Origin of the sequence: Stenotrophomonas sp. WED208 (genome assembly GCF_040984485.1) — a bacterium.
GTDB lineage: Bacteria > Pseudomonadota > Gammaproteobacteria > Xanthomonadales > Xanthomonadaceae > Stenotrophomonas > Stenotrophomonas riyadhensis.
The window spans coordinates 3611022-3665236 of the sequence record NZ_JAZARB010000001.1 but is presented as its reverse complement, the minus strand read 5'-3'; the positions used below and the strand labels follow the sequence as shown (position 1 = coordinate 3665236).

Annotated in this window: 61 protein-coding genes and 1 tRNA gene (1 of these 62 only partly in view); 27 read left to right on the top strand and 35 right to left on the bottom strand. The window is 66.6% G+C overall.

Translation table 11 applies throughout. The features are described from left to right. Together VPH47_RS16665 and VPH47_RS16660 are read left to right on the top strand one after the other, a co-directional pair. A protein-coding gene (locus VPH47_RS16665) for a dihydrolipoyl dehydrogenase (RefSeq protein ID WP_368851302.1) crosses the window boundary here: on the top strand, positions 1-799 show its 3' portion. The gene continues 644 nt to the left of window position 1, outside the view; only the last 799 of its 1443 coding nucleotides appear in the window; its start codon lies off the left edge, out of view; its stop codon occupies positions 797-799. Positions 800-1087: 288 nt separating this feature from the next. Further along, on the top strand, positions 1088-1483 hold the full coding sequence (locus tag VPH47_RS16660; protein WP_368851301.1) for a nuclear transport factor 2 family protein: 396 nt from the start codon (positions 1088-1090) through the stop codon (positions 1481-1483). A 104-nt stretch (positions 1484-1587) separates the two neighbouring features. On the opposite strand, the gene VPH47_RS16655 is transcribed toward VPH47_RS16660, so the two are convergent. Genes VPH47_RS16655 through VPH47_RS16640 form a run of 4 tightly spaced genes read right to left on the bottom strand, consistent with a single transcriptional unit; the run spans position 1588 to position 5954 of the window. Beyond that, positions 1588-2115: a Slp family lipoprotein gene (locus tag VPH47_RS16655; protein WP_088024728.1), complete on the bottom strand. Its 528-nt coding sequence runs from the start codon at positions 2113-2115 to the stop codon at positions 1588-1590. Next, positions 2112-4061 carry a DUF3488 and DUF4129 domain-containing transglutaminase family protein gene (locus VPH47_RS16650; protein ID WP_368851300.1) on the bottom strand — a complete coding sequence of 650 codons (1950 nt, stop codon included), beginning with the start codon at positions 4059-4061 and terminating at the stop codon, positions 2112-2114. The genes VPH47_RS16655 and VPH47_RS16650 overlap by 4 nt, the downstream gene beginning before the upstream one ends. Then, positions 4054-4968: a DUF58 domain-containing protein gene (locus VPH47_RS16645; RefSeq protein ID WP_368851602.1), complete on the bottom strand. Its 915-nt coding sequence runs from the start codon at positions 4966-4968 to the stop codon at positions 4054-4056. Before VPH47_RS16645 ends, VPH47_RS16650 begins: the two co-directional genes overlap by 8 nt. 32 nt (positions 4969-5000) lie before the next feature. Further along, positions 5001-5954, bottom strand: coding sequence for an AAA family ATPase (locus VPH47_RS16640; protein ID WP_368851298.1), 954 nt, complete (start codon positions 5952-5954; stop codon positions 5001-5003). Between the two features lie 42 nt (positions 5955-5996). Between VPH47_RS16640 and VPH47_RS16635 the strand changes: the two genes are divergently transcribed. After that, positions 5997-7832, top strand: coding sequence for a glycosyltransferase family 39 protein (locus VPH47_RS16635; RefSeq protein WP_153856511.1), 1836 nt, complete (start codon positions 5997-5999; stop codon positions 7830-7832). 118 nt (positions 7833-7950) lie between these two features. Here the strand turns inward: VPH47_RS16635 and VPH47_RS16630 are convergent, their stop codons facing one another. Beyond that, on the bottom strand, positions 7951-8520 hold the full coding sequence (locus VPH47_RS16630; RefSeq protein ID WP_110711288.1) for a nucleoside triphosphate pyrophosphatase: 570 nt from the start codon (positions 8518-8520) through the stop codon (positions 7951-7953). Between the two features lie 113 nt (positions 8521-8633). Between VPH47_RS16630 and VPH47_RS16625 the strand changes: the two genes are divergently transcribed. The 14 genes from VPH47_RS16625 to VPH47_RS16560 all read left to right on the top strand — a co-directional run bounded on the left by VPH47_RS16625 (position 8634) and on the right by VPH47_RS16560 (position 20049). Then, positions 8634-9143, top strand: a complete 510-nt coding sequence (locus VPH47_RS16625) for a YceD family protein (RefSeq protein ID WP_094001990.1) — start codon at positions 8634-8636, stop codon at positions 9141-9143. Between the two features lie 107 nt (positions 9144-9250). Further along, positions 9251-9445 carry a 50S ribosomal protein L32 gene (gene rpmF / locus VPH47_RS16620; RefSeq protein WP_004154640.1) on the top strand — a complete coding sequence of 65 codons (195 nt, stop codon included), beginning with the start codon at positions 9251-9253 and terminating at the stop codon, positions 9443-9445. Between the two features lie 91 nt (positions 9446-9536). Next, positions 9537-10514 carry a beta-ketoacyl-ACP synthase III gene (locus VPH47_RS16615; protein WP_368851297.1) on the top strand — a complete coding sequence of 326 codons (978 nt, stop codon included), beginning with the start codon at positions 9537-9539 and terminating at the stop codon, positions 10512-10514. A gap of 78 nt (positions 10515-10592) precedes the next feature. Then, positions 10593-11375, top strand: coding sequence for a serine/threonine protein phosphatase (locus tag VPH47_RS16610; protein ID WP_197611305.1), 783 nt, complete (start codon positions 10593-10595; stop codon positions 11373-11375). Between the two features lie 160 nt (positions 11376-11535). After that, positions 11536-12480, top strand: a complete 945-nt coding sequence (gene fabD, locus VPH47_RS16605) for an ACP S-malonyltransferase (RefSeq protein WP_032127764.1) — start codon at positions 11536-11538, stop codon at positions 12478-12480. Positions 12481-12562: 82 nt separating this feature from the next. Next, positions 12563-13306, top strand: coding sequence for a 3-oxoacyl-ACP reductase FabG (gene fabG / locus VPH47_RS16600; RefSeq protein ID WP_110711292.1), 744 nt, complete (start codon positions 12563-12565; stop codon positions 13304-13306). 152 nt (positions 13307-13458) lie between these two features. Further along, positions 13459-13698 carry an acyl carrier protein gene (gene acpP / locus VPH47_RS16595; RefSeq protein ID WP_005408313.1) on the top strand — a complete coding sequence of 80 codons (240 nt, stop codon included), beginning with the start codon at positions 13459-13461 and terminating at the stop codon, positions 13696-13698. 143 nt (positions 13699-13841) lie between these two features. Further along, positions 13842-15104 carry a beta-ketoacyl-ACP synthase II gene (fabF, locus tag VPH47_RS16590; RefSeq protein ID WP_368851296.1) on the top strand — a complete coding sequence of 421 codons (1263 nt, stop codon included), beginning with the start codon at positions 13842-13844 and terminating at the stop codon, positions 15102-15104. A gap of 134 nt (positions 15105-15238) precedes the next feature. Further along, on the top strand, positions 15239-16603 hold the full coding sequence (locus tag VPH47_RS16585) for an aminodeoxychorismate synthase component I (protein ID WP_368851295.1): 1365 nt from the start codon (positions 15239-15241) through the stop codon (positions 16601-16603). Between the two features lie 155 nt (positions 16604-16758). Continuing rightward, complete coding sequence (gene mltG / locus VPH47_RS16580; RefSeq protein ID WP_180854062.1) at positions 16759-17820, top strand: endolytic transglycosylase MltG; 1062 nt, start codon at positions 16759-16761, stop codon at positions 17818-17820. Further along, entirely contained in the window at positions 17817-18482 is a 666-nt protein-coding gene (gene tmk, locus VPH47_RS16575) for a dTMP kinase (RefSeq protein WP_312570167.1), read from the top strand. Before mltG ends, tmk begins: the two co-directional genes overlap by 4 nt. After that, positions 18479-19435, top strand: coding sequence for a DNA polymerase III subunit delta' (locus VPH47_RS16570; RefSeq protein ID WP_368851294.1), 957 nt, complete (start codon positions 18479-18481; stop codon positions 19433-19435). Before tmk ends, VPH47_RS16570 begins: the two co-directional genes overlap by 4 nt. Continuing rightward, positions 19432-19785, top strand: coding sequence for a PilZ domain-containing protein (locus VPH47_RS16565; RefSeq protein WP_004146965.1), 354 nt, complete (start codon positions 19432-19434; stop codon positions 19783-19785). The genes VPH47_RS16570 and VPH47_RS16565 overlap by 4 nt, the downstream gene beginning before the upstream one ends. Before the next feature lie 189 nt (positions 19786-19974). Beyond that, positions 19975-20049 (top strand) — tRNA-Val (locus VPH47_RS16560). A gap of 84 nt (positions 20050-20133) precedes the next feature. On the opposite strand, the gene VPH47_RS16555 is transcribed toward VPH47_RS16560, so the two are convergent. Both VPH47_RS16555 and VPH47_RS16550 read right to left on the bottom strand, forming a co-directional pair. Further along, positions 20134-20697 carry a hypothetical protein gene (locus VPH47_RS16555; protein ID WP_368851293.1) on the bottom strand — a complete coding sequence of 188 codons (564 nt, stop codon included), beginning with the start codon at positions 20695-20697 and terminating at the stop codon, positions 20134-20136. Between the two features lie 52 nt (positions 20698-20749). After that, on the bottom strand, positions 20750-21157 hold the full coding sequence (locus VPH47_RS16550; protein ID WP_368851292.1) for a hypothetical protein: 408 nt from the start codon (positions 21155-21157) through the stop codon (positions 20750-20752). Positions 21158-21676: 519 nt separating this feature from the next. Here VPH47_RS16550 and VPH47_RS16545 point away from each other — a divergent pair. Both VPH47_RS16545 and VPH47_RS16540 read left to right on the top strand, forming a co-directional pair. After that, positions 21677-22057 carry a tautomerase family protein gene (locus tag VPH47_RS16545; protein ID WP_110711305.1) on the top strand — a complete coding sequence of 127 codons (381 nt, stop codon included), beginning with the start codon at positions 21677-21679 and terminating at the stop codon, positions 22055-22057. A 47-nt stretch (positions 22058-22104) separates the two neighbouring features. Continuing rightward, positions 22105-22527 carry a hypothetical protein gene (locus VPH47_RS16540; RefSeq protein WP_368851290.1) on the top strand — a complete coding sequence of 141 codons (423 nt, stop codon included), beginning with the start codon at positions 22105-22107 and terminating at the stop codon, positions 22525-22527. Positions 22528-22594: 67 nt separating this feature from the next. Here the strand turns inward: VPH47_RS16540 and VPH47_RS16535 are convergent, their stop codons facing one another. The 23 genes from VPH47_RS16535 to VPH47_RS16425 all read right to left on the bottom strand — a co-directional run bounded on the left by VPH47_RS16535 (position 22595) and on the right by VPH47_RS16425 (position 41187). Continuing rightward, complete coding sequence (locus VPH47_RS16535) at positions 22595-23668, bottom strand: phage late control D family protein (protein ID WP_110711308.1); 1074 nt, start codon at positions 23666-23668, stop codon at positions 22595-22597. Further along, positions 23659-23874 (bottom strand): tail protein X, encoded by a 216-nt coding sequence (locus tag VPH47_RS16530; protein ID WP_368851289.1) that lies wholly within the window; start codon positions 23872-23874, stop codon positions 23659-23661. Before VPH47_RS16530 ends, VPH47_RS16535 begins: the two co-directional genes overlap by 10 nt. Then, positions 23858-24325, bottom strand: a complete 468-nt coding sequence (locus VPH47_RS16525; protein ID WP_110711312.1) for a phage tail protein — start codon at positions 24323-24325, stop codon at positions 23858-23860. The genes VPH47_RS16530 and VPH47_RS16525 overlap by 17 nt, the downstream gene beginning before the upstream one ends. 2 nt (positions 24326-24327) lie before the next feature. Further along, on the bottom strand, positions 24328-26730 hold the full coding sequence (locus VPH47_RS16520; RefSeq protein WP_368851288.1) for a phage tail tape measure protein: 2403 nt from the start codon (positions 26728-26730) through the stop codon (positions 24328-24330). A gap of 165 nt (positions 26731-26895) precedes the next feature. Further along, complete coding sequence (locus VPH47_RS16515; RefSeq protein WP_005412456.1) at positions 26896-27186, bottom strand: phage tail assembly protein; 291 nt, start codon at positions 27184-27186, stop codon at positions 26896-26898. Positions 27187-27266: 80 nt separating this feature from the next. Next, entirely contained in the window at positions 27267-27770 is a 504-nt protein-coding gene (locus tag VPH47_RS16510) for a phage major tail tube protein (protein WP_110711318.1), read from the bottom strand. 2 nt (positions 27771-27772) lie between these two features. Next, positions 27773-28972, bottom strand: a complete 1200-nt coding sequence (locus tag VPH47_RS16505) for a phage tail sheath C-terminal domain-containing protein (RefSeq protein ID WP_110711320.1) — start codon at positions 28970-28972, stop codon at positions 27773-27775. 107 nt (positions 28973-29079) lie between these two features. Next, positions 29080-29664, bottom strand: coding sequence for a hypothetical protein (locus tag VPH47_RS16500; RefSeq protein ID WP_350259914.1), 585 nt, complete (start codon positions 29662-29664; stop codon positions 29080-29082). 4 nt (positions 29665-29668) lie between these two features. Further along, complete coding sequence (locus tag VPH47_RS16495) at positions 29669-31186, bottom strand: tail fiber protein (RefSeq protein WP_368851287.1); 1518 nt, start codon at positions 31184-31186, stop codon at positions 29669-29671. Positions 31187-31193: 7 nt separating this feature from the next. After that, complete coding sequence (locus VPH47_RS16490; protein ID WP_368851286.1) at positions 31194-32495, bottom strand: phage tail protein I; 1302 nt, start codon at positions 32493-32495, stop codon at positions 31194-31196. Beyond that, positions 32488-33384 (bottom strand): baseplate J/gp47 family protein, encoded by an 897-nt coding sequence (locus tag VPH47_RS16485; protein WP_368851285.1) that lies wholly within the window; start codon positions 33382-33384, stop codon positions 32488-32490. Before VPH47_RS16485 ends, VPH47_RS16490 begins: the two co-directional genes overlap by 8 nt. Positions 33385-33386: 2 nt before the next feature. Further along, complete coding sequence (locus VPH47_RS16480; RefSeq protein ID WP_005408332.1) at positions 33387-33725, bottom strand: GPW/gp25 family protein; 339 nt, start codon at positions 33723-33725, stop codon at positions 33387-33389. A gap of 52 nt (positions 33726-33777) precedes the next feature. Further along, positions 33778-34368 (bottom strand): phage baseplate assembly protein V, encoded by a 591-nt coding sequence (locus tag VPH47_RS16475; RefSeq protein WP_368851284.1) that lies wholly within the window; start codon positions 34366-34368, stop codon positions 33778-33780. Further along, complete coding sequence (locus VPH47_RS16470) at positions 34365-34919, bottom strand: hypothetical protein (protein WP_368851283.1); 555 nt, start codon at positions 34917-34919, stop codon at positions 34365-34367. Before VPH47_RS16470 ends, VPH47_RS16475 begins: the two co-directional genes overlap by 4 nt. Before the next feature lie 118 nt (positions 34920-35037). Continuing rightward, entirely contained in the window at positions 35038-35250 is a 213-nt protein-coding gene (locus VPH47_RS16465) for a hypothetical protein (protein ID WP_368851282.1), read from the bottom strand. A 22-nt stretch (positions 35251-35272) separates the two neighbouring features. After that, positions 35273-35650 carry a hypothetical protein gene (locus VPH47_RS16460; protein ID WP_368851281.1) on the bottom strand — a complete coding sequence of 126 codons (378 nt, stop codon included), beginning with the start codon at positions 35648-35650 and terminating at the stop codon, positions 35273-35275. Continuing rightward, the gene (locus VPH47_RS16455) at positions 35647-36132 is read right to left on the bottom strand and encodes a glycoside hydrolase family 104 protein (protein WP_368851280.1); all 486 of its coding nucleotides are present in this window, start codon (positions 36130-36132) and stop codon (positions 35647-35649) included. The genes VPH47_RS16460 and VPH47_RS16455 overlap by 4 nt, the downstream gene beginning before the upstream one ends. Then, positions 36129-36479 carry a hypothetical protein gene (locus VPH47_RS16450; protein ID WP_110711331.1) on the bottom strand — a complete coding sequence of 117 codons (351 nt, stop codon included), beginning with the start codon at positions 36477-36479 and terminating at the stop codon, positions 36129-36131. The genes VPH47_RS16455 and VPH47_RS16450 overlap by 4 nt, the downstream gene beginning before the upstream one ends. Then, positions 36476-36904, bottom strand: a complete 429-nt coding sequence (locus VPH47_RS16445) for a Mor transcription activator family protein (protein WP_228756442.1) — start codon at positions 36902-36904, stop codon at positions 36476-36478. The genes VPH47_RS16450 and VPH47_RS16445 overlap by 4 nt, the downstream gene beginning before the upstream one ends. A 358-nt stretch (positions 36905-37262) precedes the next feature. Beyond that, positions 37263-37646: a hypothetical protein gene (locus VPH47_RS16440; protein WP_125428585.1), complete on the bottom strand. Its 384-nt coding sequence runs from the start codon at positions 37644-37646 to the stop codon at positions 37263-37265. Positions 37647-37800: 154 nt separating this feature from the next. Next, positions 37801-38430: a hypothetical protein gene (locus VPH47_RS16435; protein ID WP_180846504.1), complete on the bottom strand. Its 630-nt coding sequence runs from the start codon at positions 38428-38430 to the stop codon at positions 37801-37803. 40 nt (positions 38431-38470) lie between these two features. Beyond that, on the bottom strand, positions 38471-38698 hold the full coding sequence (locus tag VPH47_RS16430; protein ID WP_180846503.1) for a hypothetical protein: 228 nt from the start codon (positions 38696-38698) through the stop codon (positions 38471-38473). A 152-nt stretch (positions 38699-38850) separates the two neighbouring features. Next, a complete protein-coding gene (locus VPH47_RS16425) occupies positions 38851-41187 on the bottom strand; it encodes a VapE domain-containing protein (RefSeq protein WP_180854071.1) in 2337 nt (778 codons plus the stop codon). 488 nt (positions 41188-41675) lie between these two features. On the opposite strand from VPH47_RS16425, the gene VPH47_RS16420 reads away from it, so the two are divergent. The 5 genes from VPH47_RS16420 to VPH47_RS16400 all read left to right on the top strand — a co-directional run bounded on the left by VPH47_RS16420 (position 41676) and on the right by VPH47_RS16400 (position 46549). Further along, positions 41676-41900, top strand: a complete 225-nt coding sequence (locus tag VPH47_RS16420) for a hypothetical protein (RefSeq protein ID WP_110711342.1) — start codon at positions 41676-41678, stop codon at positions 41898-41900. A gap of 11 nt (positions 41901-41911) precedes the next feature. Beyond that, positions 41912-42166 (top strand): hypothetical protein, encoded by a 255-nt coding sequence (locus VPH47_RS16415; RefSeq protein WP_153856496.1) that lies wholly within the window; start codon positions 41912-41914, stop codon positions 42164-42166. 210 nt (positions 42167-42376) lie between these two features. Then, entirely contained in the window at positions 42377-42763 is a 387-nt protein-coding gene (locus VPH47_RS16410) for a DUF2946 family protein (RefSeq protein WP_110711346.1), read from the top strand. Positions 42764-42893: 130 nt separating this feature from the next. Beyond that, on the top strand, positions 42894-45032 hold the full coding sequence (locus VPH47_RS16405) for a TonB-dependent receptor (protein ID WP_368851279.1): 2139 nt from the start codon (positions 42894-42896) through the stop codon (positions 45030-45032). A gap of 11 nt (positions 45033-45043) precedes the next feature. Then, positions 45044-46549, top strand: a complete 1506-nt coding sequence (locus VPH47_RS16400; RefSeq protein WP_368851278.1) for a PepSY domain-containing protein — start codon at positions 45044-45046, stop codon at positions 46547-46549. Positions 46550-46558: 9 nt separating this feature from the next. Here the strand turns inward: VPH47_RS16400 and VPH47_RS16395 are convergent, their stop codons facing one another. Both VPH47_RS16395 and VPH47_RS16390 read right to left on the bottom strand, forming a co-directional pair. Beyond that, complete coding sequence (locus VPH47_RS16395) at positions 46559-47692, bottom strand: MFS transporter (protein ID WP_368851276.1); 1134 nt, start codon at positions 47690-47692, stop codon at positions 46559-46561. Positions 47693-47703: 11 nt separating this feature from the next. Next, entirely contained in the window at positions 47704-48480 is a 777-nt protein-coding gene (locus VPH47_RS16390) for a DeoR/GlpR family DNA-binding transcription regulator (RefSeq protein ID WP_368851275.1), read from the bottom strand. A 159-nt stretch (positions 48481-48639) separates the two neighbouring features. Between VPH47_RS16390 and smqnr the strand changes: the two genes are divergently transcribed. Further along, positions 48640-49287 (top strand): SmQnr family pentapeptide repeat protein, encoded by a 648-nt coding sequence (smqnr, locus tag VPH47_RS16385; protein ID WP_121504026.1) that lies wholly within the window; start codon positions 48640-48642, stop codon positions 49285-49287. A 3-nt stretch (positions 49288-49290) separates the two neighbouring features. Here the strand turns inward: smqnr and VPH47_RS16380 are convergent, their stop codons facing one another. Continuing rightward, positions 49291-49965, bottom strand: a complete 675-nt coding sequence (locus VPH47_RS16380; protein WP_180854075.1) for a class I SAM-dependent methyltransferase — start codon at positions 49963-49965, stop codon at positions 49291-49293. Positions 49966-50052: 87 nt separating this feature from the next. Further along, positions 50053-50715, bottom strand: coding sequence for a glutathione S-transferase family protein (locus tag VPH47_RS16375; RefSeq protein WP_368851274.1), 663 nt, complete (start codon positions 50713-50715; stop codon positions 50053-50055). Positions 50716-50815: 100 nt separating this feature from the next. On the opposite strand from VPH47_RS16375, the gene VPH47_RS16370 reads away from it, so the two are divergent. Next, positions 50816-51775 (top strand): LysR substrate-binding domain-containing protein, encoded by a 960-nt coding sequence (locus VPH47_RS16370; RefSeq protein ID WP_368851273.1) that lies wholly within the window; start codon positions 50816-50818, stop codon positions 51773-51775. Here VPH47_RS16370 and VPH47_RS16365 read toward each other — a convergent pair. Next, positions 51714-53093: a PLP-dependent aminotransferase family protein gene (locus tag VPH47_RS16365; RefSeq protein ID WP_110711361.1), complete on the bottom strand. Its 1380-nt coding sequence runs from the start codon at positions 53091-53093 to the stop codon at positions 51714-51716. The two genes, VPH47_RS16370 and VPH47_RS16365, sit on opposite strands and share 62 nt — an antisense overlap. 130 nt (positions 53094-53223) lie before the next feature. Between VPH47_RS16365 and VPH47_RS16360 the strand changes: the two genes are divergently transcribed. Continuing rightward, positions 53224-54087, top strand: a complete 864-nt coding sequence (locus tag VPH47_RS16360; protein WP_101765038.1) for a DMT family transporter — start codon at positions 53224-53226, stop codon at positions 54085-54087. The last annotated feature ends 128 nt before the right edge of the window (positions 54088-54215 follow it).

Sequence of the window (54215 nt, the reverse complement as noted above, 5' to 3'; positions counted from 1 at the left end):
GGCGGCAGAGGCCACGCGCATCTTTTCCGAAGAAATACCTGTCAGCCTGGGAGTCACGATTTCGCCCTCGCTGACGCCGGATGGGCGTGTCTCGGTCATTTCAGGCGATGAGCATGGCGTTCGCTCCGCAGAGGAGTTCGATTACCTGATTGTCGCGACGGGGCGTCGTCCAAATACGTCTGGGCTTGATCTGGAGGTTGCCGGTATTGGACTGGACGCTTCCGGTCAGCCTGTTGTCGATCGCACCACCGGGCAGAGCACCCGCTCGCACATCTTTATTGCCGGCGACGCCAACGGTATGACGGAGATTCTTCATGAAGCCGCCGACGATGGTCGTATCGCAGGTGACAACGCGGGCCGTTACCCAATTGTGAGGCCTCGTCCCCGCAGAGCGCCGCTCGGCATCGTGTTCTCCGACCCGCAGATCGCCATGGTTGGCGCCTCGTTCCAGCAACTGAAGGCGGGCGGCCCGGCATTTGAGGTCGGTGAGGCCTCTTTCGCCGACCAGGGTCGAAGCCGGGTGATGCTGGAGAACCGCGGCATGATCCGCGTCTACGCCGACACGGCCACCGGGGTCTTCCTGGGCGCGGAAATGGTGGGACCGGCTGCCGAGCACATGGGTCACCTGCTGTCATGGAGCGTCCAGCGGCGAGATACCGTCCAGCAGATGATCGACAGCCCCTTCTATCACCCAGTCGTCGAGGAAGGTGTCCGCACCGCGTTGAGACACCTACAGCGAAAGCTGGTTCTACCGCCCCAGGCGCCGGAGAGCTGCTTGGACTGCGTGCCTGGTTCCTGAGCAACGATCACTCCCGGCTAAGGCTCCGGACGGCATGTTCCTCGACGCAAGTGTGAGGTGTGTAATAGACGGAAGCACCGCAGACTCCTTGCTAGACAAGCGCAGTGGTGATTTGCCAGTTGCCGGCGCCAGTGATAGGGTCACTTCATGGAATTTGTACGCGCCTTCACTTTGATTATTACCGCCCTCTATTGAAGGGTGGGTAGAGCACGTCTTACTTCCAGACAACGCAACCCGCCGCGAGGCGGGTTTTTGTTTTTCCGCTCGCGGCCATTTTTGGAGCCAAGAATGTCCGACCACCCCCTAAAGACCCTTATCGAAGCTGCAGACCGATCCATATCGGCTAAAGACTTCGACGGCCTGATGCGGTTTTACACAGATGACGCCACCCTAGTGGTGAAGCCTGACATGTACGCCAGAGGCAAAGATCAAATCAGGAGAGCATTCGAGGCAATCTCCGCTCATTTCGACGGCCAACTGAAGGTTCGCCAAGGGAAGATCGAAGTGATCGAGGGCGGGGACACGGCACTTGTTGTCATGGAAACATGGCTGGATACCGCTGGTGAAGACGGCTCTGCGACTTCGACGGTTCGCCGGGCTACCTACGTGTTTCGTAGAGAATCGTCAGGCAACTGGCTATGCGCCGTGGACAATTCATACGGCACTGCTCTGCTCGATAGCTGAACACGGCCCCGGTCTGAGATACAGATCGGGGACAGCATTTGACGTTCCTGATGGCGCTGACTGGGCAAGTGCGCCATCAGGACGTCATGCCTGTGCGGTGGCGATCACCACCAGCCCCAACGGCCGTAGCCGCCCCAGTACGGGCCGTACGGACCCGGGCCCCACGGGCCATAGGGGTAGGGCACCACGTCGACCTGGCGCTGTTCCGGCCACAGGTAGATCACATCGGCCGACAGCTTCGGCAGGCGGTAGTCGTAATCACCGATGCGGGTGTTCTGGTAGCCGTCGATCTTGCCGATGAAGGTCACGTCGCGGCCGGCCTCGAACACAGCCGGGTCGTAGAAGCCGGCACGGCAGGCGATGAAGCGGCCGTCGCTGGCGTCGGATGAAGTGGTATTCGGGCGGCCACTGCCATTGAGCGGGCGCGAGATGATCTGGAAGCAGGTCTCGCCCTGGCCGGGCTTGGTTTCGATGATGCGGCCGCCCCAACGGACCGGCGTGCCGACCTGCTGGGTGGCGACCGAGTCGCGCGGGGAGACCAGGCTGAACTGTCCCTGCAGCGGCTTGGGGGCCGTGGCGCAGGCCGACAGGGCCAGCGTGGCCACAGCGGTAAGAAGGAACTTGGTGTTCATGGGGAGGCTCCGGAAGTCGGGCGATGCCTGCGCAGGTCCCGCAATAATGAAGCGAGGTCGGTGCAAGTTCCAGCGTAACGCGCATCAGCGAAACGCTGGCTGAGCGCGAGCAGGGCGGGATCGGGGTGCTGGGCGTGCACCCGACGCGCCCAGTCCCCTGCGGTTTCATGCGGGGGCCGGGCCCACCCGAGGCGGGCATAGCGTCGGCCCAGTCCATGCCAGGCACGCAGCAGGGGATCGCGTTCGCGCTCGCCGCGGGCCAGCAGCCAGGCCATCCACGCCAGTGCCAGCAACGCAGCGACCACGAAGCCGGTGACCAGCTGTCCCGGCCCGAGCTCGTCCAGCCCGAATGGCTTGAGCAGTTGCTGCTGGCGGCGCGCATCGAAGGACAGCACCAGGTCGTTCCAGCCGCGGCGCAGCCAGTCGCCCATCTGCCCCAGCTGCAGCCAGCGCTGCTGCAACGGGCTGTCAGTGCCGGCCTGCAGGCGGTCGTCGAGGGTGTCGAGGATGCGTTCCGGTGCCACGGCGGCGGTGGGATCGATGCGCACCCAGCCACGCTGGGGCAGCCAGACCTCGGCCCAGGCGTGGGCGTCCATCCGGCGCACGACCCAGTAGTCGCCAAGGCGGTTGCGGGTGCCGCCGGCAAAGCCGGTCACCACGCGTGCCGGAATGCCGGCGTTGCGCATCAGCACCACGAAGGCGGCGCTGAAGTGTTCACAGAAGCCGGCCTTGTAGCCGAACAGGAACTCGTCGACCGGATCGCGTCCCGCCGGCGGCGTTTCCAGCGTGTAGGAGAAATCGGTGGTGATCCATTGCAGCGCGCGGCGGACGATGGCCTCGTCATCGCTGCCGGCGTCCTGCCGCCACTGATGGGCCAGGGTCGCCGTACGTGGATTGAAGCCGGCGGGCAGCTGCAGTGTGGCGCGGCGCAGGTAGGGCGACAGTGAGCTGTCGAAGCGTTGCGGTGGCGCCGAATGCAGTCGCCAGCGGCTGAGCGAGGCCAGCGAACGTTCACTGCTCAGGCTCATGTCCGCGTCCAGCGTACTGCCCGCAGGGGCACGGCTGGGCAGGTCCAGGGCCACCAGCTGGCGGCGGTCGGTGGGCTCGTAGTCGATCTGGTAGTCCCAGCCCTGCGCACCGGCATCGACCACTGCCGCGGGCCGTCGCGCGCTGGCCCGGTCGCGCGTCCAGCGCCGGCCATCGAAGGCGGTCAGTACCGGCCCGCGCCAATAGCGCTGCGCCGGCTCGGGCACGGCACCGAAGAACTGCACGCGCAGCGCCGGGGTGTCATCGGCCATCAGGTCCAGCCATTGGCCGGGTTCCATGCTGTCGGACAGCCCCGGTGTGCCGACAGCGCGCTCGGGAACGCCCCACAGCGGCGTTGCCAGGCGCGGGAACAGCCAGAAGCAGGCGAGTGCCAGTGGCAGGCCGATCGCCAGCAGGCGGCCGACCCCGCGCAGCTGCCCGCGCAGTGGCAGGCGGCCGGCATGGCCTTCATCCTGGGCCAGGCGTTGCAGGGCGAGCAGCGCGCTGACCCCGGCCAGCGCAGCCAGCGCCGTGGTCAGCGGCCCCTGATCAAGCAGGAATGCCGCAAACGGCGAGAACAGCGCGAAGCCGAGCAGGCTGCGCGCATCGCGCAGGCTGCGCAGTTCGCTGGATTTGATCGCCAGCATCGCCGCCAGCAGGGCGCAGCCGGTATCACGGCCGGGGCGCACCATGCCCATCTGCCAGATGATGGCGGCGAGCATGGCCAGCACCAGCAGCAGGCGCACCGGCATCGGCAACAGCGTTCGCCATGACAGGACCGCCGTGACGATTGCCGCCGCTGCGATCACGCCCGCCAACAGCGGTGGCAGCTGCAGCAGCAACGGCAACAGCGCCAGCGCCGCGCTGGCCAGGGTCCAGTTGCGGGTCGTGCGGTCGAGCAGGAGAGTGGGGTCAGTCATGCGGCATCAACGCCAGCGCACGCAGGCACAGGTGGTGGTGGCTGGCGCCCTGGCCGGGGCCGAAAGCAGGATGTGCTGGCAGCAGCAGGGTGTAGCGGCGGCCTTCGCGCTCGGCCATGTCCACCCAGCGTGCCAACCGCGCGATGCGTGCTTCATGGCCCAGCGGTGCCAGCGTGCGCCAGTCCAGAAGGACTTCGATGCCGATCGGCTTTTCATATTCGCGAACCAGCAGGCTGTCGCGGCGCGCCGAATGCTTCCAGGAAATGCTGCGCGGGGCATCGCCCGCGCGGTACGGCCGCAGCTGGTGCAGCTCTTCGCCGCTGGCATGGGCGCGGGTGTGCAGCGGATCGCTGCCGCTCTCCGGTAGCGTGGGGCTCAGTGCTTCGGCCAGTGGATAGACCAGCAGTGGCTGTTCCGGCCAGACCCACGACCATGCCCGCACCAGGCCCAGTGGCTGCGTGGTGGACAGGCGGATGCGCGGCAGCTCCAGCCAGCCGCGGCGTTCGCTGGGTACCTGCAGTTCCACTTCGCCGCGGCCGTGGGCAGGCAGCGAGGTCCAGGCCTCGCTGTCGCCCAGTTGCAGGTGCAGGCCGTGACGAGCACGGGGATCGCGCAGTGACAGGTCCACGCGCAGGCGCAGCGGCTGCCCGGCTGGAACCGGTTCGGCGGCGATCGCGTCGATCTGCACGCCGGACAGCTGCAGGTGCGCGGCGATGGCACTGGCGATTGCTGCGGCTGCCAACAGCAGGGCCAGCAGCAGTGCCGGGTTGTTGTTGTAGTTCAACGCGCCCAGCAGCATTGCTGCCAACAGGGTGGCGACGAACAGGCCGAAGCGGGTGGGCAGTACGTAGATGCGGTGGCGGTCCAGCCGCTGCGGCAGCGCTTCGGGCCTGCGCGGGCGAGCCATCAGCTGCAGTCGTGCCCAGCGCGTGGCCACGCTCAGTCGACCGCAACGGTCTGCAGGATCGCGCGTGCCAGTGCCGGTCCCGAGCTGGACTCGGCTTCCGCCACCAGTCGGTGACCGGCCACCGACACGAACAGGGTCTGCACGTCTTCGGGCACCACATGGCCGCGCCCCAGCAGCAGTGCATGTGCCTTGGCCGCGCGCAGCAGCGCCAGGCCCGCACGTGGTGACAGGCCCACGCGCACACCGGCATGCTGGCGGCTGCGGGTCAGCAGCGCCTGCACATAGTCGATCAGCGCGTCGCTGGCATGCACCTGGTTCACTGCGTCGCGCAGCGCGCGCACCTGGGTGTCATCCAGTTTCGGTACGGCACGCGCGATCAGGTCGCGGCGATCGGTGCCGCGCAGCAGCTCGCGCTCGGCCTGCGTGCTGGGGTAACCCATCGCCAGTCGCAGCAGGAAGCGGTCCAGCTGCGAATCCGGCAGCGGGAACGTGCCGGACAGATCCACCGGGTTCTGCGTAGCGATCACGAAGAAAGGATCGGGCAGGGCGTGGGTCTGTCCATCCAGGGTGACCTGTTGTTCGGCCATCGCCTCCAGCAGTGCGCTCTGCGTGCGTGGCGGCGCACGGTTGATCTCGTCGGCCAGCAGCACATGGGTGAACACCGGGCCCGGGTGGAACTGGAACTGGCGGCTGCCTGCTTCATACACCGAGACGCCGAGCACATCGGCGGGCAGCAGGTCGGAGGTGAACTGCACGCGCTGGAAGCCGAGGCCGAGGCTGCTGGCCAGTGCATGCGCCAGTGTGGTCTTGCCGAGGCCGGGCAGATCTTCGATCAGCAGATGGCCGCCGGAAAGCAGGGCGACGAAAGCCAGCCTGACTTCCGGCACCTTGCCCAGTACCAGTGCATTCACCTGATCCTGTGCCTCCCGCAGGGCCTGACGCAGTTGATCGGTTAGCATGCTGGGATTGGGGGACGAAGCTGTCATGATCGTCTCAGATCTGGAATCCACACGATTATCCATAGAGCAATGCAAGGCGAACAGCGCGCACGAACGATATTTCTCTGGTTATGGACGCTGGTCACAGCGGCCAAGCTGGTGGTCGCTGCGCGCCTGCCGCTGTTCGTCGATGAAGCGTTCTACTGGCAGGAAGGCCAGCACCTGGCGGCCGCGTATTCGGATCTGCCCGGGCTGACCGCATGGCTGGCACGGCTGGGCGTGGAGATCGGTGGCCATCATGTGCTTGCCCTGCGCCTGCCGTTCCTGGCCATCGGCGCGCTGCTGCCATTGCTGGTGGTGCGCACGGCCACGCGCTGGTTCGGCAATGTGGCCGGATGGCAGGCGGGCAGCCTCACGCTGCTGATGCCGTTGTCGGCGACGCTGGGCCTGCTGGCAGTGCCGGATGTGCCGATGGCGCTGGCGGCAGTGATCTGTCTGCACGCCGGCGCGCGGCTGCTGCACAACGTCGACGCATCGTCGGCGATGAAGCTCGCGCTGGGCCTGGCGATCGGTGCGCTCAGCCACTATCGCTTCATTGGTGTCATCGGCGTCGGCTTCATCGCGCTGCTGGCGCTGCCGCAGGGGCGGCGCATGCTGGGTGATCCACGCGTGTGGGTGGCACTGGCGGTGGGCGTGCTGGCATGGCTGCCGCTGCTGGCATGGAATGCAGACAATCACGATGCCGGCCTGAAGTTCCAGGTGGTCGAGCGCCATCCCTGGGCATTCGAGTGGGGGGGGCTGTGGTTCCTGGTGATCCAGCCGATGCTGGTCACCCCGATCCTGTGCATGGCGATGTGGAAGGTGGCGCTGGCCGGTACCCGCAGCGGCGGTGGCGCGCGCGTGCAGTGGCGCTACTTCGGGCTGGTGGGGGGCGTATCCACGCTGGGCATCTTCCTGCTGGGTTTCTTCACCGACGTCGAGCGCATCAGTTTCCACTGGCCGCTGCCGGGCTACCTGGCGTTGCTGGTGGCCGTGCCGGTGGTGCTCAACGGCTGGCCGCGCTGGCTGCGGCGCACCGGCTGGTGGCTGGCAGGCGCAGGCATGGTGCTCGCGTTCGGCTACTACCTGATGGCGTCCACGCCTTCGTTGCGCGAAGAGTTGGCGGGCAGCAAGTACTACCCGCGCAATTTCGCCGGCTGGCAGCCGTTGGCGGTCGCCGTGCACGACGAGTTGCGCCAGATGCCGGAGGGAACGCGCGTGCTGGCGGGCAACTTCAAGGTTGGCGCCGAACTTGGGTTCCAGCTTGGCAACGGGAATATTGAAGTGTTGCCGCATCCGCTCAATGACAAGCATGGACGCACCGCGCAGCTCGCGCAGTGGGGCTTGTTGCATGAAGGCGAGCGCACGGTGCCGATGCTGTTGGTCCTGTCGCCCAGTGATCAGCGCTATCGCGAACTGCTTGAGCGCTATCACGCCATCTGCGAGCAGGTGGGGCCATTGCCCGCGCCGCGGGTGGTCAGCAGCGACCATGGGTTCCAGCGTTTCCTGCTGTTCCGGTTGCCGGTGCAGCGGGCAACCGGGCCGTGTGTGACCCCGGCGATGGCCTGGCTGGATGCACCCGCCAATGGCGAGACGGTGTCCGGCATGTTCGCGATCAAGGGCTGGGCGTTCAAGGACGGTGTCGGTCTTGCACGGGTTGAAGTGCTGGTGGATGGCCGCTCGATCGGTGATGCGCGCTATGGACGCGCCTTCGATGTGCGCCAGACCTGGCCGGACAGCACCGACCCGCAGCATCCCGCAGTCGGCTTCGATGCCTCATTGGACACGACGACGCTGGCACCAGGGCGGCATTGGCTGGGCCTGCGCCTGTACGGCCGCGATGGCAGCGTGGAGGCGTGGCAGGAGCAGCCGTTCGAGGTTCGTTGACGCCTGCTTTTGTGGAGTCGAGCCATGCTCGACTGCTTTTCCCGGGCCACCTGCCATCTACAGCAGAAGCAGTCGAGCATGGCTCGACTCTACAGTTCAAGGTGGTGCACCCCGCAGTTCAGGGCACCGCGAAACCTGCCTTGCGCAGCAGTCCGCACACCGCGATCAACGGCAGGCCGACCAGCGCGGTCGGGTCGCGGTTGTCGATCGCTTCGAACAGGCTGATGCCCAGGCCCTCGCATTTGAAGCTGCCAGCGCAGTCCAGCGGCTGTTCGGCGGCGACATAGCGGGCGATCTCATCCCGTTCCAGCGCGCGGAAACGCACTTCGGTCAGGTCGATGGCCGTAAACGAATCTCCATCGCGGCTGAGACAGACGGCCGTATGGAAGCGCACGGTCTGCCCGGCCATCGCCGCCAGCTGAGCATGGGCGGCCTCGACCGTGCCGGGCTTGCCCAGCGACTGCCCGTTCAGGTCGGCCACCTGGTCCGAGCCGATCACCCAGGCGCCCGGATGGCGGGCAGCCACCTCGGCGGCCTTGGCCGCAGCCAGGCGCGTGGCCAGAGCCTGCGGGGCCTCGCCGTTCAACGGGGTTTCATCCACCTCCGGGCGGGCGCAGTCGAACGGCAGGCCCAGCCGTTGCAGCAGTTCGCGGCGGTAGCGGGAGGTGGAGGCCAGGACCAGTGACATGCGACAATACCGGGGCAGGGCGCGGCAGTCTGGCCCGTCCGCAGCGCCAGCGGCAAGTCCTGTATGGCGGGCATTTGACAGCCGCCGCCCCGATCCTTAGTATTCAGCGGCTTATGTCCGCGAACGTGCCCGAAACGCTGGATGCCTGGCGGATGGTTGTAGCGCGAAGGCGCTTCGACGGTCAGGTCTCCCTGGCTGAATTGACCCGCCTGCAGGGGTTGGTCGCAGATACCGACGGCGAGTGTGCCTACTCGCTTGAATTCGGTCGCGACGACGTCTTGCGGGTATCCTATGTGGAACTGACCATCGACACCGCGTTGCCGCTGACCTGTCAGCGCAGCATGCAGCGATTCCTGTTGCCGGTGAAGGTGACCCAGAGGCTTGGCCTGATCCGCGACGAGGACGAGGAATCGTCCTTGCCGGAGGAATACGAGGCGTTGCTGGTGCCGGAAGACGGCCAGCTGCGTCCGTTGGACCTGGTCGAGGATGAGTTGGTGCTGGCAGTGCCGGTTGTACCGCTGTCGCCCGATGGCGAAGCAGTCGACAAGGACTGGGCGCCGAGCGAAGAAGAAACGAAGAAGGCCAACCCGTTTGCGGCGTTGGCGGCACTGAAGAAACAATAGCAGCCGGATTGTCGTCGGCGGCTGCGGCGAAAGCGAAAGTGTGCTGGGCGCTGGCGTCCTGCGCGACGATACGACGAAGCAAAACGAACCGAGTTTGGAGCAATCCCATGGCTGTGCAGAAATCCCGTGTCACCCCGTCCCGCCGCGGCATGCGTCGTGCCCATGACGCCCTGAGCGCCAAGCAGCTGTCGACCGACCCGACCACCGGCGAAGTGCACCTGCGTCACCACATCACTGCCGATGGTTTCTACCGCGGCAAGAAGGTCATCCAGACCAAGACCTCGGCCGTCGAAGAAGATTGATGTGCCGGGAAGGCCGCTGCCTCCGGGCAGCGGCCTTTGCCTTCTTTCCCGGGCGTGCCGGTGATCGGCGGCCCGCGCAACAGGAAACATGATGAGCAAGCGGATCTACTCGAGGATCGCGGGCACCGGTAGCTATTTGCCGGAAAAAGTCCTGACCAACGCCGACCTGGAAAAAATGGTCGAAACCTCGGATGAGTGGATCCAGTCGCGCACCGGAATTCGTGAACGGCACATTGCGGCCGAAGGCGAAACCACCAGCGACCTTGGCTACAACGCCGCCCTGCGCGCGCTTGAAGCCGCAGGCATCGATGCCTCGCAGCTCGACATGATCGTGGTCGGTACGACCACGCCTGACCTCATTTTCCCGTCCACCGCGTGCCTGATCCAGGCAAAGCTCGGTGTGGCCGGATGCCCCGCCTTCGACGTCAACGCCGCCTGCTCGGGTTTCGTGTTCGCGCTGGGCGTGGCCGACAAGTTCATCCGTTCCGGCGACTGCAAGCACGTGCTGGTGATCGGCACTGAAACGTTGACCCGCATGGTCGACTGGAACGATCGCACCACCTGCGTGCTGTTCGGCGATGGCGCCGGCGCCGTCGTGCTCAAGGCCGACGAAGAAACCGGCATCCTCAGCACCCACCTGCATGCCGATGGCAGCAAGAAGGAACTGTTGTGGAACCCGGTCGGTGTCTCGGCCGGCTTCAAGGATGGCGCCAACGGTGGCGGCACCATCAACATGAAGGGCAACGACGTGTTCAAGTACGCCGTCAAGGCGCTGGACTCGGTCGTGGACGAGACCCTGGCCGCCAATGGCCTGGACAAGTCCGACCTGGATTGGCTGATTCCGCACCAGGCCAACCTGCGCATCATCGAAGCCACCGCCAAGCGCCTGGACATGTCGATGGACCAGGTGGTGGTCACCGTCGACAAGCACGGCAACACCTCGTCGGGCTCGGTGCCGCTGGCGCTGGATGCCGCCGTGCGTTCCGGCAAGGTCGAGCGCGGCCAGCTGCTGCTGCTGGAAGCCTTCGGTGGCGGCTTCACGTGGGGTTCGGCCCTGTTGCGCTATTGATAGTGCAAGTTACGACAACGTGAAGCTTTGTCGTTACGGCCCCTCTGGGGCCGTAACGCGTTTTAAGGAGGACCTGTCATGGTTGAGCCCATCGTCATCGAAGGGCAACGTGCCTGGCTGAAGCAGTACGGCAAGGGAAGCCGAGCAGTGGCCCTGGGCCTGCTCAATTTTGTTGCCCGCCGTTTCCATCTCGATGCCCTGCGCCCGCCACCGCACCGCGGCGGTGATGCAGCGCGCGAAACCGAAGCCCGTCGCCTGGGGGAACTGCAGGCGCAGGGCGTGAACGTGCCCGACGTGCTGGGCACCGGCCATGCCGCGCTGGTGATCGGCGACAACGGCAATTCGTTCAATACCTGCCTGCGCCAGGCCGATGAGGCCGGTCGCGACCGGCTGGTGATGGCGGCGATGCAGGCCATTGCCGAGGCTCATGGACGCGGCGCTTATTTCGGCCAGCCGCTGCCGCGCAACCTCACCTGGGATGGGCAGCAGGTGGGCTTCATCGACTTCGAGGAAGATCCGCTGGAAGTGATGGATCTGTCCGAAGCCCAGGCCCGCGACTGGCTGATGTTCGGCTACGGCGTGGCCAAGTACTACGCCGACCGCCCCGAGCACCTGCAGGCGATGATGGCCGAGGCGATGGGCGACGTTCAGGCGCCGGTACGCGAGCACGTGCACGCGGTCAGTGGTCGCCTGCGCAGCCTCGCCCGGGTCTGCATGAAGCTGGGCCGTTCGGCGCGCGCGCTGGCCCATTCGATCTTCATCACCCATGGCGCCAGCACCACCGGCGTGCTGATGCTGGTGGGCCTGTGCGTGGATTTCCTCGCCGACGGGCACCTGGACGTGCTGGAGCTGTTCTGCTGATGGCTGATAGGGGTCAGATCCCTTTTCCGCAGGAAAAGGGATCTGACCCCGTTGCGCTTGCCCGGCCACCCACCATACGCGTGCATACGCGCACGTACAGACGACACGGCATGTTCCCCCTTATCATGGCCCGCTTCGATTGCAACAAGCGGATGACCGCGTGACCGTATCCACCCTCGCTTTTGTCTTCCCCGGCCAGGGCTCGCAGTCTGTGGGCATGGTGGCCGAGCTGGCCGAACTGCACCCGCAGGTGCGTGAAGCCTTCACCGAGGCATCCGATGGTGCCGGCGTCGACCTGTGGGCGCTGTCCCAGGGCGGCCCGGAGGAAATGCTGAACCGTACCGAATACACCCAGCCGGCCCTGCTGGCCGCAAGCATCGGCGTGTGGCGCGCCTGGAACGCCGTGGGCGGTCCGCGCCCGTCGGTGCTGGCCGGTCACAGCCTGGGCGAGTACACCGCGCTGGTCGCGGCTGGCGCGTTGAGCCTGCATGACGGTGCGCACCTGGTGCGCCTGCGTGGCCAGCTGATGCAGGAAGCCGCACCGGCCGGTGTCGGCGCCATGGCCGCCGTGCTCGGCGCCGAAGACCAGCTGGTGCTGGACGTCTGCGCTGAAGCGGCAGGCAGCCAGGTGGTGGTGCCGGCCAACTTCAACTCGCCGGGCCAGATCGTGATCGGTGGCGACGCCGATGCGGTTGACCGTGCGCTGGCACTGCTGGCCGAGAAGGGCGTGCGCAAGGCGGTCAAGCTGGCCGTCAGCGTGCCCTCGCACACCCCGCTCATGCGCGAAGCCGCCAACCGCCTGGCTGAAGTGATGGCCGGCCTGGCCTGGCAGGCACCGCAGCTGCCGGTGGTGCAGAACGTTGACGCCAAGGTGCATGACGGCATCGACGCGATCCGTACCGCGCTGGTCCAGCAGCTGTACCAGCCGGTGCAGTGGACCGGGTGCGTGCAGGCACTGGCCGGCCGTGGCGTCACCCGGATCGCCGAGTGCGGCCCTGGCAAGGTGCTGACCGGCCTGGTCAAGCGCATCGACAAGGCTATCGACGGCCGTTCGTTGGCCACGCCGGGCGACTTCGAAGCTGCCCGCGAGGCATGGTCGGCCTGATCCCCCTTGTTCCTGCCGACCGTACCGGTGGCCGCTGCACGCGGCACGGGTGCGGCGGCCGCCCCAGCCTGAGGAAAACATCATGAGCAAGCCCCTGCAGGGTGAAATCGCACTGGTCACCGGTGCCAGCCGTGGCATTGGTGCCGCCATCGCCGATCTGCTGGCCGCCCAGGGCGCCACCGTCATCGGCACCGCCACCACCGAATCCGGCGCCGCTGCGATCGGTGAGCGCCTGGCTGCCCACGGCGGCCACGGCCGCGCGCTGAACGTCACCGACGTGGCTGCGCTGGACAGCGTGCTGGACGGCATCGCCAAGGAATTCGGCCCGATCTCGATCCTGGTCAACAATGCCGGCATCACCCGCGACAACCTGCTGATGCGCATGAAGGACGAGGACTGGGCGTCGATCATCGACACCAACCTGACCAGCGTGTTCCGCACCAGCAAGGCGGTGATGCGCGGCATGATGAAGGCGCGCAAGGGCCGCATCATCAACATCGCTTCGGTGGTGGGCGTGACCGGCAATGCCGGCCAGGCCAACTACGCGGCCGCCAAGGCCGGCATCATCGGCTTCAGCAAGTCGCTGGCCAAGGAAATCGGTTCGCGCGGTGTCACCGTCAATGTTGTCGCACCTGGCTTCATCGACACCGACATGACCAAGGCGTTGCCGGAAGAAGCGCGTACCGCGCTGATCAACGACATCGCCCTCGAACGCCTGGGTTCGCCGGAAGACATCGCCCATGCGGTGGCGTTCCTGGCCAGCCCGGCTGCCGGTTACATCACCGGTGAAACCCTCCATGTGAACGGCGGCATGTACATGCCGTAAGCAAGGGGCGCAGGGATTGCGCCGCAAGTGGTTGATCTGCCGGGTTTTTTGCTGCGATGCAAGGCCGCGCCGGTTTCCACTACACTATCCCACGGCCATCGCCTTTGATGGCGACCACTTTTGAACCACAACTCCATCTGGAGCGAGATCCCATGAGCACCATCGAAGAACGCGTCAAGAAAATCGTCGTCGAACAGCTTGGCGTCAAGGAAGAAGAAGTCACCAACAGCGCATCGTTCGTCGATGACCTGGGCGCTGACTCGCTGGACACCGTCGAGCTGGTGATGGCCCTGGAAGAAGAATTCGAGTGCGAGATCCCGGACGAAGAAGCCGAGAAGATCAGCACCGTGCAGGCCGCCATCGACTACGTCAAGGCCCACGTCAAGGCCTGATGTCAGACGGCAGTGCGCGTGCGGGTTGATCCTCGCCGCGCACCGCACCCCATGGGGCCGCTGTTGCGGCCCCGTGTGTTTGGGCATCACATCGAAGCAAACCGAGTTACCCGTAGAAATCATCCGGGTCAGGAGAAACAGCAATGAAGCGTCGCGTCGTCGTAACCGGCCTGGGTATCGTCTCGCCGTTGGGCAATGATCTGGCCAGCAGCTGGGAAGGCATCACCCATGGTCGTTCGGGCATCGGTCCGCTGACCAACGTTTCTGATGCCTACCTGGATCGGTTCACCACCAAGATTGCAGGTGAGGTCAAGGGATTCGACATCACCGCCGACAATGAACTGTTCGGCAGATTCCGGGTCAGCGGCAAGGATGCCAAGAAGATGGACCCGTTCATCCATTACGGCCTCGGTGCCTCGTTCATGGCCCTGCACGACTCGGGCCTGGAGATCACCGACGCCAATGCCGAGCGCATCGGCGCCATCGTCGGCGCCGGCATCGGCGGCCTGCTCGGCATCGAAGAGCAGACCATCGAGTTCCACGAGGGCAAGAAGATCTCGCCCTTCTACGTGCCCAAGACCATCATCAACATGCTGCCGGGCCAGCTGAGCATCATCACCGGCCTGAAGGGCCCGTCGTTCTCGGCGGTGTCGGCATGCGCGACCTCGAACCATTCGATCGGTACCGCGATGCGCATGATCCAGTACGGCGATGCCGACGTGATGGTGGTCGGTGGTGCCGAACGTGGCTCTTCGCCGACCGCCGTGGGCGGCTTCTGCGCGATGAAGGCCATGAGCACCCGCAACGATACCCCGGAACAGGCCTCGCGCCCGTGGGACAAGGACCGTGACGGCTTCGTGCTGGGCGACGGTGCCGGCATCCTGATCCTGGAAGAGTACGAGCACGCCAAGGCGCGTGGCGCGAAGATCTACTGCGAACTGGCCGGCTTCGGCGCCAGCTCCGACGCGTACCACATGACCGCACCCAGCGAGAACGGCGAAGGCGCCGCACGCTGCATGGTCATGGCCATGAAGGACGCCGGCGTGACCCCGGAACAGGTGGGCTACCTCAACGCGCACGGCACCTCCACGCCGCTGGGCGACCTGGGCGAGACCATGGCGATGAAGACCGCCTTCGGCGACCACGCCTACAAGATGATGGTCAGCTCCACCAAGTCGATGACCGGCCACCTGCTGGGCGCTGCCGGCGGCGTGGAAGCGATCTTCTCGGTGATGGCGCTGCAGGACAACGTGATCCCGCCGACCATCAACCTGCAGCAGCCGGGCGAAGGCTGCGACCTGGACTACGTGCCCAACGAAGCACGCCAGGCCAAGGTCGACGTGGTGATGTCCAATGGCTTCGGCTTCGGCGGCACCAACGGCACGCTGATCTTCAAGCGCGTCTGACCGAGTTGTAGAGTCGAGCCATGCTCGACTCCGCCGCTGTGTAGAGTCGAGCCATGCTCGACTGAACGTGCGTCACGCACGAGGAGGCCGCCGCAAGGCGGCTTCCGTGCATCTGAATCCCTGAACTGGCCGCCATGACCCACGCACCGCTGATCCACCCGCTGCCGCACCCGATCGATCTGCTGGCCCTGCAGCAGCACGATCCGGCGCGCTTCCCGCTGCTGATGGAATCCACCGCCTCGGGTACCGCCCAGGGCCGCTGGAGCCTGCTGCTGGCCGCACAGGGCGATTGCCTGCGGCTGGATGCCGACGGCCGGGTGCGCGACCAGCACGACGTGGTACACGCCGGCAGCTTCCTGCAGGTGCTGGACCGCGCCTGGCAGCACGAACGCCTGCCGCACGACGGCAGCCACAGCCTGCCGTTCCGCGGTGGCTGGGCGTTGATGCTGGATTACGAAGTGGCCAGCCAGATCGAACCGGTGCTGCTGGCGCGCGCGCGCGGGGACGGCCGCCCGACCGCGCTGGCGCTGCGCTGCCCGGCGGCGGTGCTGCACGACCACCACAACGAGGCCAGCTTCGTCATCGCCGAAGCCGGCGAGCAGGCATTGCTGGATGCGCTGGTGGCACTGGCCTCGGCCACGCTGCCCGAAGCCGGGCAGGGCTGGCAGCCGCCGCAGTCGGTCGGCGAGGATGCGCCGCAGCGCTTCACCGACGGCGTACGCCGGGTGATCGAATACCTGCGTGCCGGCGATGTGTTCCAGGTGAACCTGTCGCGGCGCTGGAGCGCGCAGTTTGCCGCGCCGGTCAGCCCGCAGGCGCTGTACGCGCAGCTGCGCCGTGCCAACCCGGCACCGTTCGCCGGGCTGTTCAGCGCGCACGGCCGCCACGTGGTCAGTTCCTCGCCCGAGCGGCTGGTGTCGGTGCATGCCGGCCACGCGCAGACCCGGCCGATTGCCGGTACCCGTCCACGCTTCGAAGGCGACGACGATGCTGCGCGCATCCAGGAGCTGGTCGGTCACCCGAAGGAGCGCGCCGAGCACGTGATGCTGATCGACCTGGAGCGCAACGACCTGGGCCGCATCTGCCTGCCCGGTACCGTGGTGGTCGATGAGCTGATGACCGTGGAAAGCTACGCGCACGTGCATCACATCGTCAGCAACGTCAGCGGCCATCTGCGCCCGGAGGTCACGCCCGGCGAGGTGATTGCCGCGACCTTCCCCGGCGGCACCATCACCGGCTGCCCGAAGGTGCGCTGCATGCAGATCATCAGCGAGCTGGAGCAGGTGCCGCGTGGTGCCTACACCGGTGCGTTCGGCTGGTTGAACCGCGATGGCGACCTGGACCTGAACATCCTGATCCGTACCGCCGAAGTGGACGGGCATGAGGTGAGCTTCCGCACCGGCGCCGGCATCGTGGTCGACTCGGACCCGGACAAGGAACTGGACGAGACCCGCGCCAAGGCCCGCGGCCTGCTGCGCGCACTCGGCCAGCAAGGGTAGTGCCGGCCGCTGGCCGGCAACCTCATTCATCCGGGGCCGCGGTTCTGGTGGGTGCCGACCTTGGTCGGCACGGATGCGGGCATCTGCCACCCGGTCATGACCCCAATCCACCGGCACGGTATCCTGCACGACGGAATCGAGTTCAGAGGTAGTCCATGGCGGGAGCCAAGCGCGGGTGTCTGTTCGTGGTAACGCTGGTGGTGGTGCTGGCCGCTGTCGTGGCCGGCGCGGGCGCGTGGTTCTTCTACCAGCAGACCCGGTTCGCCGACGCCCCGATCACCCCGACCGCCGAGAGCATGGTCATCGCCAGCGGCGATGGCATGAACAGCGTGCTGCGCAAGCTGCGCGACGCCGGCGTGGATGAAGGCCAGGACGCGCAATGGCAGCTGCTGGCGCGCCAGCTCGACGCCGCCGGCAAACTGAAAGTGGGCGAGTACGCGCTCAGCGCCGACCTGACCCCGCGCGAACTGCTGCTCCGCATGCGCGCGGGCAAGGTGCTGCAGCACCGCGTCACGATCGTCGAGGGCTGGAACATCCGCCAGCTGCGTGCTGCGCTCAAGCGCGCCGAGCCGCTGCTGCACACCACCGACACCCTGGATGACGCCGCGCTGATGCAGCGTCTCGGTTTCGGGGGCCAGCATCCGGAAGGCCGCTTCCTGCCGGAGACCTATGTCTACCAGCGCGGCGACAGCGATCTGGACGTGCTCAAGCGTGCCCACGCTGCGATGGAGAAGGCGCTGGACGAAGCGTGGGAAAGCCGCGCGCCGGACCTGCCGATCAACACGCCGTACGAACTGCTGACGATGGCCTCGATCATCGAGAAGGAAACCGCGCTGGCCAGCGAACGCCCGCAGATCGCCGGCGTGTTCATGCGCCGCCTGAAGATCGGCATGCGCCTGCAGACCGACCCGACCGTGATCTACGGCATCGGTGCCGCGTATGACGGCAACATCCGCCGTCGCGACCTGACCACCGATACGCCCTACAACACCTATACCCGTGCCGGCCTGACCCCGACCCCGATCGCCATGCCCAGCCGCGACGCGCTGATGGCCGCCGCGCAGCCGCTGTCGGGCGACGCGCTGTACTTCGTTGCCGTCGGCGATGGCAGTGGTGCGCACGTGTTCTCGCCCAGCCTGGACCAGCACAACGCCGCAGTGGCCCGCTACCTGCAGCAGCTGCGCCAGCAACGTACCAAGGAGACCCCGGCGCAATGAGTCCCGCGCTGCTTCGCCACCCGCGTTTCGTCAGCCTGGAAGGCGGCGAGGGCGCGGGCAAGACTACCGCCATCAATGCCATCCGTGACTGCCTGCGCAGCCACGGCCACGAGGTGGTGCTGACCCGCGAGCCGGGCGGTACGCCGCTGGCCGAGCGCATCCGTGGCCTGGTGCTGAAACCCGATGCCGAGATCGCCGCCGAGCCGCTCAGCGCCGAAGCCGAGCTGCTGCTGGTGTTCGCTGCACGTGCGCAGCATGTGCGCCAGGTGATCCAGCCGGCACTGCAGCGCGGCGCCTATGTGCTGAGCGATCGCTTCACCGATTCCAGCTATGCCTACCAGGGCGGTGGCCGTGGCCTCGATCCGCAGTGGATTGCCGATCTGGAACGACGCGCGGTGGGCCTGCTGCCGGGCCTGACCCTGCTACTGGATGTGGATGTGGCCGTGGGCCGCGCGCGCGCCAATGGCCGTGACCTGTGGCCGGACCGCATCGAAAGCGAACAGGATGATTTCTTCCAGCGCGTGCGCGAAGTGTTCCGCAGCCGCGCGCAGCAGGACCCGCAGCGCTTCGCGCTGATTGATGCCGGCCAGGTGCAGGAGCGCGTAGCGGCCGACGTGGTCGCGCGCGTGGAGCGCTGGCTGCAGGGCGGGGAGGGCGCATGAGCACGATCTCGCCGTGGCAGCAGCGCGCGTTCGATCAGACCGTGGCCGCGCTTGATGCCGACCGGCTCGGCCATGGCCTGTTGATCTGCGGCCCGGCCGGGCTGGGCAAGCGCGAGGTGGCACTGGCGCTGGCCGACCACGTGCTGGCGCGCGGTGATGCCGCGCATGCCACGCGCACGCGCCAGCTGATCGCCGCCGGTACCCATCCGGACCTGCAGCTGGTCAGCTTCATTCCGAACAAGAGCGGCGACAAGCTGCGTACCGAGATCGTCATCGAGCAGGTGCGTGAGATCACCGACAAGCTGGCGCTGACCCCGCAGTACGGCGTGGCGCAGGTGGTGATCGTGGACCCTGCCGATGCGATCAACCGTTCGGCGGCCAACGCGCTGCTGAAAACCCTGGAAGAGCCGCAGCCCGGTCGCTACCTGTGGCTGATCAGCAGCGACCCGGCGCGCCTGCCGCAGACCATCCGCAGCCGTTGCCAGCGCCTGGAATTCAAGCTGCCGCCGCAGCACGAAGCGCTGGCCTGGCTGCAGCAGCAGGGCCATAGCGAAGCATCTGCGCGCGAAGCGCTGGAGGCTGCGCGCGGCCACCCCGGCCAGGCCGACAACTGGCTGCGCGAAGATGGCCTGAGCCTGCGCCGCGAAGTGGGCCGCGAACTGGAACAGCTGGCCGCCGGCAAGACCGGCGCGGTGGAGCTGGCGCAGAAGTGGTGCGGTGATGACAACGCGGCGCTGCGCCTGCGCTTTGCGGCCGACCTGGCGCTGGCCCAGGCCAGCACCGATGCCTTGACCACGCCGGAGCGATTGCACAAGCTTGCAGCCTGGTTCGATGCGGCCAACCGCACCCGCGACCTGCTGCGCACCACGGTGCGTGCAGACCTTGCCGTGGTCGAGTTGCTGCTGGCCTGGAACAAGGTGAACGAGCGGCTTGCCGCAAGGGGAAATCGATGAGTGCCAGCAACGCCCGCCAGGGCATCCTGTCCCTGGCCGTGAAGGACAAAGCCGCGCTGTACAGCGCGTACATGCCGTTCGTGAAGAACGGCGGCATCTTCGTGCCCACGCCCAAGCGCTACTTCCTGGGCGACGAGGTGTTCCTGCTGCTGACCCTGCCCGATTCCAGCGAACGCCTGCCGGTGGCTGGCAAGGTGATCTGGGTGACCCCGGCCGGTGCGCAGGGCAACCGTACCGCCGGCATCGGCGTGCAGCTGGCCGATGGCGCCGAAGGCGAGGGCGTGCGCCACAAGATCGAGACCCTGCTGGCTGGCCTGACCAGCTCGGACAAGCCGACCCACACGATGTGAGGCCGCGCAGGGCGGTCCTGTAGAGCCGAGCCATGCTCGGCTGCATGCCCCAAAACGCCTGTGACCCCGCTCCTCTGTAGAGTCGAGCCATGCTCGACTGCAGTCCCCGAAAACGCCCGTGAACACCTATGTGAAAAAGTGTTGACGGCCTCTGAAAAGCCCCTATAATGAGCGGCTCAGCAACACACCGGGCGGTTAGCTCAGCGGTAGAGCATTGCCTTCACACGGCAAGGGTCACAGGTTCGATCCCTGTACCGCCCACCATGTTGCAGAACGAAAAAAGCCTCCAGCAATGGGGGCTTTTTTGTTGCCTGTAGTTCCTCGGCGCTCGCCGAGGCGGGTTCCATCTCAGCCGGGATCCTCCAGCAGTTCGCGGGCCATCATCGCGACACCATCCAACAGGTCGTAGCCACTGCCGGCCCGCACCACCACCGCCAGCAGACTACGGCCCACCTCGGCATTGCCGCCGCTCAGTTCCATCCCGCCTTCAAAGCACAGATCGCCCAACCATTCGTGCGCCTGCTGCTGCCCGTGCTTGCGGACGCGGCGGAACTCCGAAAGCAGCTTGGCCTGGCCGGCTTCGTGCTCGCCATCGGCCAGCAGGCCGATGGCACCGCCGTGTGCCGCGCGCCAGATGGCTGGCAGCGGACGACCGTTCGCGTCCACCACGTCTGGCGAGAACGCGGCGCAGTACATTTCGTAGCGTTTGCCTGCCGTACTGCGGGGCACGATGCCAGCCTCTGCGAGCAGGCGTTCGGCTTCATCCAGTGTGTTGAACTTCAAGCGCAGCAGCGCAGGGCGGCTCAGCTGCTGTGCCAGCGCCTGCTGGTGGGTAGCGAACCAGACGTTCCAGCCCACGCTTGCGCGGCCTTCCAGTGCGGCCTTGAAGTACTCCAGGTGTTCGGCGTCCATTGCGTTCTCCTGCGATTCCCTGCGCGATTGTAGCCACGTGGCGGCCAGTCGCTCAGGCGGTTCCGCCTTCCAGGCAATGGTTGGCTTCGCGCACCAGCTGCCGTGCGGCCACGATCAACCCGTCAGTGTGGAAGGCGCCCAGCTGTTCATCCGGGCCGGCCTCGTTGCGCGCGCGGTCGGCGGCCTGCAGCAGATCGAGCACTGCGGTGAGCCCCGCCATCGAGCGGCGCAGCGACGCGTGATTGCTCGCGGCAAGGGTGAGGCTGCTGCACGGCTGCCCGTCCTCGCCATCGACGTTGTTGATGGCATTGAGGCACGCGAAAAACGCGGGTGACTGCACGGGCAGGTTCTGCTCGTCCAATGCGCACTCGATCTCGCGTGCGATGTCGTCGGGAACCTGGATGGCGATGTCGGCAATCAAGGCATACAGGCGTGGAAACGATGCGGCTCGTTTGGTCATGGCGAAACCCTCACTGGCGCAAGGCCACCTTCGGAGTGAAGGTGGCGGACGGTGCGGGTTGGCGTACCAAGGCAGAAAGGCTCACAGGGAGAAAAGGCCCGGCGGATCTTGCGATCCCCACGCACCGCCCGCCATAGAAGGCAGTCGGTGCATTCTCTTTGCTGCGATCTGGATCGCAACATCCTGTGAGCCTGTTCGTTTATTCGAGACGCCAATCCCGACCAGGGCATGCTGCCTTGGCGATGCGATCATCGATCCACGTAAAGACGGAAGTCATTGAGGAAAGTTGCAACAACGCCAGCCAAGACGGGGTTCCACCATCCATGGGGTAATCCGCGCCTTGTCTGAACGAAGCAGCGCCGCTACACAGCCCAAGTAGATGGCAATCACGTCACCCGGCGCGGGCGCAGACAAACGTGCCATCCATGAAAGCAGACGTTCCATCCATGCGCTGTGCCGCCCCTCCCGACGGGCGTAGTCTCGGCTCACTGTCGTCCCATCTGGCCCTGGAGCCCCGCCATGCCGCTTGCCCGCATCGATCTTCGCAAAGGTAAATCCGCCGACTACCTGCAGCGCGTCGGTGAAGCCATCTACCAGGCCATGCGTGTGGTGGGCGTGCCGGAAAATGATCGCTTCCAGATCTTCCAGGAACACGAGCCCGGCACGTTGATCTACGATCCCGGCTACCTGGGCGTGGACCGCACCGACGATTTCATCTGCATCCAGATCACCTGGAACGAAGGGCGCACGCTGGAGCAGAAGAAGGCGCTGTACGCCGGCATCGCCGAGGGCCTGCACGCGGCGGTGGGCATCCGCCGCGAGGACGTGTTCATCAACCTGGTGGAAGTGAAGAAGGAGAACTGGTCGTTCGGGAACGGCCAGGCGCAGTATGTGATCTGATACCGTGCCTGGGCGCATGGGCCCGTCAAGCCAGCAGGGAGTGTCACATGGGGAGCAGGATCTTCCGGACGTTGGGCATTGCCTTGGTCCTGTGGGGCGTGCTGGCGCCCGGCAGAGGCTCGGCAGCCGACCCCATGCGAACCGCGCTGCCCATCGTGACGTTGAAGATGAAGGCCGAGCAGATGCTGGACAGCATTCACAGGATGCCGCCGCTGGAGGGTGCTCAGAAGCAGGACATCAGTGGCTTTGTGAAACAGCAGCTGCCGCCCCGGATGGGCCTGTTGAACGTCAAGTCAGCCTTCGAAGATATTCCCACCGCGCGGATATCCCGACCGGCTGAAGGTGTGCTGGTTGTGCGCGACGAAAGAAGACGCTGGCTGTGGTCCCGTACCCATGTCGTGGTGATGACCTATCGCTTCACCTACATGCCAGAGCAAGCCAAAGTGCACGCAGTGCGATACACGGAGTAGCGCCGGCAGGTCGTAGCAGTGTTACAGCAACTGGATCGGGAGAACCGCATCCGCGCCCCGCCTGGATCTACACCTCGCTGCCGACCTGCTCGCCTTCGGTCGCTGGCGCGCTGCTGGCCGCCTTCACCGCGTCGGCACTGTTGGGTTGTTCGCACTCGATGCTGGTCACGTAGCCCTCGTGGCTGATGTTGTGCTCGGCGCGCTTGACCAGCCACCGCCCATCCACGCCGTCGCGGAAGCCCCGCATCACCACCGTGGCTTCGGCCATCAGCGTCTCGCGGCCGGGCAGGGTGTAGCTGAGCGTGCGCGTCTGCCGGGCTTGTTCCTGGTGCTTGGCGCGTGCTGCGGCTTCGGCGGTTTCGCGGTCGGCGTAGGCCATGCGCAGGCGCACGATCGGTTCACCGCTGCCCAACTTCACCTCCTGGCGCGTGGCACCGCGTACATCGCGATAGTAGGCAATGGTGGTGCCGGTTTTCTCGCGTGAGACGATGCTCACCTTGTAGCTACTGCCATCGGCGGGGGTCAGGGTGACGTCGGGAATGCGCTCACCGCTTGCACTGGTGGAGTCGCCCCGTTTGACGAACATCAGGCGGCCGCCGCCCGGCTTGGCGATGGCATCGTGCTGCTTGGCCAGGCGCAGCAGCAGGTTCATGTCCGATTCCTGCGACTGCACCGTCAGCGGCAGCACGATCGATGCCAGCGATCCACTCACGGCGGCGCTCAGTCCGTGTTCGGCGGCCATGCGCTGCACCATGCCACCGATCGTCGTGCCCTTCTTCCAGGTGCGCGTCTTCTGTGTCTGCAGTTCGTTCTTGCCGCCCTTGCTGGCCTCGAACGGTGCGGCGCGCGCGCGCAGGGTCATGCTGCCCGGGTAGCCGGAAATCTCCACCTCGTCGCAGATGTACAGGCCCATGCGCCGCACTTCGCCGTCATAGCCGATGAAGGCTTCCAGCTCCGCGCCTGCCGGCGGCAGCTGGATCGGATCGGACGGATCATGGTCGGCCAGCTGCAGCTCCAGCATGTCCGAGCTGTTGTCGGTCTCGTCGGTGATGCGCAGTGATTTGAAGCGCGACATGATCTTGTCGGTGATGTCCTGGCTGTTGGCCACCACGCGGAATGCCGGTGCGATGTTCAATCCCACAGGGCCACTCCCTTGCGTTCGCCGGCAGGGCGCTGCACGTCCGGCAGGGTGATCGCCACGCCCGCAGGCAGTATCGCGCCGCGCGCGGCCAGGCCCGGGTTGGCATCGAACACCGCGCGCAGGATGGCCGGTGATTGTTCGCCATAGTGCGCGTACGCGATGCGGTCGACGACGTCGCCGTCGCGGGTGTTATACGTTCGTGCCATCGCTGTGCTTCCGCAGGGAGAGGGTGAATTCGTGCCGCTGGATTCCCGCATCGACGGTGAAACCGGAGGCGGTGGCGTCGATCTTGTCGATGACCCACAGCCCCAGGTTCCCGCCCTTGCCGGTCAGCAGCCGCTGTGGCTTGCCCTGCGCTGCCAGCTTGCGCAGCTGCGAGAGCTCATTGCCGGCGCCCCGGAACTGATAGTGGATGACGCCGGGCAGCGTCATGCTGGCCTTGCCGGGGCCGGTGTACTGCAGGGCGGCCATCTGCCCGATGCGCTCCTGCGCAGCCCAGCCATACTCGTTGCTCTGCTGGATGTTCTGGAACACGGCGGTGTTGAGGCTGAACTTGAAGCCCCCCAGCATCAGCAGCACCGGGGCATTGCCGGAGTCGTTGCTCTGGAAACGGGACAACAGCTTGTCGATGGATGCGGTTACGAACTCGCGCTTCATGCTTAGTTCCTGTCTGCCAGGCTGCCACGGGCGGCGAGCGCGTTGCGACGCTGCAGCTCGTCTGCAGTGCGACGTGCCACCGATTCGCTGGATTCACCGGGTTGCTGGTGGATGGTGATGTTGTTGGTCTGTTGCTGCTGCACGGTGGTCGGTGCACGCATCGTGGGCGAGGGCATGTCCGGCGCCCGGCGTCCCTGCGCGCCGCTCAGCTCGGCCATGCGGCGGTTCAGGCCATCGTTGTCGTTGGTGCCGACCGCGTACGCCACGCGTGCCATGTCACCGATGCCACCACCGCCGCGCGCCTTCATGCCGCTGTAGATGTTGGCGGCGCCCACCGCGGTCTGCAGCCCGCCCTCGGCGACCTCCAGCGCTTTGTCCTTGGCAGCCCCTACGCCACCACCAAGCTTGTCCATGAACCAGCCGACGCCTTCGATGACCGGCTTGAGCTTCTCCAGGATGCGGTCGAACGCTGCGGTCGCCTTCTGGCTGATCGACTCCCAGATGTTGCCAAGGGTCTCGTTGATGAAGCCGGCGACGGTGCCGAGCATCTCGCCCAGCCACACCACCGCCCCCACCACGCCGCCGATGACCTGGATCACCAGCCGGAAGTTGGTCAGCAGCGCCTCACCCACCAGCGAGCCGATCTGGGCGACGCGTGACAATTCATTGCCGGTGTACTGCGCCGGTTCCAGCATCTTCGACAGCCAGTCCCAGGCCTGGCCGATCAGCCCGCTCATGACTTCCCAGGCGGGGCGCAGTGGTTCAACCGCGCGCATCAGTTCACCCATCGCCGCGGTGCCTGCACCGCTCAGGCCTTCCCATACGCCGCCCAGGAATGCCTTGATCGGTTCCCAGTACTTGCGCACCAGCAGGGCGCCGGCGGTGATGGCGGCGACCGCAACGGCGATGGGGCCACCGCCGATGGCACCCACGGCAGTGGCGACGATGCGGAAGCCCGATGCCAGGCGCATGGCCATCGGCCCGAAGCGCCCCAGCTGTGCCAGCAGGCTGCCGCCACGGAACAGCTCGAAGGCCTTCTGCACGCCCAGGATCGGGCCCTGCAGGAACGTCCAGGCGTAGCGTGCGCCGAGCACCGCCGTGCGCATGCCCAGCATGCCGACCACGATCTGCGTGGTGTTGGCGATCAGCTTCGGGTTTTCCTGCACGAACGAGGTGACCCCGTTCAGCAGTTCGGTCAGCTTGACCGCGGCCTCGCCCACCGCCGGCAGCAGCGCTGCACCGAACGCCTTGGACAGGTTGTCCACGGCGATCTTCGCGCCTTCGATCTTCTGCGGATCGGTCTGCATCGCATCGGCATAGGCGGCATCGGTGGTACCCGCCGATCCGTTCAGTGCCTTGTCGCGGACGCGGATGTAGGTATCCCAGTTCTCGATCATCGGCTGGACGAAGTCCTTCGCCTGCGCATCGCTGAACAGGGTGCCGATCTTCTTCTGGTCGCCCGCTGTGGCCTTGATGATCCCCTGCATCGCGGCATCGAAGGGATTGCCACCACTCGTCTGTGCCTCGCCGATGATCTTGCGCAGATCCAGGTTCAGGCTCTTCTTGGCCTTCGCCTGCAGGTCCGGGGACAGTACGGCCGACATGAAACTCTTCATGTTGCTGGCGGCCTTGTCGGCACCGCCGGCCGAATCCAGCGTGGCCTCAAGTGCCGCACCCAGCGTGGCGGCCGCTGACGTGCCCTGCAGCTTCATCGCTTCGAACGACGAGCCCAGTGTGGGCAGCACCTCGGCCATGTCCTTCAGGCCCAGGCTGCCCTGCTGGCTGTTCACCACCAGCACGTCCAGCGCGCTCTGCATGCGCGAGGGATCGATGTCGAACGAGCGCTGCAGGCTGGCGGCCGCCTTGGCAACGTCATCGATGCTGGCACCGGTGACGGTGGTGGTCCGTCCAACGGCGCCGAGGCTGGCCTGCGCGGACTGTGCATCCATGCCGGCCGCGACCATCAGCTTGATCGACCGCTGCAGATCGTCGGCGCCCTGGTTGGTTGCATGCGACTGCTGCAGGATCGCCTGGCCGAGCGCACTCACCTGCGCGCGGCTGAGGTTGGCTGCCACGCCGATCTGCTGGTTCTGGCGGGCGAAGCCGGAGGCGTTCTCGACCGGCTTAGCCAGTGCGGTGACGGCGGTGCCGAGTGTGCCGCGCGCTGCTTTGAACGAGGCGCCGAGTTTCTCGCGCTTCTCCAGGTTGGCGGTGCGCTTGGCTTCGACACGCTCCAGCGCTTCCTGTGAGGCGCGCAGCGCATCGGCCTGCGCGCGCATGCGGGTGTATGCGGTGCCCGACTTCTTCATCGCGGCGAGCTTGAGCTCCAGCTTGCCGGCTTCATCGCCGAGGCGCTTCACGCCATCATTGGCGAAGGACAATGCGTCCTTCAGCGATTTGGACACCGAGCCGCCGATCGTGATCGTTGTCGTTTGAACGTTATTGGCCATGTACCGGCAACCCCTGAATCCACCAGATGAACTTCGACACCCGCAGCGTCATGATCTCGCGCAGGCCCCAGCCGGTATGTCCGGCCAGGGCGAGCACTCCCTGCCTGATCTGCGGCAGGGTCAGGTGGTAAAAAGCGCCACGCCTGCCTGCAGCCGGGCGTAGTCGCGCAGCGGCATCTTGCGCACGTCGTCAGGCGAGATCTCGCACAGGTTGGCGATCATCCGCACCTCACGCTGGGCGTCGCTGCCCTTGTCGTCCTGGTAGCGCTCCATGTCTTCCACGGTCGGTTCGCGCATGCGCAGCACGGCGGTTTCCATGCCGTTGACCTGGCGCGGGCGGGTGAGGGTGATCTCGGCAAAGCCATCGCGCTCGATGACGGTGTCGGTGGGGGTCTTGGTCTTGCTGGACATGAAGGTGTTCCTGGAATGCGATGCGGTGCGATGGATGCGGGGGCGCGAGGCGCCCCCGTGTTTCTCGGTGCGGTGCCGGCTCAGATGCCCAGCGCGCCGCGGATGCCGGCCAGCACGTCCACGCCACCCTGGCGCGCGATCATGTTGACCACGTCGATCTCCTGCACGACCTGGGCACCATGGGTCAGCTTGTAGTAGCTCAGCGCCAGGTTGACCTTGATCGTGCCCTTCTCGCCAACCTTGGTTTCGCCGCGGTCCAGCAGCTTCACCTTGCCGCGCATGTTGTGCACGACCTGGGTCACTTCGCCGTCATCGCCTTCCAGCGCCTCGCGGGCGGTGAAGCCGTACTCCTTGCTTTCGATGACGTGGAACTTGCTCATGATCTCCGCGTCGTCGGAGGCGAACTCGACATCGGCGGTGAGCTTTTCATGGCCGAGCACGATCTCGGTCGGGGCGAGCATGCCGCCGGCCTGGAAGTCCTCGGTCTTCAGCGACAGCTTCGGTGCAGTGAAGGACATCACGCTGCCGGCATAGCCCTTGCCGTCGACGTAGAAGTTGAAGTTTTTGCGGATCTTGCGCGCCATGCTTAGAAGATCTCCGAGACGTAGTTGTTGTTCATGTGCATGCGGAAGGTCAGCTGCTCACCCGGGTAGGTCGGGGTGAAGTCGAAGTCCCAGAAGAAGCGGCCCTGGGCCACGCTGTCCGCTGCGTTCAGTTCAGGGTCGATCCAGCAGTTGCCGCCGAGGATCGCGCCCTGGGTCTTCAGACCGCGCAGGAAGGCGTTGACGCCCTCGCGCACGTCGTCGACGTAGGTCTTGCTGATGCCGCGATCGACGGCCCACAGATGAGCAGCCTCGAGGCTGTCGGCAATGATGTCGGCAGTGCGCACCACGCACAGGAACTGCCACTTCTGGTCGCTGCTGGCGGTACGGTTGCCCCACAGGCGGAAGCCACCTTCGCGGATGATGGTCGCCACGTTCGACTGGTTCAGCAGGTTGGCGCGGCTGGTCGCGTCGGACAGGCCGAAGTCGATCGCACGCGCGGTACCGACCACGCCGTTGAGTTCCAGGTTCGACGGCGATGCCCACCAGCCGCGTTCGTTGTCGCTGCGGGCGATGGCGCCGGCCACGGCACCGGAGGCGTAGCGGGTGACGATGGCATCACCGGACTGCACCAGCAGCGCCGGGTCGACCACGTAGACGCGCTTGGAGCCGGTCAGGGCGGTGGTGCTCTTGGCAGCGTCGTCGGTGCTGTTCGGGCCATCCTTGATGATCACCGCGCGCAGCTTGTCGGCGATGCCGAGCAGTTCCGCTACGACCGGGTTGGCCAGCAGTTCGGTGTCGCGCTTTTCGTGGGTGTGGGTGAAGCCCGGCACCGCCAGGATGCGTGGCTTGATGCCCACGACCGACTTTGCCGCCAGCAGTGCATGCACGCCGGTGTAGGCACCGGTCTGCGCGTTCACGCCGCCCAGCACGTTGGCCAGGGTGTCGTTCTCGGTGGCGCCCTTCTCGACGCGGACAACGACGACGACCGCGTTGGACTGGTCGAAGATGGCGTCGAGCTGGCCCGGGAGGGTGCCCTCATCGACTTCGGTGGCGGTGCCGGCGAGCAGTTTGGCTGCCTGCGAACGCGAGGTCACCAGGACCGGGGTGTTGTACGGGAAGGCGATCTTGTCGGCGCGGGGCGCGGTGCCCACGATGCCGATGACGCTGGTCGAGGCAACAGCGATCGAGCGGGAACCACCATCGATGTTGACGACCTGCACGCCATGCAGAAATTCGGCCATGCGTTGTTTTTTCCTTGGTTGGGTGGGTGCTGCGGTCGCGATCTGCGCCGCATGGGTACATGTTCGTATCTGGCCGCGGCTGGCTTAATTGCAGCCGTGGCCCGATGTCACGGCTGCGGCGGCGTGCCCGCTTCGGGATCGGGCGCACTCACCCTTGCCCAGGCGGCGCTGGCTTCATCGAAGGTGACCGGATAGCTGCGATCGCCGGGTGGTGCCAGGTCGGTGACCGTGGACGGCAGCGCCACGCCGCGGGGCAGGGGAGCGGCGAAGCTGGCATCGTGCTTGTTCCACAGGGGGCGCGTGCTGTAGTCCGGCAGCAGCGTCCATTCGCGGCGGCTGGCATTCCACGCGTTGTACTGCGCGGTGGTGCCATCCAGCTTGAACGGTTCGGACAGGGTCACGTCCTTGGGCAACGGCTCGCCCAGCGCGAGGCGATTGGGTACTGCCATCGCGGTGCGCGTGTCCCACAGCATGCAGTTGCGGAAATCGGCCACCAGTTCCCAGCGTGAGCCATCCTCGGCCAGGCGCAGTGACTGGTATTCGCCTGCGGCCTGGCGGGGGGCGACGTCCACAGTGAAGTCAGGCAGGTTCCATGCGCCATCGGGCGAGGGTTGCAGACGGACCTTGCCCATGTAGGCACGGGTGTGGGGATCGTAGGAGTGCGCGAAGCGCGGTTCAGTAGGCAAGGTCATGTCCTCAGTACGCGATGCAATAGATCATCCGCAGGCCCGCCGGCAGGTTGCGGTCGCCACCGGCGGCCTCCACCACGATGGCGTGGCTGTGTGCACCGGCGTCCGCCGCCGAGGCGGCATGGCCGTGGTCGCCGACCTGGGCAATGGAAATGGTGTGCGAGTGACCACCGGCGCCGTTCATGCCGATGTTGTGACCATGGCCACCCGCGCCGTCGGTGGTGAAGCTGTGGGCGTGGCCACCGGCAGGGCTGGTGTTCGGCCAAGGATTGTCATAGTCGATGTTGCCGCGGGAGCCCATGTGGTTCCCGTAGTCGGCACCCCATGGATAGGCGGCCCCAACTTCCGCATAGGCGGTGAGATGCTGGTGGTCGCCCACCCAGGAGGTTCCGCCGGTGTGCGCGTGATGGCCCTGCGAGTCGGTCCATGCACCGTGCGCGTGATCGCCGACCGCGCTTGCGCTCGCGCCATGCGAGTGCGCGCCACCTGCGCCGACGGAGATGGCGTGGCTGTGGTTGCCTGCCGTTGCCGCGCTTGCGCTGTGGGCATGGCGGATCACTTCACCCTGGGTGAAGCTTCCGACCGCGTCCGGGTTCAGCGTGTGCGTGACTACCGTGCCTTCCTGCATGGCCGGCAGGTTGAAGGTGGTTGCGCCATCGCCGGCGCCATAGCGGGTGCCGATGGCGGCGAACAGGGCCGGATAGCTGGCACGCGGAACAGCGGCGCCATTGCACAGCAGCATGCCGTTGGGCGCGGTGGCACCGGCGAACAGGATGACCTGGCCGGGAACGTGCACGCTGGACGGCACGCCGGTCATGTTGCGCCAATCCAGGTAGTGCGTGCCATGACGGCCATCGAGCAGGTCCGCGTCCAGTCCCTTGTCGGCGCCTTCATCCTTCAGCGCCGCTGATTTCAGGCCCAGCGCGGAACGGAATGCGGCATCGGTAGCGATCGACAGCAGCGTGCGCACGAACTGGGTGGGGGCGCTGGCACCGAATCGCTTGTCGATGAAGGCACGCAGGCCACGCGGCGTTACCGCACGCTGGGTGTCTGCGCCATCTTCGGTCTCGGTCGTAGTGGCCAGCTCGACCACACCCTGCACCTCGGTGGTGGAGGGAGGGTAGATGAACTCGGCATTGCCGAATTCGATCAGTGCGGTATCGACTTCACTGAAGCGGGTATCGGTGGAGAGCAGCAGCATCGAGGCTGCGGTCTTCTCCATGATGGGATCGGCCTGGCCGAATGTGGCGAACAGCGTGCCGTCGCCCAGGTACAGGCCGAAGCCACGCAGGCTGTAGGCGGTGGCGCTGTCGTCGCGGATCGTGACGTGCAGCGTGTCATCGCCCACTGCCTTGCCGCCGAATGTCGAGACACGCTTGATCTCGCCGGGCAGCGTGGTCAGCCCCGCCGACGGCGTGAATGCCGTGGAGGTCAGGCCGATCTCGGTGATCAGCACGGCACTGGTGCCGGTATTGGGTGGGTTGACCAGCCTGGCGAAGCCGGCGTCGGTGATTTTCAAGCGCATGCGGGGTTTACTCTCCGATCAGTTGGATACGGCGGAAGGTGGTGCCCTGGGCACCGGCGAGCGCACCGATACCGGCGTTGGCCTGCATGCCCTGGGTGAAGGTGAAGTGCGATCGCACCGGCTTGGTCCGGCTGATCTCGCCGATCACGTCGTCGACGAACTTGGCAGTGGCGGTCTCGCCGCCCTGGTTGGCAATGGTCATCACCGCTTCGAAGGTGTGCGGTGCGCCTTGCGGCTGCATCTCCCACCATTCGCGGATCAGGATCGAGCCACCAAAAGCGGCGACCACGTCGCGCACGCTGCCCCAGGTACCCTTGCGGCGCTGGATGGCGATCGCGGTACGCACGCGCGCACGCTTCACCGTCTCCGGCCAGTAGGCCTTCCATTCGTCCACGGACAAGGCCCAGGCCAGCCAGGGCAGCAGGGTGGCCGGACAGCGGTCGGCGTCCCACAGCGTGGTGATGTCCACCGGCAATGGGCGGGTGACCGCAGCGCGGGCCAGGGCCCGCTCCGCGTGGGTGGCGTTGGGCGGCAGCAGGTTGGCCGTGGTCGGTACCCTGACCAACGCATCGCCGTCGATGATCGAGCCGGGAGCGGGTGCCTGGCTGAGCGTGATCACGTTGTTGAGCACGCTGTAATCAATCACGCCCACAGGCTGGGGCATGGTGCGGATGTAGCTGGTTGCTTCGCGGCCTTCCTCCACCTGCACGCCCCAGAGATGGATGCGGCTGTCCGGCCTCAGGCCGGTGTTTCCGGCTGCCCGTCGATCCAGCACGATACTCACGCCCCGGCGGGCGTCATCTGCGGTTGCGGCATAGGTGTAGCTGTAGCGCTTCCACTCGGTGCTCACCTGCAGACGTGTCCTGCCTGCGCCGGTGGTGCGCATGCCGAGGTCGATGGCACATGGCTCGGTTGCGCGCAGCCAGATGCTGACGGTACGCACGGCACCATCGGGAAACGCGCTTCCATCCTCGTCCACCAGACCGGTGAAGTTCTGATTCGGTCCCCCGATCGCATCGGAGACAGGAAAGGAGCAGGCACTGGAACTGCCATCTGGAGCGGGGTGATTGAACGACAGGTTCGCTGGCTTGGTGTAGAAGCCCTTCCACCAAGGGTTACTGAACGCTGCCGAGAAGCGCTGCAGGTTGTGCCGCAGCGTATCCGACAGCTTCAGCCGCCCCTGCCAATCGGTGCGGTACACCGCCTGCAGGGTGGACAGTGCGCCACCCGGATGGCGGAACTGCAGGTTGTGGCCATCGGCCGCGCCGCGCAGACGCGCATTGATCAGGCGCGTGGTGGAATCACTCATCGTTGCCGCCATGGGTCAGGGTCACGGCAGTGCAGTAGGTGGCCTGTGTACGGTCGACCACCACGTCCGCTGCCGGGCTGGAAATCTCCACGCGCTGCACACCCTCGGCATGCAGTGCGGCGAACAGGCCCGAGCGGGTGACATCGCGGCCGAGCCGATGCGATTCGGCGATGTAGCGGTCCAGGCGTGTGCGCGCCTCGGCCAGCACGACCTGCGAGTCCGGTCCGGCGAAGGTATAGAGCGTGGCGGTGACCGTGTAGTCGACGATTGTCGCTGTGCGCACCAGCACGTGGTCGGTGAGCGGACGCACGTCGGTTGCGCTCAGCTTCATTTCGACGGCGTCGAGCAGTCCACGGGCAGCGGTGCCATCGGCTTCACGCGACAGCACAGAAACCACCACCTCACCCGGCGACGGACTGGTCGCGCTGGCATCGAGTACTCGTGGATCGGCGCTCAGGGCGTGGAAGATGTAGGCGCCCTCCGGGCCGGCCACGCTGAAGCCTTCCGGCCCCAGCTGGATGCGCCGACGGAAATCCTCATCGCTTTCGTAGCGCGGCGGAACACCCTGCTGCGGTTTGCCCGGATCCAGCATCTGGCGACCGATGCCGAAGATCGCGGCCAGCTGGTCGAGGTCGCTGCCAACCGCATAGGCCAACATCACGCCACGCGCGGCATCATTGACACGCTGGCGATCGAGCAGGCGCAGGTAGGTGCAGACCTCCAGGATCTTGAAGGCCGGGTCCGACGGCAGCAGCGCGTCGAAGGTGGGATCCAGGGCCTGCAGCGCGGTCAGCGATTCATCGAACATGGCTTCGAAATCGAGCACTTCGATGACCGCCGGGGCAGGCAGCTGGGACAGATTGACACTGGTGAACGAGCCGGATGCCACGGTTAGCGAACCTCGATTCCTTCGATGGTGATGGCCTCGCCGTCCGGCAGGTGGATCCCGGTCACTGCCAGGATCATCACGCCGGGGGCGGGGAGGGAGACGTCGACGTTCTCGACGTGGAGACGCGGTTCCCATCGCGCGAGCGCGTCGACGGTGGCCGCGATCAGGTCCATGCGCAGCGAGCGGTTGGTCGGCGCATCGATCAGTTCGAACACGCGCGAGCCGTATTCGCGGCGCAGTACGCGGGAGCCAAGGGGCGTGGTGAGAATGTCACGCACGGACTGGTGCAGATGGGCGAGCCCATCCAGTGATTTGCCGGTGTTGGCGTCGATTCCTCGCATGGCCTCTATCGTCGTGGAGTGCGGGTTTTCAGGGCATTGCAGGCGTGGCCGCTCAGGCCTGGGCCGGCGTGGTCGGGGCGGTTGGGCCCTGTGCGGTGTGCGTGTGTGCCTTCAGGCCGATGGCACCGGCCTTGATCTCGCCGGGTGTGCTGATGTCCTTGCCGGCGCTGATCGCACCGGTGACATCCAGGTTGCCGGTCGCCTTGATCGACGGCGTATCGAGCACGATCGATTCGCTGGCGATCACCTGCGCATTCGCGCAGGTGACGATGACCTTGCCGCTGCCGACATGGACGTTGAGCGTGGTGGTTTCCTGGTCGTACTCGACGCTGCTGCCGTCGGCGAACGCGGTGCGTTGCCGCAGGCGCGAGTTGGCCGGCGGCGGAAAGCGGTCCTGGTACAGGCTGCCGAGTACCACCGCCTGGCCGGGGTCGCCATAGGGGCACGCCAGTACGACCTGCTCGCCGGGTTCGGGTGCGCACCAGCTGCGTACGCCCGGTCCCGCCCGGCGTTCCAGCCAGGGAATCCAGTCGGTGAGCATGCCATCGGCATCCACGCGCACGCGGCTGCCCGCTTCGTCCAGCTCGCGCACCACGCCGATCATCAGCAGGTTGCCGATCAAGCGTGCGTGTTCGGCGCTCATGGCGCGCGCTCCGGCAGGGGCTGGTAGCGTGCCTCATGGGCACGGCCGATCTCTGGCGCGAAGCTGTAGGACGCTTGCGGCACCACGCCTCCCACCTCTTCCCAGGCGTTGTCGCCCAGCGCGACCGGCAGTGACCACTCAACGATCCAGGTGCGCAGGCCCGGCTGTGCCGCTGCTGGGTCTTCGGGCAGTGCCGCGATCACATCGATCGCGCCGCTGGCAACGCCGGGAAAACGGCCGAGCTGGTGCAGCCAGGTGGCGAGGGCGAGGGCCGCGTTGCGCAGCTGCAGCGCTGCGGTTGCATCGGTTGCCGGCAGGGCAATGCGTGCTTCGAAGCGCAGCGTGGCCTGCAGAAGGCCACTGCCATCATTGTTGTCCCTGCTGCGGTCACAGCGCGTCATCGCCAGCAGGCAGGCCGGCAGGGGCATCCCCTCAGCGTTGGCGTCGCGATGGAACTCGACGCTTGCAAACTCCGGAAAGCGTGCGCGGATTGCGGTTTCGATCGCGGCAATCAGCGGATCGAGCGTGGGAGGGAAGGGATCGTTCGCCATGTCAGCTCATGCAGGGAGGGGAGGAAGGGCGTAGCGCTGCAAGGCGCGCACGGGCTGCAGCCAGTGTTGCCATCACCGCAGTGGGGTGGCATTGCAGGCGTGGCCGTATCAGGCAGGCTCAGTGCGCGTGGTTGGTACTGTTGTCGCAGCCAGCAGGCACTACCGGCGCGATGCCGTTGATGGTGATGCCGCGTTGGCTGCCGAGGCTGCACAGCAGCGCGCGCAGCTGGTCGGCCAGCGCGTGGTACTGCTGCGCGACTGCAACGTGATTGCGCAGCAGCGCATCGTCACTGGCCGCCTGCAGGTCCGGCAGTTCAAGTGGGGCACGCAACTGCGCGGGCGCGATGCTGAGATCAACGCAGCAGGGCGCGGCCGGCGTTGGCTTCGCGCCAGATGCGCACGAACTCAGCATCAGCGTCGCCGCGATCGTGGCCAGGTGTCTTGGCATGGGTCTCGATGTCCTGTTGCAGGGTGTTGAACTGCCGGGTGCGCTCTGCCTGTGTGGCCAGGCGCTGCGATTCGGTCTGCGCGCCTGCGGCGCTGTTGGCGAGGGCCTGCTGGTGCGCGCGCTGGGCTGCTTCGGTGCGGGCCGCCAGCTGCGTTGTCCGGGTGGTGGCAACGGCCAGGTCCGCGTTGCGGTCGCGCAAGGTCCATCCCAGCCAGGCGCAGCTCGCGTGGCTGCCGGCAAGGACCAGCAGTCCGATGCCCAGCTTCAGGGCCCCGGGCGTCACTGCAGGGATCCGCCGGCGGCCCGGTAGGCCGCGCGCAGTGTTTCCAGTGCGTGCTCCTTCTGCCCGTACCCGGCGCCTGGCAGCGACGCCCAGATGCGCCGTGCCGCGGTGACGGCGGCATCGAAGCGTCCCAGCCGGATCAGCTCGTAGGCACCGCACTGTTTCAGCAGGGCGACTGCTGCACGGTCCTGCGAGACCGGGCCGAAATCGGGCAGGCCGAGTCGCGCGCGCAGGTCGTCCCAGGTGCTGCGCAGAAACTGGTAGCGGCCGGCGGCGCTGGATTTGATGCCATAGCGTGGCAGCGACACCAGCACGCGGGGATGGTCGCGGTAGTCGTTGAACAGCTGGCCTCCGACGATCACGTCGTAGCCACGGTCACGCGACCGCTGGCTGGGGATGTCGGTGCCTTCGGACACGGCCAGCATGTCGAGGAATGCGGCGACATTGGCGCCGCCGAGGGCGCTGGCTGCGGCGGCGGTCATGCGGCGGCTCCCGGCTGCTTGCGCACCAGCGCGAGCAGCGCGTCTATCTGCACGCTCTGCTGGGCAACCTGCGCACGCAGGGCGCTGACTTCGCCGCGCAGCTGCCCGATTTCCTGTGCCATTGCCTCGCGTTCGTGCATCAGGCCGTCGGCGCGGGTGCGCTCGGCGGCGAGCTGTTCCTGCAGGGTGCGCAGGGTATTGCTGGTGGCTTCGTCGGCGGTACGGTCGACCTTGGCCGACGACAGCCATTGACGCAGCCACAGCGATACCGCGATCAGCACGCCCGAGGTTCCCCCCAGGTACTTGGCCCAGTCCGGTACACCGGCCAGCAGGTCGCTTTCGTTCATGCGCGCGCGTACCCCTTGAGCAGGGCCGGATGAACCGCCGGCGGTGGTGCGGAGCGGGCTCCGCGCAGGGCGCGCTTGATGGTGGTCTGCGAGACGCCGAACTCACGTGCCACGTGTTCGCGCGGCATGCCACTGGCGATGGCATGCGCGATCCGCTCGCGACGTTCGTGCGCGCCGGCGGCGAAGCAGGACGCCAGGAACAGCAGTTCGCCACCGAAGTGCGTGACCAGCCGCTGGGCAACGTCGTGGCCGAGGATATCGATCAGGCGATGCTGGTCGGGCAGGGTGGAGGGAACGTAGACGATGACGCGATGGCGGCCGGTGGTGCTGGAGGTGGTCGGCGGCCATGCGCGCACCAGCGTGAGGGCTGCGGATTCGCCGATGACCTCGGCCAGGGTCTGGATGCTGTCGGGCAGGGCGTTCATGAAGGATGTCGTCAGTGGCATTGATCTCCACTGTTGCCATCCCGCCTCGCCAGTCAACACCTTTCATCTACTTTGGATGTGGTGTGCTGAAGGGGTTCATCGGTGCCCCGAGGACGGGTGAGGAGTACTGCAAGGCGGCGCCTGACGCCCTGCGATCGTTTGTTGTTGCCACCGATGTTTCCCTCGTTCTTTCGTACTCGTCGTCCTCACAGGGTGGAAGGAGGGGGCAGATCAAAGGGATACGGCAGGTACGAGGTGAGGACGTCGCCGCGATGGCCGTCCTCATGCAGGTGCGCGGGCCCTGAAACGAAAAAGCCCCGGACGATGCCGGGGCTTCAGGACTGCAGGTGGGGCTGGATCAAAGGTCGAACACCAGGTTGCCGCCGGTCTTGCGCGGGATGTAGCCCGCGTCGCGCAGCCAGCGGGCGGCATTGACCTGATCCATGCGCTTGACCGGGAAGCGGTTGGCGAACATCAGGAATCGCGCGACGGTGATCGACTCGCCCTTGCCCTTCAAGGCAGCGAGGGTTTCGGTGAACCACGGCGCGGGCGGCTGCTGGCTGCCGGGGCGTGCGGCGGTCCGTGCCTGCCTGGCGCTGCCGGCGTCGCCCTGGGCGTTGGCCTGCGAGCACAGCGAGATGAAGATCGCGTCCAGGCTCACGGTGTCCTTGCTGCCCTTGGGCTGGGACTTGAACAACTCGATGGCCTTCAGGCGCGTCGACGTGAACTGTTCGACCTCCATGGCATTTCCTCTTTGCGAACGGGGTTGGGGATGCAGGGTGACGACAGGTGTCGTCGGTGATGGGGGACGACCTTACATCATTTTCGCCGACGATGGGTCGGAACCTGCGGGCGGGACAGGGCACGCGGCAGGGCAACACGGCCTTGTACAAGGCTCAGATCACGCCGCGCGACAGCAGCTGATCCAGCGTCCTGCGTACCAGGTCGGCCTGGGTACCGTCGTTGTTCACCTCGATGTCGACCAGGTCATCAGGCAGTGGCTGCTCGCTGTCATGGCCGCCATGGCCGGGACGGCTGACGCGGATCACGACACCGCCACGGCGGCGGATCGCGTGGGCTTCATTGGCGAAGCGGACGTCGGGTACCAGTCCGCCCGCAGGCAGGCGGGCAAACAGCGAGCGTACCCACAGCTCGGGATGGACGCGATCACGCCCCCATTCGGTACCAGCGGTCTGCATCAGGTGGCGCGGAGTGAATTCGGCCAGCCAGTCGATGGCTTCCTCCTTGCGGCCGTCCAGTTCACGCAGGGACAGCCCAAGAAGAGAGGCGACAAACTGCCGAAGCGGGGCGGCGAAGCTGTCGCAGGGCAGCACCAGCGCCGAGGCCAGCCCGTTGGCGAGGGTGTCCTTGCCCGCACGCTTGCCGCCGGCGATGCCGATGTAGAGCGGAGGACGCGCCTGCGGCGCCGCCCGTAGCGCGATGCTGCCCAGAGCGGGGCTGGCGCGGAACGCAGCCAGCGTGTCGGCAATCATGCGATGGCCGCTGTCGAGGGAGGCGGGAATCATGCGGAATCTACTCCTGGAGGAATTCGGCAGTGCGGGCGGGTCAGGAATCGCGACCGGCCGTGCTGCGCGCGCGCAGGATGCGCTGGGTGATGCGGCCACCGCGCGCAGCCGCTGCGATCGGGTCGAAGCACAACATGGCGGAACGTGTACGGCGGCCAGCTGCGAGGTGATCGCGGATGGTGCGTTCCGAAAGCACCGGCACCCGCTGATGGATCTGCTGCACGGTCAGCTGCTCATCTTCAAAAGCGTGCAGTCGGGGACGGGGCATGGCGGAAGCGCTCCTGGAAGGCGGCGGGGCCGATACAGGCATCTTGCCTTTGTGGACTGTTCCAGTCAACACCTTTCATCCACTTGCATCCTGGTCAGGGGCAAGGCGTCAGCTGTCGCGCTCGATCCGTGCACGCTCACGGGCAGGTGGCATCAGAACGGACCCGCCGAGTGCCCTGGGAGGCTGAGCTTTCGCGGTGGCATCAACCAGACCTTGGCCCGCTCCTTGCCGACCACCTTCGTGCGCACATCATGTCGCTTGACCACATAGGCGGCGGCCTCGTTGACCTCGCGGCGGTTCGGCTTGTCGATGCCCACCGCAATGACGATCTCGGTGGCACGGTACTGTGCGCTCCACTGTGCGGCGGGGATGGACCAGTCGAAGTGGCGGTCGATCAGCTCGGCGATCGGCGAGATCGGTTCGTGCTCGCTGTTGGTGGCGTTCAGCGCATCCAGTTCCTCGCTGGACAGATGCCAGGTCTCGCCGTCGCAGTAGAGCGCATGGGCCTCGGCCCACACCTGCTGCATGTCGATCCGTGCCGGTTCGCCCAGGCCCACGGCATGTATGGTCCACCAGCGGGTGTTGCCGGTGGCGTCGCGCAGGAAGCGCTCGTCATTGACACTGGCGAACAGGATGGTGCGTCGCGCATAGCGGGATTCAGTGCGCGCATACGGGCGGCGGATCTCATCGTGGCTGCGCGAGATGAACGACTTCAGCGCAGCGATGTCGGTGCGACGGAACGTGGCGTCGACTTCGCCCAGTTCCACGATCCACTTGGAGATGACCTGTTTGACGCTGTCCTTGTTGGCTGGATCGAGCACTACGCCATCGGCGATCAACTGCAGCTCGGCCGGTGCCAGCTGCCGTGCCCAGCGCGTCTTGCCCAGGTTCTGCTTCGAAACGAAGGTCAGTACACCACGCGCCACCACGCCGTCCGGCTCAAACGCCGCGGCCACGCCGGAGATCAGCCAGCGCCGCATCAGCACTTCCTTCAGGATGCGGCCGTCGGCCATGCGCGTGGGTTGGGCTTCCTGCACAGTGTCGAAGAACGCCTGCAGGCGGGACTGGCCATCCCAGGGCCGTGAGCTGATCCAGCTGGCGACAGGATTGTACGGATTGGCCTCGGCGACCTGGCACAGGTTGGTCTCGAAGCTGGCGATGGCCATGCCGGCGCGGTGCATGCAGTCCATCACTTCGCCGGCGGCCACCTCCTTGGCGTTGTCGACCGTGCTCTGCAGCCCCGGGACCAGGATCTCCAGATCCTTGCGGATGACGTTGTAGCGCACGGTGACGCCGGTGCGCCGGCACAGCTCGGCCAGATTGCGCGCGGTCGGCAACGGCCGGCCACGCGCGCTGGTATCGGGAAACGGGGTAAAGGCATCGAATGCGGACAGGTTGCCGGGTACCTGGTAGCGCGCGTTGGACGGCGATGGCGCGTCCTCCTCCCCAGTGCCTTCTTCGGTTGTGGCAGGCGGCAGAGGGAACAGTTGGGTGCGTACTGCCTCCAGTCCTTCGCGCAGGTGCAGATCGTTGAAGTCGGTCGGGCGGTCATCGTCGCCGTGCAGCGTGGTGAACTCGGGCCACACCACGCGTGCATCGATCTCCGCGGCGGCGCGCGTGGCGTGGGTGACACCGGGATTGTCCAGCGGCTGCCGGGTCCATTGGTCGTTGTCGGCACAGATGACGAAGGAGCCATCGGGAACCGCGCTGCGCCAGGCACGGGCGACCGCCGCGAGGTTGCCGGCGTCCCATGCCACCACCGCGCAGCCGCCCGTGGCCTGGTGGATCGATGCCGCCGTGGCATAGCCCTCGGCGATGGCGATCGGCTCGCCAGGAAGCGGCTTGCCGATGACGTGGAAGCAGCCCTGCTTGCGGCCTCCGCAGAGAAAGTCCTTGTCGCGGCCGAGTGCCGGGTCCGTGCGCGGAAAGATCGCCTGCAGCGAGACGATCCGGCCCGCGGCGTTCATCACCGGCACCAGCAGGGCATTGTCGATGTAGCGGAAGACCAGGCCGTCGCTGTTGCGCACGGGCCATGCCGCTACACGCAGCCCATGTGCGTGGATGCCCTTGCGTACCAGGTAGGGATGGTGTGCGTCTGCAGGAAGGGCACGGTTCCACAACACGTTGGCGGCCTTGGCTGCAGCCTCCTCACGTTCGCGCTGCTGCCGTTCCCGTTCGGCACGGGCGGCTTCCTGGCGTTGCCGGATCGCGCGCTGTTCGGCGGCGTTCAGCGTGGTTTCCGACTTCGCACACCAGGCATGGCGGCTGCCGGTGCGCCAGCTGCCGAACTCACCGGCCGGCACGTGGTCTCCGAACAGTACGGCCCAGCCATTGCGGGTGCCACGGCGGTCGCCCTCCACATGGAAGCGCACCAGCGTGCCATCGGCGTTGAGTGCGTCGCGGCCGCGCGCATCCGGCACGATGCCGTGCGCGTGCATGGCCTGCAGGAACGCGGGAACGATGTCCTGCGCTGGGTGCGGTGTGTGCATTCGACGGGGCCCCTTGGAACGTGGATCGGTCCACAGCAGCCGATGGTGGCCAATGCGCTGTGCAATGCCTGCCGGATGCAGGCCACGCGGCGGCGGACCGACGCGGCGTGGTCAGGATGAGGTGGAAGGTGATGACCTGATCATGGTGTCGGAAAGGACTTTCTTTTGCAACACCTTCCAGCACCTTGCATCCCCGGTGCCCGATGAGGGCGATCCGTCTGCGATGGATCTGCGATGGCCTTCGCAGATCGTCGCCTGCGCGACGTTGCGTCGCAGTTGGCGAGAACCGTTTTCCCGATGATGCGATCACCGTCAGAGACGGCCCTTCGTTTCAATCCACCGCCCCTCGGGGCACCCATGCACAAGGAGCCTGCATGCCTGAAATCCATTGCAACTGCGAACGCCGATCCGATGCCGAGCCCGCGTCGTCCACTGTCGTCGCGGCGTTCTCAATCGGTGCGACCACCCCCCGATAAAATACAGCTGGCATGACGGACACCATCGACGAAGCGCAGGAACTGGAAGCGCGCCATCTGCAACGCGCATTGGCCCGGCACGCAACGCGGGCCAGCAGCGTTGCTCCTCTCATACCCATTGGGGAATGCCACAACCCGGACTGCAGCGAAGACTTCGACAACCATCCGGCCAGGCTGTTCTGTGGGCCTGCCTGTGCCGAGCGTTTCGAAGCCATCCATCAACACCGCAACGCATAGGAACAGGGGACATGTCTCTGAACAGCAACGACGCTGGCTTCACCGAACGCATCGCCGGATTGTCGGCCGAGCTTGCCGTGCTGGTGGGCCTGGTGGAGAACCACATCCATCTGCAGTTGGCCGACCTGGCCGATTCGGGTGACGTGGATGCGCAGGAGCGATTCGCGGTGGCCGATCCGGAGCGCTGGTTGGAGAACGCCCGCAACAGCCTGCAGGCGGGCGTCATGTTCCTGGAGCGTGCGGTGCAGCAGCCCGTGCGGTTCTAACACTACGACGCGGGGACGGAAGGGGCCGTACGGTCGCCTTCCGTCCCCCTCGGGAGCATGGCAACCGACTGCATCAGACGCTGCGTCATAACGTCGCACTACCTTTCCGGAAACCCTGAACGGGGTCCAAGGTTGGTCAGGGCCCCGTAGAATGGCGGCGTGCGTCGTTCTGTCCTCCACCGCCGGTTCCAGGCCCTGGCATGGCTCGCCATGCTGCTGGTGCTGCTCGCCCCGCTGGTGAGCCGCTGGCTGGCGCACGGTCACGTGGCTGCTGCAGTGCCCGTGGCGGCGATGGACCATGCCACCCACACCCAGCACGCGATGGAAGGCCATCACGACCACCACGCGATGGCGATGCCGCACGGCGAGGCCGCAAAGACGCCGCCCGCCGATCCACATGCCGATCATGAAATGGGCGTGGACTGCGACTACTGCCTGATCGCTGCACGGCTGATCACGCTGTTGGTGGCGGCAGTGCTGCTGTTGGCGCCGATGGCACCGGTGTGCCGCGCGCTGCGCGGTGCGGTGCGGGCGTTGCCGCAACGGATCAGCGGCACATTGGGAGCGCGCGGGCCACCGGCCTTCATGGCCGCCTGAGCCGCACGCGCGTTGCATTGAACGTTTTTCCATGAGGTTGCCGGCCACGGCCGGCGCCCGCACGCGCGTGTTTGTCCCTTTCTGATTGCTGCCCTGCCATTGCGGGGTGGCCTTGCATGCCGTGAAAAAAATGAAAACGAACCCCAGCTCCGCGCGCCTGCGCAGGGCGGCGCTGCCTGTCCTGTGCGCGTTGCTCCTGCACACCGCCCCCGTACTTGCCGCCGATGCGGCCCCACCGACCACGCTGGATACCGTGCGGGTAATCGATACCCGCAGTGGTGAGCTGTCGTCCACCGCCAACGCCGGTTCCGCGCTGGGCCTGAGCGTGCTGCAGACACCGGCCAGCCTGACCGTCATTTCGCGCGAACAACTGGAGCAGCGCGGCGACAGCAACCTCAACGATGCGATCAGCCGGGCGGGTGCGATCAGTGCGATGCCGCATCCGGGCAATGGGCTGAGTGCGCTGTCCAGCCGCGGCTTCACCGATGGCGCTTCGGTGATGCGGCTGTACGACGGGCTGCGCCAGTACGGCGGCGTGGGCATCACGTTCCCGTTCGATACCTGGTCGATCGAGCGCATCGAAGTGTTGCGCGGACCGGCGTCGGTGATCCATGGCGACGGTGCGATCGGCGGCGTGATCAACATCGTGCCGAAGAAGCCCACGCGCGGTGCGATCGAGAACGAGATCAGGGTGACCGTGGGCAGCGAGGACACCGCGCGGCTGGGCTTCGGCAGCGGCGGCGCGCTGACGCCCGAGCTGGCCTACCGGCTGGATATGAGCGGCAACTACAGCGGTGGCTGGGTCGATCGCGGGCGTAACAGTGACGCGACATTCTCCGGTGCATTGCTGTGGCAGCCGCGCGCGGACCTGCAGCTGACCCTCACCCATGCGCAGGGCTACCAGCAACCGATGCGTTACTTCGGCACGCCGCTGGTCGAGGGCCGTCAGCTGGAGGCGCTGCGCCAACGGAACTACAACGTGGAAGACAGCCAGATCCGCTATCGCGACCGCTGGACCCAGCTCGATGCGCTGTGGACGCCGAACGCAAACGTCGAATGGCGCACGCGTCTCTACCAGATCGACAGTCAGCGCGATTGGCGCAATGCAGAGGCCTATGTCTACAACCCCGCCACCGGCCTGATCGATCGCTCCGGCAACACCGAGATCACCCACAACCAGGACCAGACTGGACTGACCTCGACGCTGCGTGTGCAGGCAACCGCGGGTGGCCTGCAGAACAGCTTCGCGGTGGGCCTGGATGCCAACCGCGCGCACTTCAAGCACACCAACAACACCTATGTCGGCAGCTCGGGTCCGGTGGATCCGTTCGACCCGGTGCCGGGCCAGTTCGCCAGCGACGCGCCGAACCTGCCGCGCTACCGTAATCGCGCCGAGCAGTACGCGCTGTTTGTGGAAGACCGCTTGGCGCTGAGCGAGCGCTGGTCGGTGCTGGGTGGGCTTCGCCACGACCGCGCGCGCATCGACCGTACCGATCTGATCAGCGGCCAGAACGCGTTCTCGAAGACCTACCGCAGCACCGGTTGGCGTGCAGGCACGGTGTTCGCGTTGCAGCCGACGCTGAGCCTGTATGCGCAGTACTCGCAGGCAGCAGACCCGGTCAGTGGCCTGCTGATGATCAGCCCGGCCAACGGCGCCTTCGACCTGGCCAAGGGCCGGCAGATCGAAGTGGGCCTGAAGCAGGCGTTCGATGGTGGCGAGTGGACGCTGGCGGCGTACCGCATCCGCAAGACCGGATTGCTCAGCCGCGATCCCGTGCAGCCGGACCGCCGCGTGCAGGTGGGCGCGCAGACTTCACGCGGTATCGAGGCGTCGTTGAACTGGAACGTCGCGCCGCACTGGACGCTGGATGCCAACGCCACGGTGCTGAAGGCCGAGTTCGAGGACTTCCTGGAGACCACCGGTTCGCCGCCGATGCTGGTGTCGCGCGATGGCAACGTGCCGCCGAACGTGGCCGAACGCCTGGCCAATGTGTGGTTGAGCTGGCAGTTCGCACCGGACTGGAGCGCGGCGGGTGGCGTGCGTTATGTCGGCAAGCGCTACGCCGACAACGGCAACACGTTGGAGCTGCCCGGCTACAGCACCACCGACCTGGCGCTGACCTGGCAGGCGGCACCGCGTACGCGACTGTCTGCACGCCTGTTCAACGTATTCGACAAGGCGTACTACGCCACCGCGTACTACACCAGCACGCAGTGGCTGCTGGGCGCGGACCGCCGCGTCGAGTTCACCGTCGACCATCGCTTCTGAGGACGCGCACCATGTCGCTGCGATCCACTGCCAAGCGTTGGACCTATCTGGTGCATCGCTGGCTGGGCATCGGGGGATGCCTGTTGATGCTGCTGTGGTTTGTCAGCGGCATGGTGATGCTGTTCATCGGCTACCCGAAGCTGACGCCGGGTGAGCGTCTGGCGGCGTTGCCGGTGCTGGGTGATGCGAACGGCTGGCGGGGGCTGGCGGTGTTGCCGGCCGCCGTGCAGGCCGAGCCGGAGGCCGTGGCACTGACCACGCTGCGTGGCGAGCCTGCGTATGTGGTGCGCAATGGTCGCAACGTGGGCGCCTGGTCGGCGTACACCGGTCAGGCCCTGCTGCCGGTGTCGGCACAGCGTGCCGAAGCATCCGCCGCACAGTTCGCGGGCGGCCCAGCCTTCGTCGGCGCGACGTGCGTGGACGAGGACCGCTGGACGCATTCGCGTGCGCTGGACGCGCATCGGCCGCTGTACCGGGTGGAGGTGGGGGGTACGAAGCCCGGTGACCTGTATGTGTCTTCGCACACTGGCGAAGTGGTGCTGGACGCGCCGCATGTGCAGCAGCGCTGGAACTATGTGGGCGCCTGGCTCCATTGGCTGTACTTCCTGCGCATGCAGTCAGTGGACCCGGTGTGGACGTGGGTCGTGATCGTGTTGTCTGCGCTCTGCACGGTGGCGGCAGTCAGCGGCATCGTGGTCGGTGTGTGGTGCTGGCGTTTCCGTGGGCGTTACCGATCCGGTGCGAAGACACCGTACGTGGAACCGTGGATGCGCTGGCACCATCTGATTGGGCTGATGGCTGCGGCCTTCGTGTTCACCTGGATCTTCAGCGGGCTGATGTCGATGAATCCGTTGGGGGTCTTCAGCAGCACGCGTGAAGCGATTGACAGCGGACGCTATCGTGGCGGTACGGTGGCGGTGGATGGCGCACTGGGCGAGCCGGCGACACTTCTGGCCGCCGCCGATGCCGAGCGCTTCCTGCCGGTGGAAATCCAGTGGCGACGGATCGGTGGCGAGCTGTTCGCGGTGCTGCTGGATGGGAAAGGCGATACCCGCATCGTGTTCGGCAACGATGGGCATCTGCAGGTTGCGCGGTTGCTGCCGGCCGCGTGGCTGCAGCAGAAGGTGCGGGCGCTGTCCGATGCGCCGATGCAGGGTTTCGTGGTGCAGCGTGCAGCGGACGCCTACTTCTATCCGCGTGCACCGGAAGCCATGAACGGCGCGGCGGTACGCCGCTTCCCGGTGGCGGTGGCGGATTTCGGCGATGCCGAGGCCACGCGCGTCTACCTCGACCTGGCCACCGGCGATCCGTTGCTGACAATGGGGCACCGTGAGCGCGTGGGGCGCTGGCTGTTCTACTTCCTGCACAGCTGGGACCTGCCGGCGATGCTGCGCCAGGAAGGTGCCCGGCTGGCGTTGTTGCTGCTGCTGAGTGCGGCGGGTACTGCGTTGTGCGCGACGGCTACGGTGATCGGCTACCGGCGGCTGCAGATGAAGCTGAGACGCCGGCGGCGCTGAGGCCCTGGACTACACCCGCAGCCAACGCGTGGACACCGCCACCAGCAACAGGGCCGTGGCCACGCCGATGAACGCAGCGATCAGGCCGAAATGGTTGGCGGCGAAGCCGATCAAGGCCGGCCCGGCAAGGATGCCGGCAAAGCCCAGTGTGGACACCGCGGTGATCGCCAGCGCACCCGGCATGCGGGTCTGGTGGCCAGCCAGTGAGAACAGTGCCGGTGCGATGTTGGCGCAGCCGAGGCCGACCAGCACATAGCCCACCAACGACGCCTGCCACGGCGTGACCAGGGTCAGCACCAGCACGCCCGCGGCGGCGAGCAGCGCGCCGAACACGATTGCGCGCTGTCGTCCCACGCGCGCCACCAGTGCGTCGCCGAACAGGCGCGCCACGGTCATGGTCAGGGTGAAGGTCACATAGCCGATGCCGGCAAGGCTGGCATCGACGCGACGCACATCGCTGAGGAAGACCGCGCTCCAGTCCAGCATCGCGCCTTCACCCAGGAAGGCGACGAAGGCGAGTACGCCGATGAACAGCACGATGCCGTGCGGCAGGGCCAGCATCGGTGCGCCGTGCGGCATGCGTTCGCTGTGCCAGTACGGCGCCGACATCAGCATCACCAGCAGCATGGCGCCAACGCCGATCAGCACCGATGCCAGTGGCGGCAGCTGTGCGGACAACAGCACGGTCATGGTGGCCGCGCCAAGGAAACCGCCGATGCTGAAGAAGGCATGGAAGCCGGACATCATCACCCGCCGTGCTTCGCGCTCGACGATGACCGCCTGCACGTTCATCGTGCAGTCCATCGCGCCCACGGCCGCACCGAACGCGAACAGCACCAGGCCCAGCGTCCACGCCGAACCGGCCAGCGCCAGGCCGGGCACGCTCAGGCAGATCAGCAGGCTGCTGGCCACCATCACCCGGCGGCAACCGAGGCGTGCCGCCAGCACGCCGGACAACGGCATCGCCAGCAGCGAGCCGGCACCGAGGCAGAGCAGCACCAGCCCCAGCGTGGCGTCATTGATCCCGGTGCGCGCTTTGGCGAATGGCACCAGGGTGGCCCACAACGCAGTGGCGAAGCCGGGAATGAAGAATGCAGCGCGGGTCGCGTGCTGTTCGGCACGCGCGCGGTTGGCAAGGGACATGAGCGGTACGGTCAGGGAGGCGTGGGGTGCACCGAGATACCGGCGGCGCGGAAGCGAGCCGCCAGTGCGGGCGGTGCGGTGGTGGTCAGCACCAGATCGTCGATTTCATCGAGGCTGGCGATCTGCCAGTTGCCGCGGGCACCGAGTTTTTCGGTGGTCGCGGCGACGATGACGCGGCTGCTGCAGGCCACCATTGCGCGCTTCAGCGTGGCTTCTTCCGCATCCATCGCCCACACGCCGGTGTCGCCGTCCACTGCACATGGGCCGGGCAGGTATACGTCGGCGCGCAGGCGCTGCACCTGCGCCAACGCTTCAGCGCCGACCGCGCCGCCACCGCTGGCCAGGCGGCCGCCGATCAGCTGCACTGAAGTGCCTTCGAGCATGCTGGCTGCGGTGGCGATCTGCGGGGCATTGGTGATCACCGTCAGCCCGAGAGCAGCCGGCAGCTGCTGGGCGATCGCCAGGTTGGTTGAACCGGCATCAAGCAGCACCACCTGCCCGGGTTGCAGCAGCGCGCAGACGCGGGCGGCCAGTTCTGCCTTGTCACCGCGGTCGCGGGTCAGGCGCTCGCGCAGCGGGCGCTCCTTGGGCGGCGGCAGCACGGCGCCGCCGTAGACACGCTGGCACAGGCCTTGCGCGGCCAGTTCGCGCAGGTCACGGCGGATCGAATCTTCGGAGACGGCATAGCGGCGCGCCAGTTCGGCGGCGACCACGCGACCGAACTGGCGCAGTTCCTCGAGGATCTGCTGGGTCCGCTGGGCGGGGAGGGGGCTGGGATCGGAGCTCATGACGCAAGTCTGCACATTCGTGCATTAACGTGCAATAACGTGCGTTTGGCGGGCGTGGCCACAGACCGGCTGGACTGCCGGTGAACCCGACCGCGCCAGCGTCTATGGATCGCCCTCGCGGCCCGGCATCATGGCGGGGCACCTGGCATGGAATCCACGATGTCCCCCACCGTTCACCGCAAGCTGCGCATCGGCGCAGACCAGTACACCGGCCAGAAGGTGGTCGACCAGCAGTTCCACGAATGCGATTTCTCCGGCGCGGACCTGACCGCCACCGAGTTCATCAACTGCAGCTTCTACGACGCTGAAAACCGCGCCGGTTGCCGCTTCAACGGCGCCACATTGAAGGAAGCCAGCTTCCGCAGCTGCGACATCAGCATGTGCCACTTCAGTTTCATCAAGGCGCTGGGCCTGGAGATCAGCGAGTGCCGTGCGCAGGGCGCGGACTTCAGCAACGCCAGCTTCATGAACCAGATCACCACGCGCAGCTGGTTCTGCAGTGCCTTCATCAAGAAGTCGAACCTGCGCTACGCGAACTTCTCGCGGGTCACGCTGGAGAAGTGCGAGTTGTGGGAGAACCGCTGGGATGGCGCGAATGTGAGCGGTGCCAGTTTCGCCGGCTCGGATCTGTCCGGTGGCCAGTTCGAGGGGATCGACTGGAACAGCGCCAACTTCACCGACTGCAACCTGACCAACTCCGAGCTGGGCGAGCTGGACCTGCGCAGCACCAACCTGCGTGGTGCCACGCTGGACGTGCAGCAGGTGGCGCTGTTGATGCAGCGCATCGGCATCACGGTGGTGCCGTAGGCATCAACCGGCGTACGCCACCCAGCCCTTGAAGCTGAAGCCGGCATAGAACAGCTCCACACCATCGAAGCCGGCCTCCTGCAGCAGTGCGACCTCCTGCTCGGGTGCCAGCAGCGGCAACCGCTCGGCAATGGCGTTGATCGCGCGCTGCGCATCGGCGTGGGCAACCCCCGAGGCTTCGGCGAACGCCGCGTAGCGCTGCAACCAGCGCAGCTTGCCGGCCGGGTCCTGTGGCACGCTGTGGTGCGCCACCACCAGCGGCGCGCCGGGTTGCAGGCGCCGGTGCAGTCCGCGCAGCGTGTGCAGGCGCTGCCCGGCATCGAGGAAGTGCAGGGTCAGCAGGCAGCTGGCGCCGTCGAAGCGCGCATCGGGTGCATCGTCGATATAGCCTTCCAGCAACTGCACGCGCGACATCAGCGGACCCAGTGTCTGCTCGGCCAGGGCCAGCATCGGCGCAGCCGGGTCCACGCCCAGCAACTGCCAGCCCGGCTGCGCCTCGGCGAAGGCCTTCAGCTCCAGCCCACCACCGGCACCCAGCACCAGCACGCGGCCCTGCGCGGGAACACGTTCGGCCAGCAGCAGCTGGCTCATCTGCTGCAGGGCGAGGAAACCCGGCACCTGGCGCAGCGGCGCTTCGGCATAGCGGGCCACGGCCTGCGGATCGGAGAACGTGGACATGCGCGGATTCCTGCGGCGGGCGACATACCACTGTAGCGCGGCGCGCAAGAGGCATTGCGCGCCGCTGCCTCACGGGCAGGACAGGGCTCAGTCCGCTGCGGCCTCAAGCACGTCTTCCAGCCGCACTTCGCCGAGGAATCCACCGCTGCTGGTTGCCGGCTGCTGCGCTTCGATGGCGTGGGCGAACTGCACGCCGGCGTCGTCCTGCAGGCGCTCGAACAACTGCTGCACCCTTGGGAACCCGCGACGATCGACCACCTGGTGATAGTCGTTCCAGCGCGCGATGCCTGCGAAGTAGGCATCGGCAAAGCTGCGCTGTTCGCCCAGCAGCCACGGGCCCGTGCCGATCATCTGCTCCAGCGCCTCGCCCTCATCGCCTTCATCGCCTTCCGTATGCTCCAGTGCGTGCCAGAGCGGCGCGTAGGCACCGAAGAAACTGGTGTTGAGATAGGCCAGCCGATGGTTGAGGCGATCGAAGCCGGAGGTGCCCTGTGCGAAGCCCAGCCCCTGTGCGATGCCCTTCGCGGCCAGGTGGTTGAGGATGGCCAGGCTCTCGCTGAGCAGCTCGCCCTGTGTGGTTCGCAGGGTCGGGGTTTCGCCCAGTGGATTGAGGCGGCGGTAGTCTTCGCCCTGCACCTGGCCGGGCATGTCGATGCGGCACAGGTGATACGGCTGGCGCAGCCACTCCAGCGCAACGATGGAGCCGAACGAGCAGCCCGAGGGCACGCCGTAGAAGAGGGTCGGGGTCATGGCAGGTTTCCGGTTCGAGCCGCGACGCGGCGGGTGAGGAAAGCGTGCTCGCGTGGACATTGCCCCGGAAGCCGTCAGAATGGCATCCTGAAGTCCACATATGTGGACGTTGCGCATGCTCAACCTCAACGATCTGGCCCTGTTCGTGACTGCGGTGGAGCAGGGCGGTTTCGCCGCAGGCGGGCGCCATCTGGGCCTGCCGCGCTCGACCCTGAGCAAGCGCGTGGCGCTGCTGGAAGAACAGCTCCAGGTGCGGCTGCTGCAACGCAGTTCGCGCCGCTTCGCATTGACCGAGGTCGGTCAGGAGTTCTTCGAGCGCGCACGCGCAGCGTTGTCCGAGGTCGAGGCCGCCGAGGCCATCGTCCGCGACCGCCAGGCCGAACCCAGCGGCACCGTACGCATCAGCGCTTCGATTCCGGTGGTGCAGGGCGAGCTCGCCGCGTGCCTGCCTGCACTGGCCCGCCGCTATCCACGGCTGCGTATCGAAGTTGAAGTAAGTGATCGCTTCATCGATCTGGCTCAGGAGGGCATCGACATCGCCCTGCGCAGCCACTTCGGTCCGCTGCCGGATTCCGGGTTGGTGCAGCGCTCGCTGGGTAGCGAGCGCATCGTGCTGGTGGCGTCCCCTGGCTATCTGGCAGCCGCGCCGGCAGTGGATACGCCCGAGCAGCTACGTGCGCATGCCGGCCTGCTGACCGCGCGCCATGCAACGCGCTGGACGCTGCACGGCCCCGACGCCCGCACCGTGCAGGTGGAGCCGCAGGTGGCGCTGGTCGGCAATGAATCGCAACTGCTGATCGCGGCGGCCGAAGCGGGCCTTGGCATCACCGTGTTGCCACACAGCCTGTGTGCCGCAGCCCTTGCCGCCGGCCGCCTGCAGCAGGTGCTGCCGGCGTGGCATGCCGGCGAAGTGACCACCAGCGTGCTGCTGCCGCATCGTCGCGGCCAGTTGCCTGGCGTGCGTGTGGTGGTGGATGCGCTGGTCGCGCATTGCCAGCTCAACGCAGCGCGCGCGCCAGTACCTGCCAGATCCTCGGGTCCTGGCACTGCGAAACGTTGAAACGTACATAGTCGGCCGCGCGCTGCGATTGGCTGAACGCGTTGCCCGGCGCCAGCACGATGCCCTCGCGCAGGCATTGCCGCGCCAGTGCAGCGGCATCGCGGCCATCGGGTAGCTGGCACCACAGGAACAGCCCGGCTTCCGGCTGCAGCCACGGCGTGATGCCCAGCGTCTGCAGCTTGCGCAGCGTGTGCCGGCGCGCATCGGCCAGGCGCGAACGTACCGACTGCATGTGGCGGCGGTAGCCACTGTCGGTCAGCGCGATGTGCATCAACTGCATCGCCAGATGGCCGCCGCCGAAACTGGTGGCCAGCTTCAGATCGGTCAGCGCCTCGATCCACTCAGGGCGAGCGGCCACGTAGCCACAGCGCGAAGCCGCCGACAGCGTCTTGGAGAAACTGCCGACGTGGATCACCCGCGACAGCCCATCGAGCGCGGCCAGCCGCGGCGCTGGCTGCAGTTCGAAGTCGGCGAAGATGTCGTCCTCGACGATGATCAGTTCGCTGCGTTCGGCCAGGCCCAGCAGGCGGTGTGCGGTGCTCGCGGAAAGCACCGCGCCGGTCGGGTTGTGCAGGCCGGAGTTGGTGATGTACAGCCGTGGCGAATGCGCTTGCAGGGCCTGGGCGAAGGCGTCCAGGTCGGGACCGGTGTGTGTGTACGGCACGCCCACTGCCTGCACCTGGTGTGCCTTCAGCAACGCGTGGTAGTTGAAGTAACTGGGGTCGTCCACCAGCACGCAGTCGCCGGGCTTGAGCAGGAAGCGGCAGATCAGGTCGACCGCGTGCGTCCCGGATTCGGTCAGCAGGATCTGCTCCATCGGCGCATCGATGCCCAGCGCGGCAGCGCGTCGCTGCAGCAGCTGGCGTAGCGGCGGCAGGCCCAGCGGGCCGGCATAGTCGACCAGATGCGCGGCGTCGACGCGTGCCAGCCGACGCAGGCCCCGGCGCATGCCGTCCTGGTACAGCCAGTCGCTGGGCATCCAGCCGCAGCCCGGCTTGAGATGGCCGGCCGGTGTTTCCAGCGATTGCCGCGACACCCACAGCGGGTCCACGGCGCGATCCAGCCGGGGTTCCATTTCAGCCAGCGCGAGCGGTGCGACCGGCCCGCTGACGTAGAAGCCCGAGCCCGCGCGCGCGCTGATCACCCCCTCGGCGGCCAGGCGCTCGTAGGCCTCGACCACGGTGGAGACCGATACCCCCATTGCCGCCGCCTGCGCCCGTACCGAAGGCAGGCGCGAGCCGGGGCCATCGACCCGCGCGTTGATGCGGGTGCGTACCGCCTGGATGACGGATTCGATGCGGGTCAGGGGGCGTGGCATGGCGGACTGTAGTGGAAGTGTGGGCAGTACAGTTACTTGTGACTGTACTGGATTGTAGCTGGGGTGAGGGGGGCACAGGTGCTCTCATGGAAATCCCGCCGGGACCGCCCGGCATTGCAGGAGTACAGGCGTGGAACGGTCGGCGAGTGGTTGGATCAATGGCTTCATCGGTGTGGTGATTTTCGCGGGCTCGTTGCCGGCCACCCGCCTGGCGGTGCTTGAACTGGATGCCGGGTTCGTCACCGCCGCACGCGCCACCATCGCCGCTGTGCTCGGCCTGGGGCTGCTGTTGCTGCTGCGCCAGCCGTGGCCGCGCCGCAGTGACCTGCCAGGCCTGGTGGTGGTCAGCCTCGGCGTGGTGGTCGGCTTTCCACTGCTGACCGCGCTCGCCCTGCGCCACGCCTCATCCGCACACACCATCGTGTTTGTCGGCCTGCTGCCACTGAGCACCGCGATATTCGGCGTGCTGCGCGGCGGCGAGCGGCCGCGTCCTGCCTTCTGGCTGTTCTCGTTGCTGGGCAGTGCCTGCGTGGTCGGCTATGCGGTGCGCAACGGCATCGAGGCCTCGCTGCAGGCCGACCTGCTGATGCTGGCGGCGATCGTGGCGTGCGGGCTGGGCTATGCCGAGGGCGGTCGGCTCGCCCGTCATCTTGGCGGTTGGCAGGTGATCAGCTGGGCGCTGCTGCTGGCGTTGCCGGTGATGCTGCCGCTGACAGTGCTGATGCGCCCGGCCTCGTTCGCCGCCGTCGGTGCGTCGGCGTGGTGGGCACTGGGCTACGTGGCAGTGTTCAGCATGCTGGTCGGCTTCCTGTTCTGGTACCGCGGCCTGGCGCAGGGCGGCATCGCCGCTGTTGGCCAACTGCAGTTGCTGCAGCCGTTCTTCGGCCTGGCCCTGGCCGCGCTGCTGCTGCACGAATCGGTCAGCCTCAGCATGGTGCTGGTGACCGTGGTCGCGGTGATCTGCGTCGCCGGCGCACGCCGCTTCAGCCGCTGAACGAAAAAGGGGACGGAGGGGATTAAGTCGTAACTGGCCACACTGTGCCTGAAACGACTTAATCCCCTCCGTCCCCTTTTCGGCGATAGCGTGGGCGTATCGTGGTGGGCGGCGAACGGTATTGGCCG

Coding starts and splice junctions, on each gene's coding strand:
- VPH47_RS16510 (WP_110711318.1), bottom strand. CDS start 27,770: ATGGCGCGCAAGATCCGCAAAAACTTCAACTTCTACGTCGACGGCAAG.
- VPH47_RS16625 (WP_094001990.1), top strand. CDS start 8,634: ATGTCCGCGAACGTGCCCGAAACGCTGGATGCCTGGCGGATGGTTGTA.
- acpP (WP_005408313.1), top strand. CDS start 13,459: ATGAGCACCATCGAAGAACGCGTCAAGAAAATCGTCGTCGAACAGCTT.
- VPH47_RS16615 (WP_368851297.1), top strand. CDS start 9,537: ATGAGCAAGCGGATCTACTCGAGGATCGCGGGCACCGGTAGCTATTTG.
- VPH47_RS16550 (WP_368851292.1), bottom strand. CDS start 21,157: ATGACCAAACGAGCCGCATCGTTTCCACGCCTGTATGCCTTGATTGCC.
- VPH47_RS16635 (WP_153856511.1), top strand. CDS start 5,997: ATGCAAGGCGAACAGCGCGCACGAACGATATTTCTCTGGTTATGGACG.
- VPH47_RS16515 (WP_005412456.1), bottom strand. CDS start 27,186: ATGTCCAGCAAGACCAAGACCCCCACCGACACCGTCATCGAGCGCGAT.
- fabG (WP_110711292.1), top strand. CDS start 12,563: ATGAGCAAGCCCCTGCAGGGTGAAATCGCACTGGTCACCGGTGCCAGC.
- VPH47_RS16540 (WP_368851290.1), top strand. CDS start 22,105: ATGGGGAGCAGGATCTTCCGGACGTTGGGCATTGCCTTGGTCCTGTGG.
- VPH47_RS16390 (WP_368851275.1), bottom strand. CDS start 48,480: ATGAGCTCCGATCCCAGCCCCCTCCCCGCCCAGCGGACCCAGCAGATC.
- smqnr (WP_121504026.1), top strand. CDS start 48,640: ATGTCCCCCACCGTTCACCGCAAGCTGCGCATCGGCGCAGACCAGTAC.
- VPH47_RS16660 (WP_368851301.1), top strand. CDS start 1,088: ATGTCCGACCACCCCCTAAAGACCCTTATCGAAGCTGCAGACCGATCC.
- VPH47_RS16490 (WP_368851286.1), bottom strand. CDS start 32,495: ATGAGTGATTCCACCACGCGCCTGATCAATGCGCGTCTGCGCGGCGCG.
- fabF (WP_368851296.1), top strand. CDS start 13,842: ATGAAGCGTCGCGTCGTCGTAACCGGCCTGGGTATCGTCTCGCCGTTG.
- VPH47_RS16405 (WP_368851279.1), top strand. CDS start 42,894: ATGAAAACGAACCCCAGCTCCGCGCGCCTGCGCAGGGCGGCGCTGCCT.
- VPH47_RS16505 (WP_110711320.1), bottom strand. CDS start 28,972: ATGGCCGAATTTCTGCATGGCGTGCAGGTCGTCAACATCGATGGTGGT.
- VPH47_RS16630 (WP_110711288.1), bottom strand. CDS start 8,520: ATGTCACTGGTCCTGGCCTCCACCTCCCGCTACCGCCGCGAACTGCTG.
- VPH47_RS16365 (WP_110711361.1), bottom strand. CDS start 53,093: ATGCCACGCCCCCTGACCCGCATCGAATCCGTCATCCAGGCGGTACGC.
- VPH47_RS16375 (WP_368851274.1), bottom strand. CDS start 50,715: ATGACCCCGACCCTCTTCTACGGCGTGCCCTCGGGCTGCTCGTTCGGC.
- VPH47_RS16645 (WP_368851602.1), bottom strand. CDS start 4,968: ATGGCTCGCCCGCGCAGGCCCGAAGCGCTGCCGCAGCGGCTGGACCGC.
- VPH47_RS16470 (WP_368851283.1), bottom strand. CDS start 34,919: ATGGCGAACGATCCCTTCCCTCCCACGCTCGATCCGCTGATTGCCGCG.
- tmk (WP_312570167.1), top strand. CDS start 17,817: ATGAGTCCCGCGCTGCTTCGCCACCCGCGTTTCGTCAGCCTGGAAGGC.
- VPH47_RS16565 (WP_004146965.1), top strand. CDS start 19,432: ATGAGTGCCAGCAACGCCCGCCAGGGCATCCTGTCCCTGGCCGTGAAG.
- VPH47_RS16475 (WP_368851284.1), bottom strand. CDS start 34,368: ATGAGCGCCGAACACGCACGCTTGATCGGCAACCTGCTGATGATCGGC.
- VPH47_RS16545 (WP_110711305.1), top strand. CDS start 21,677: ATGCCGCTTGCCCGCATCGATCTTCGCAAAGGTAAATCCGCCGACTAC.
- VPH47_RS16495 (WP_368851287.1), bottom strand. CDS start 31,186: ATGCGCTTGAAAATCACCGACGCCGGCTTCGCCAGGCTGGTCAACCCA.
- VPH47_RS16525 (WP_110711312.1), bottom strand. CDS start 24,325: ATGAAGCGCGAGTTCGTAACCGCATCCATCGACAAGCTGTTGTCCCGT.
- VPH47_RS16585 (WP_368851295.1), top strand. CDS start 15,239: ATGACCCACGCACCGCTGATCCACCCGCTGCCGCACCCGATCGATCTG.
- VPH47_RS16555 (WP_368851293.1), bottom strand. CDS start 20,697: ATGGACGCCGAACACCTGGAGTACTTCAAGGCCGCACTGGAAGGCCGC.
- VPH47_RS16570 (WP_368851294.1), top strand. CDS start 18,479: ATGAGCACGATCTCGCCGTGGCAGCAGCGCGCGTTCGATCAGACCGTG.
- VPH47_RS16425 (WP_180854071.1), bottom strand. CDS start 41,187: ATGCACACACCGCACCCAGCGCAGGACATCGTTCCCGCGTTCCTGCAG.
- VPH47_RS16415 (WP_153856496.1), top strand. CDS start 41,912: ATGTCTCTGAACAGCAACGACGCTGGCTTCACCGAACGCATCGCCGGA.
- VPH47_RS16410 (WP_110711346.1), top strand. CDS start 42,377: ATGCTGCTGGTGCTGCTCGCCCCGCTGGTGAGCCGCTGGCTGGCGCAC.
- VPH47_RS16380 (WP_180854075.1), bottom strand. CDS start 49,965: ATGTCCACGTTCTCCGATCCGCAGGCCGTGGCCCGCTATGCCGAAGCG.
- VPH47_RS16370 (WP_368851273.1), top strand. CDS start 50,816: ATGTGGACGTTGCGCATGCTCAACCTCAACGATCTGGCCCTGTTCGTG.
- VPH47_RS16640 (WP_368851298.1), bottom strand. CDS start 5,954: ATGACAGCTTCGTCCCCCAATCCCAGCATGCTAACCGATCAACTGCGT.
- VPH47_RS16530 (WP_368851289.1), bottom strand. CDS start 23,874: ATGGCACGAACGTATAACACCCGCGACGGCGACGTCGTCGACCGCATC.
- VPH47_RS16650 (WP_368851300.1), bottom strand. CDS start 4,061: ATGACTGACCCCACTCTCCTGCTCGACCGCACGACCCGCAACTGGACC.
- VPH47_RS16655 (WP_088024728.1), bottom strand. CDS start 2,115: ATGAACACCAAGTTCCTTCTTACCGCTGTGGCCACGCTGGCCCTGTCG.
- VPH47_RS16435 (WP_180846504.1), bottom strand. CDS start 38,430: ATGATTCCCGCCTCCCTCGACAGCGGCCATCGCATGATTGCCGACACG.
- VPH47_RS16455 (WP_368851280.1), bottom strand. CDS start 36,132: ATGACCGCCGCCGCAGCCAGCGCCCTCGGCGGCGCCAATGTCGCCGCA.
- VPH47_RS16400 (WP_368851278.1), top strand. CDS start 45,044: ATGTCGCTGCGATCCACTGCCAAGCGTTGGACCTATCTGGTGCATCGC.
- VPH47_RS16445 (WP_228756442.1), bottom strand. CDS start 36,904: ATGAACGCCCTGCCCGACAGCATCCAGACCCTGGCCGAGGTCATCGGC.
- VPH47_RS16395 (WP_368851276.1), bottom strand. CDS start 47,692: ATGTCCCTTGCCAACCGCGCGCGTGCCGAACAGCACGCGACCCGCGCT.
- mltG (WP_180854062.1), top strand. CDS start 16,759: ATGGCGGGAGCCAAGCGCGGGTGTCTGTTCGTGGTAACGCTGGTGGTG.
- VPH47_RS16450 (WP_110711331.1), bottom strand. CDS start 36,479: ATGAACGAAAGCGACCTGCTGGCCGGTGTACCGGACTGGGCCAAGTAC.
- VPH47_RS16480 (WP_005408332.1), bottom strand. CDS start 33,725: ATGCGAGGAATCGACGCCAACACCGGCAAATCACTGGATGGGCTCGCC.
- VPH47_RS16440 (WP_125428585.1), bottom strand. CDS start 37,646: ATGGAGGTCGAACAGTTCACGTCGACGCGCCTGAAGGCCATCGAGTTG.
- VPH47_RS16420 (WP_110711342.1), top strand. CDS start 41,676: ATGACGGACACCATCGACGAAGCGCAGGAACTGGAAGCGCGCCATCTG.
- rpmF (WP_004154640.1), top strand. CDS start 9,251: ATGGCTGTGCAGAAATCCCGTGTCACCCCGTCCCGCCGCGGCATGCGT.
- VPH47_RS16500 (WP_350259914.1), bottom strand. CDS start 29,664: ATGACCTTGCCTACTGAACCGCGCTTCGCGCACTCCTACGATCCCCAC.
- VPH47_RS16610 (WP_197611305.1), top strand. CDS start 10,593: ATGGTTGAGCCCATCGTCATCGAAGGGCAACGTGCCTGGCTGAAGCAG.
- VPH47_RS16430 (WP_180846503.1), bottom strand. CDS start 38,698: ATGCCCCGTCCCCGACTGCACGCTTTTGAAGATGAGCAGCTGACCGTG.